We start from the raw sequence: 56,651 nt of genomic DNA, 5'->3' as shown, positions 1-56,651 counted from the left end.
GCCGCGCTGGATGGACTTGGCCGGCGAGGGCACGTTGAGCAGCAGCAACCGGCGCGTGCCGTTCCACAGCGCGCGCCGCTGCTCCTGCTCGGTGTCGAACATCCGCACCGCGACGCTCTCGCCCTCGTCCACCAGCGCCGGGTAGGCCCTCACTGCGTGCCCGGAACGCTGCTGGGAGAAGGTGCGCGGCAGCTCGCCGAAGCTCCAGGAACGCAGTCCGCCCTGCTCGATGTCGTCGGCCGCGGCCGAGATCTCCTCGCGCACCTTGGGTTTGAGCCGCAGCTTCAACGATTCGAGGTCCTTGGACTCGGCGAGCTTGCGCCCGCGGCGGCCCACCACGCGGAAGGTCATCTTCAGGTGCTCGGGGACCCGCTCCGGATCCCAGTCCGCACGCGGCACCTCCACACCGGTCAGCTGGCGAAGGCTGCGCTGCAACGTCTCCAGCAGCGGCCCGTCGTCGGGCCCCACGCGGGAGAGCACGGCCTTGGCGAAGTCCGGGGCAGGCACGAAGTTGCGCCGGAGCTGCTTCGGCAGCGACTTGAGCAGCGTGGTCACCAGTTCTTCCCGCAGGCCCGGGATCTGCCAGTCGAAGCCCTCGGCGTCGATCTGGTTGAGCACCTGCAGCGGGATGTGCACGGTGACGCCGTCCGCGTCGGCACCCGGCTCGAACTGGTAGGTCAGGTTCAGCCGGTGCTCCCCGTAGAGCCACTGGTCCGGGTAGTCCTGGTCGCTGACCTGCGCCGAGCGCTCGTTGATCAGCATGGACTTCTCGAAGTTCAGCAGGTCGGGCTGATCTCGGCGGGTCTTCTTCCACCACGTGTCGAAGTGCCTGCCGGAAACCACCTCGTCGCCGATGCGCTGGTCGTAGAACTCGAACAGCGTCTCGTCGTCGACCAGGATGTCGCGACGGCGAGCGCGCTCTTCGAGGCCCTCGACCTCGTCGAGCAGCGCCCGGTTCTGGCGGAAGAACTCGTGCCGGGTGTCCCAATCCCCCTCGACCAGCGCGTGCCGGATGAACAGCTCGCGACTGACCTCGGGGTCGATGCGCCCGTAGTTGACCTTGCGGTCCACCACCAGCGGCACGCCGTAGAGCGTGACCCGCTCGGTGGCGACCACGGCGGCTCGATCCTTCTCCCAGTGCGGTTCGCTGTAGTTGCGCTTGACCAGGTGCCCGGCCAGCTGCTCGATCCACTCCGGCTCGACGCGGGCGACGATGCGCGCCCACAAACGGGAGGTTTCGACCAGCTCCGCGGCCATCACCCAGCGCGGCGGCTTCTTGAACAACGACGAACCGGGGAACACCGCGAACCGCGCGTTGCGGGCTCCCTGGTACTCGTTGCCGCCTCGCCCTGGCGGGCCGGAACGCTGCGCACCGTTGCGCTTCTCGACGTCCTTGAGGCCGACGTGCGAGAGCAGACCGGCCAGCAACGACTGGTGGACGCGGGTGGCGTCGGCGGGCTGATCCGCCAGCGTCATCCCCATCGACTTGACCATCTGGCGCAGCTGACCGAACAGGTCCTGCCACTCGCGCACGCGCAGGTAGTTGAGGAAGTCGTTGCGGCAGAGCTTGCGGAACTGGTTGGAGGACAGCTCCTTCTGCTGGGAACGCAGGTGCTCCCACAGGCGCAGGTAGGAGAGGAAGTCGGATTCGGCTTCCTTGTCGACGAACCGCGCGTGCTTCTGGTCGGCGGCCTGCTGGTGTTCTGCCGGGCGTTCGCGCGGGTCCTGGATGGACAGCGCCGCCACGATCACCAGCACCTCGCGCACGCAACCGTTGCGCTCGGCTTCCAGCACCATCCGCGCCAGGCGCGGGTCGATGGGCAGCTGGGCGAGGCTGCGGCCGATCCGCGTGAGCCTGCGCTCGTCGGCGGGCTTGGAGCTCTCCAGCGCGCCGAGTTCGTGCAGCAGGTTGACGCCGTCGGTGATCTGCCTGCGGTCCGGCGGTTCCAGGAACGGGAAGGACTCGATCTCACCGAGCCCCAGGGAGGTCATCTGCAGGATCACCGAGGCCAGGTGGGTGCGCAGGATCTCCGGGTCGGTGAACTCCGGCCGGGACTCGAAGTCCTCCTCCGAGTACAGCCGGATGCAGATGCCCTCGGAAACCCGGCCGCACCGGCCCTTCCGCTGGTTCGCCGAGGCCTGCGAGATCGGTTCGATCGGCAGCCGCTGCACCTTCGTGCGGAAGCTGTAGCGGGAGATGCGGGCCGTGCCCGGGTCGATGACGTACTTGATGCCGGGGACGGTCAGCGACGTCTCCGCGACGTTGGTGGACAGCACGATCCTGCGCCCGGAGTGGCGTTGGAACACCCGGTGCTGCTCGGCTGCGCTCAACCGCGCGAACAGCGGCACCACCTCGGTGTCGCGGAGCGCGAGCTGCGCCAGCGCGTCGGCGGCATCGCGGATCTCCCGCTCACCGCTGAGGAACACGAGGATGTCACCGGGGCCTTCGGCGCACAGCTCGCGGACCGCGTCGCAGATGGCCTGCGGCTGGTCCCGGACGTCCGTCGACGGGTCTTCCTCGTCGTCGGAGTCCTCCAGCAGCGGCCGGTAGCGCACCTCGACCGGGTAGGTCCGGCCGGAGACCTCCACGACGGGCGCGTCGTCGAAGTGCCGGGAGAAGCGCTCCGGGTCGATCGTCGCCGAGGTGATGATCACCTTCAGGTCGGGGCGGCGCGGCAGCAGCTGCTTGAGGTAACCGAGGATGAAGTCGATGTTGAGGCTGCGTTCGTGCGCCTCGTCGATGATCAGCGTGTCGTACCGGCGCAGCAGCCGGTCGTGCTGGATCTCGGCGAGCAGGATGCCGTCGGTCATCAGCTTGACCAGGGTGTCGTCGCCTGTGCGCTCGGTGAAGCGCACCTGGTAGCCGATCGCACCACCGATCTCGGTGCCCAGCTCCTCGGCGACCCGCTCGGCCACGGTTCGTGCCGCGAGCCTGCGCGGCTGGGTGTGGCCGATGACGCCCTTGATGCCGCGTCCGAGCTCCATGCACATCTTGGGCAGCTGCGTGGTCTTACCCGACCCGGTTTCACCTGCGACGATGACGACCTGGTTGTCCCGGATGGCGGCGAGCAGATCGTCCCGCCGCTGACTGACCGGGAGGCTGTCCGGATAGGTGATCTCAGGGGTGTCGTCGCGGCGGCGCTGCACCCGCAGCTCGGCGGTCTCGACATCACCGGTGATCTCCGCGGTGACCGACCGCAACGCCTCGGGGTCGCGGATCTTGCGGGCGCCCTCGATGCGTCGACGCAGCCGACGCTGGTCCTGCAGCATCAGCTCGGGCAAACGTTCCCGCAGATCAACGAGCGGAGATTTCACAGACGACGTACCCATACTCCGCACAAGCATAGAGAAGGCCCCTGCCGCACTGCCTCCCAATTCCGCCGCGCTCACAGCAGACGCCCCATTCCGTGACGCCGGTCACGTGGGCGGAGGTGCTCAGGTGCGCTCGGCCCGGCACAGGTAGGCCATCGCTTGGTCCCCGACCCTGGTGATCACGACGCTGGCTTCCTGCGTCCCCTTGGGTTTGATCCGGCGCCGCAGCGCGTCCGGGTCCACGTCGACACCGCGCACCAGGATCTCCAGCCGGCCGACGTCGTGCCCGCGCAGCAGCGTGCGCAACGCCTTCTCGTTGAACCGGCCGTGTTCGAGCACCCGGAAGGCCCGAACGCCGGGCGGCGGCACATCGCCGGTGAGGTAAGCGATGCGCGGGTCGAGCTGGACGAGTCCGTGACGCGCGGCGTAGTGGCGCACCAGCCCCGCGCGCACCACGGCCCCATCCGGATCGACGATCCACTCGCGCACGTCCTCGGCCGGGCAGTCGTCGGGCTCGGCATCGGTGATGCTCCAGGCACCGCCATCGGTCCGCAGCACGGTGGCGCGGCGCCGCGCCGTCGGATCGGCCAGCGAACCGAACCACAACGCGGCCTCCCGGACCTGCCCGCCCAGCGACACCACCTCGGCTTCGACCTCGTCGGGGATCGCAGCGAAGTCCAGGCCGGGGGCGCACTTGACGACCAGGTCGCGCCCGGTGTGAACGGCCATGAGCTCGTCCAGCGGCGGCACCAGGTCGGCGGGGTTCCAGCGGCGCCTACCGCCTTCGTCCCGGCGCGCGGGATCGGCGACCACGACGGCGTCCCGGGTGACGGGGTGCAGCGCGTCGGCCTCCACCAGCAGCGCCTCGCGACCGGCGGCGGCCAGGTTGTGCTGAGCCATGAGCAGCCGGACCCGGTCCAGGTCGGAGCCCACGCTGCGGTTGGCGACAGCGGCCACGGCGGTCAGGTCGGCACCGATCGAACAGGTCACGTCGTGCACGTCGCGACCCGCCAGGCGCTGCGCGCGGTGCCGGGCGACGACGCTCGCGGTGGCCTGCTGCAACGCGGAATCGGTGAACAGCCAGCCACCGCTGTCATCCAGCTTGGACTCGGCTTTGCGCCGCAACACCGCGGTTTCCAGCGCAGCGGCGGCGAACCGGTCACCGACCTGCCGACGTGCCGCGGAGACGTCGGTCAGCCGCGATGTGCCGGTCAGCGGCAGGCCGGAGAGCTCAGCAACGGCCTCACGGCCCGCGGTCGAGCGCAGGAACAGGACGTCCTCGACGTCGAACGAGTACCCCACCCTCGCCCCCTAGAACGTGCCGACCGCGAACGGCCGGCACGAACCGGGAACCGAGAGGCGGGGTGTGCTCGTCACGACTGCTTCCGCTGATGAGTGCCGGGTCAGCGCCCGGTGAACTTCGCCTTGCCGGGGCCGTTCTCGATGAACGACTTCATGCCGATCTTCTGGTCCTCGGTCGCGAACGTCCCCGCGAACAGGTGAGTTTCGAGCTTCAGACCGTTGTCCAGGTCGACGTCCAGGCCACCGTCGATCGCGGCCTTCGCCGCCGCCAGGGCCCGCGCCGCGCCACCGGTGAACTGCTCCGCCCAGCGCTTCGCCGTCGCGTAGACGTCAGCGGACGGCACGATCTCGTCGACCATGCCCAGCGCGAGCGCCTCGTCGGCCTCGACGAACCGGCCGCTGTAGATGATGTCCTTGGCCTTGCTCGGGCCGATCAGCCGCGCCAGCCGCTGCGTGCCACCGGCACCGGGGATGACGCCGAGCAGGATCTCCGGCTGCCCGACCTTGATGTCGTCCGCCGCGACTCGGCGGTCGCACGACAGCGCCAGCTCGAAACCGCCACCGAGGGCGTAACCGGTCAGCGCCGCGACCGTGGGCTTCGGGATGGCCGCGACCTGGCTCATCGCATCCGACAGTCCGCGCTGCTCCTTGGCGGCCATGTCCGCGTAGGACATGTCGGCCATCTCCTTGATGTCCGCGCCGGCCGCGAAGACCTTCTCACCGCCGTAGACGATCACCGCGCGGATGTCGTCGCGCTCAGCGGCCTCGATCGCCACTTCCCGCAGCTCGGTCTCGATCTGCCTGTTCAGCGCGTTCATCTTCGGTCGATCCAGCCGGATCGTGCCGATCGCGCCTTCGACCTCAAGCCTGACGAACTCGCCCACGCAGCAACCTCCTCGTCGAACCACCGCTCGTGACGCAGGCGAGGCTATCGCGCCCCGCGCCACATCTGCTGTGTCACCGATCTCAACATCGCCGAAGACCTCACGAGGCGATGCGGAACGGCACCTCCGGCGCCTGGGCGCGGTTCAGGCCCGGCGACGGGCGAAGTACCGGTCACCCGCTCGCTGCAGTTCGAGGTTCTGGTCGAAGGTCTTCGAGAGGTTGTCCTCGGTGAGCACGTCGTCGAGCAGCCCCTGGGCGACGATGCCGCCGTCGCGCAGCAGCAGGCAGTGGGTGAAGCCCGGCGGAATCTCTTCGACGTGGTGCGTGACCAGCACCGATGCGGGTGCGTCCGGGTCCATGGCGAGGGTCGACAGGCGGGCGACGAGGTCCTCGCGGCCACCGAGGTCGAGCCCTGCTGCGGGCTCGTCGAACAGCAGCAGCTCGGGATCGGTCATCAGCGCGCGGGAGATCATGACCCGCTTGCGCTCGCCCTCGGACAGCGTGCCGAACTCGCGGTCGGCGAGGTGCGCGACACCGAGCAGTTCGAGCAGCTCAACGGCGCGATCGGTGTCCAGCGCGTCGTACTCCTCGCGCCAGCGGCCGAACACCGAATACCCAGCGCTGACCACGACGTCGCGGACTAACTCCTCGCCGGGGACGCGGTTGACCAGCGCACCCGAGCACAGCCCGATCAACGGGCGGATGTCGAAAACGTTGGTCTTGCCGAGCCGCTCGCCGAGGACGTCGACGGTGCCGGTGCTCGGGTGCATCTCCGTGCTGGCCATCTTCAGCAGCGTGGTCTTGCCCGCGCCGTTGGGGCCCAGCACGACCCAGCGCTCGTCGAGCTCCACAGACCAGTTCACGTCGGCCAACAGCGTCGTCTTGCCTCGCCGGACACCGACGCCATCCATCTGGATGACCAGGTCGTCCACGTCTACCTCCCAGCCGTGACTGACCGCGGCGGCGCCCCGGGCGCGCACTCGGCGTTCGTCTCCGTCCGGGACCGCCACAGGCTCCGGCCGGTCCCCTCTGAGCCCATTGTTCCCGCCGTCGTCGCACCCCCTGCGGGCGGGATGCCACTCCCGCGCGTTCGGTGAACGTCGCCACGCCGCGCTCCGGTCCACATACCGGGAACCCGGCGCAACCACTGGCACCGGCGACGATCCGGTGCCACGATCTGTGGCGTGTCCGATTCGTTGCTCACCCGCGATCGCGTGATCGACCTGTTCCGGGTCGTCGCCTCCGCCTGTCGCTGAAAGCGGTCCGAGAGACCTCCCGCTTCACGCGACTTCATCGCGGCACGACGAATCATCCAGCCACCCCAGCACCTCTCGCAGCAGGGGTGCGCGTGTCGTGCCGGTGCACACCGCAAGACACCTGGAGACACCCCATGAGCATCACGCAGCCGGAACGGCCGACGTCCCCGCAATCCGAATACACCCCGACCGCACCCGTGCCCGCGCTCGGCGAAGCCGAAGTGCATCCCGCTTTCGACCTGCCGCTGCTGCGGGACCTGATCCGACCCGACCACCTCAACTGGACCCCGCGCGAGCTCCGCGAGCTCACCGGCCTGGTGACCAGCGAGCTGACCACGCAGCTGATGAACATCGTGCGCATCGACGAGCAGCAGCGGTGGTGGGCCAAGCTCGGCCTGACCGCGGGCGTCGAACTCTGGCTGCTGTCCTGGGCACCCGGCCAGGGCACACCGGCCCACGACCACGGCGGCGCCTCGGGATCGTTCTCAGTCCTGTTCGGAGGGCTGCGCGAGGACTACCGCTACGCGGACGGCCCGGTCCGCACCCAGCACCACGACCTCGGTGACGGCATCGGGTTCGGCGCCGGGCGCGCGCACCAGGTCACCAACGTCAGCTCGGTCAACTCCGCCAGCGTGCACGCCTACTCGCCGCCGCTGCTGCCGGTGCGCTACTACGCCGACCTGGCCGAGATCCCCGCTGTCCCTCCGCAACGAAGCGAGGTCGCGTAATGCCGCACATCCCCGAGCCCCGCGAAGAACTGATCGGCCACGGCCCCTACGGGATCGAACACCTGCTGGCCGAATCCCGGGAGAAACTCGCCAGGGTCAACCCGCAGGAGGCTTTCGACCTCCAGCGCACCGGTGGCCTGATCATCGACATCCGGCCGGAATCCGACCGCCTCACCCACGGCGAGATCCCCGGTGCTCTCACCGTGGAACGAATCGTCCTGGAATGGCGTCTCGACCCGGCCGGCAGCCACCGCCTCGACGGTCTGCACCCGGAACGCCCGATCGTCCTCGTCTGCAACGAGGGCTACGCCTCCAGCCTCGCCGCCGCCCAAGCCCAGGAGCTCGGCCTCACCAAGGCCACCGATCTGGCAGGCGGATTCCGGGCGTGGAAGGAAGCGGGCCTTCCCACCACCGCCTCCGTCGCCTGATCTGAGCAAGGGAACCTTCCTGTCATCGCCTGCCCGGCACGTGGCAGGAAGGTTCCCTTGCTCACGTCACCACCCCGCACGGCGGCGAAGGCGGGCAAAGCGCCTCCTCGGCGGGTGCTGGTCCCGTAGGCTCCGGGCCTTGTGCGAACGCAGAGCCTCTTGTTCCGCCCATGGGTGCTGGTCACCGTGGTGGGCGCGGTTGTCCTAGCAGCGGTCGAACTGGTCCTCCGCACCGGTTTCGCGGGTGTCGTGGCCGGTTGGTCCGGTGGCGTGGCGGGAGCGATCCTGCTGCCGGTGGCGACGCAGGTCGGGCTGCTGCTCGGGTCGGTGATCTTCGGGCTGCGCGTTCGGCAGGTCGTGTTCGGTGCGATGCGGGAGGTCGCGTCCTTCAAGCGCGGCAGCGTGACCTTCACGTTCCGCGCCTTGCCGGTGACGTTGCGGGCGCAGATCGGGCCGTGGCGTTCGCCGGTGATCCTGCGCTGCTGGCTGGCCGGTCTGGTTTCGGCGCTGGTCGGCTCGGCTGCGGTGGTTGCGGCGTGGCTGTGGGTGCCGGGGGCGTTCGGGCGCGGTCTCGCGCTGGCGATGAGCGCGTTCATGCTCGTCAAGCTGTGGCCCAAGCGCGTGCCCCTGACGACTTCGACCGGCTGGCTGCTGTTCTCACTTCCCCGGATGGGCGAGCCGGAACGCTCCGACTTCCTCGCCGCCCCGTTGGCGGCGCGCGCCTACGAGGCGCTGCGCGTCGGCGACCTCGACGCGGCGCAGGCCCACGCCGACGAACTCGCGGAGCGCTTTCCCGGCATCAACGCGACGGTGTCGTGCCAGATCGCGGTGCTGGAATCACGCGGGCTCTACGCGCCGGGAGTGCTGCTGCTGTTGAAGTTCCTGTCCGACAACGACGTTCCGCCGCGCAAGATGGCGTACCTGCTGGCGGGCCTGGCGGGACTGGGGTTCAAGGCGGTCGAGTCCGGGCAGATGCCGGCCGACAGCTTGCTCCCGACGGCGAAGAAGGCCCTTCAGGACGCGGTGCAGCTGGGCTATCCCGAGTTCGAGCTCAACGGCACCAACGGGCTGCTGGCCCTGATCGAGGGCGACGCCGACAACGCCGTCCGGTTGGCGACCAGCGGCGCGGACTACAACCACTCACCGCTCTCGCGCGCCGACGACTTCGCGACCCTCGCCCGCGCGCACATGGCCCTCCACGACAACGCGTCGGCCCGAACGGCCTTGGCACGCGCGGAGGAACTGGCGCCGTGGTCTCCGCGGGTCACCGAAACCCGCCAGCGCCTGTCCGTGAACTAGGAGCAGGGGAACCTTCCTGCCACCCGAAGTGGCAGAGAGGTTCCCCTGCTGCTGCGCCGCGCGCTGCTTCAGTCGATGGTCAGCACGAGCTTGCCCTGGGTGCGCCCGGTCTCGCCTTGGGCGTGGGCCTTGGCCGCATCGGCCAGCGGGAACGTCCCGGCGATCTCGGCGCGCAGCTTGCCCGCCTCGACCAGCTCGCGAACGGCCTGCATTCCGGCCTGGTCGGCTTCGACGAGCATCAGTTCGGCGCGCACGCCCAGCTCATCGGCTTCCGCGACGAGTTCGTCCCGGTCGTACGGCAGGATCGAGACGAGGATTCCGCCCTTGCGCAGCACGCGCAGCGAGCGGCTGCGGTAGTCGGCGGCGATCGGGTCGAGGACGACGTCGACATCGCTGACGACCTCGGCGAAGTCGGCCGAGGTGTAGTCGATGAGCTCGTCGACGCCCAGCCCGGTCAGGAACTCGTGCTTGCTCTTGCTCGCGGTGGCGATGACGTGAGCTCCCTTGGCCTTGGCGATCTGCACGGCTAGGTGCCCGACACCGCCTGCGGCCGCGTGGATCAGGATTCGCTGGCCTGCCTGCAGATCGGCGGTGTCGTTCAGCGCCTGCCACGCGGTCAGCGCGGCGAGCGGAATGGCTCCCGCCTGCACGTGGTCCACCTCGGCGGGCTTGGGGACGAAGGCCCGTGCCGGGCCGGTCGCGTACTCGGCGTGAGAACCGAGCCCGAACGGGTAGGGCAGCATGCCGAAGACCTCGTCGCCCGGTTTGTGCAGGGTCACGCCGGTTCCGATGGCCTCGACGACGCCGGAGACGTCCCAGCCGAGGATGCGCGGAGGCTCACCGAGGAATCCCTGGCCTGCGCGGTGCTTCCAGTCGGTGGGGTTGACCCCGGCGGCGCGCACGCGGATCAGAACCTCGCTCGGTCCCGGCTCGGGCTTGTCCAGTTGTGCCTCGCGCAGCACCTCCGGACCGCCGTACACGTCCTGGGTGATGGCACGCATGGTTTCACTCATGCCTCCACCCTGCCGCATCGAAAGCGGACCGGCGTGCAGGCGATGGGGCGTTGTGAGGATGGGAACCCTTCTGTCACCGGAGTGCGCGAAAGGTTCCCCTGCGCCGATCGGTTCAGGCGGGGTCGGTGAGGCGGCGGACGGCTTCGCGAGAAGCGGAGCGCAGGTCTTCGACCTTGGTCTCGCCAAGGATCAGGCGGCGCAGCTGGGGAACGGCCAGGGGCCAGCTGATCGTGCCGAGGGCCAGCAGGACGAGCATGCCCGGTTCGATCGCTCCGGTGACCTTGCCGTTGTCCTGGGCCCGGCGGACCGCGTCGACCTTGTCGCGGTAGTGCTCGGCGCGTTCGGATTCGGCGGCGACGCCGCTGTCGCCGCGTTCCAGCGATTCCCACATCAGCAGCCGCAGGACGTGCGGGTTGGCCGAGTGGTAGGCGGCGAGCCGTTCGACGTAGCCGGGGAGGTCTTCGCCGTCGATGGGCACCTCTGCCGCGAGTTCGGCCATGGCCGCTTCCAGGACGGCGGTGAACAGGGCGTCCTTGTTGCCGAAGTAGGCGTAGATCAGCTGCTTGTTGGCCTGGGCTTGCTTGGCGATGCGGTCGACGCGGGCGCCGGCGATGCCGTGTTCGGCGAACTCGGTCGTCGCGGCCTGGAAGATCCGGGCCTTGGTGGCTTCGGCGTTGCGGGACACAGCCGCACTGTACCGCTGTGACCAACCAGTCAGTTGACACGAGTTCCGGCCGTGGAGAAACTGTAACCAACCAGTTGGTTACATCGTTTTGCCTGCGGAGAGTGGATGACCGCCGTCGCCCCCGACACCGGCCGCCTGAGCCGTGCACTGCTGTTCGCCGCCGCGCTGTGCGCCGGTGTCACCGTCGCCAACATCTACCTCGCGCAGCCGATCATCGGCCCCGTCGCCGACACCTTCGGCACCTCGCCGCAGACCGCGGGCATCGTGGTGACCGCCGGGATGCTCGGCTACTCCGCAGGCCTGCTGTTCGTCATCCCCCTCGGCGACAGCAGGGACCGGCGCACGATGGTCGGCGCGCTCAGCGTCCTCACCGCGCTCCTGCTCGTGGGAAGTTCCCTCGCACCGTCGTTGCCGGTGCTCGCAGCCCTGACCGGACTGGCCGCGGTCACCACCGTCGTGCCGCAGATCCTCATCCCGCTGGTCGTGCAACTGGCCGACCCGGCGCAGCGCGGCACCGCCATGTCCTGGGTGCAGGCCGGGTTGATCACCGGGATCATGGGCGCCCGGGTCGTGTCTGGCCAGCTTGCCGGACTGCTCGGCTGGCGCTGGGTCTTCGCCGCGGCAGCGGTGCTCACGCTGGTCGTGGGCCTGTGGACGGTCCGCGTGCTGCCCAGCGACGGCGAGCGGAACTCGGTGAGCTACTGGGCGCTGCTGCGCTCCCTGCCCGGCTACCTGCGCCGCGAGCCGGGGCTGCGCCGAGCCTGCCTGCGCCAGGCGGGAAGCTTCGCCGCGTTCAACGCCGTCTGGACCACTCTCGCCCTGGTGCTCACCGCACCACCGCACGGCTTCACCGTCGCCGAAGCGGGACTCGTCGGCCTGCTCGGACTGCTCAGCGCCGCTTTGGCGCCCGTGGCCGGGAAGATGGTCGACCGTCGCGGTCCGCGGCTGGTCGGCGCGCTCGGACTGACCGTGCTCGCCTTCGCCGCCCTCGTGCTGATCCTCGGCACGAATTCGCTGACCGCCCTGCTCATCGGCATCGCGGCCGTGCCGATCGGCCTGCAGGTCGGCCAAGCCGCCAACCAGAACGCGGCGCTGTCGGTCGACCCCGCCGCCGGTGGGCGCCTGAACACCATCTTCATGCTCTCGACGTTCCTGGCCGGCGCGATCGGCTCGGCCGCGGGCAGCCTCACCTACGGCCTCCACGGCTGGCCGGGCGTGTGCGTCACCGCCCTGATCTTCCTGGCGCTCGGCGGGATCGGACTGCGCCGGATCCGCTGAGCCGCTAACCCGCGAGAACGACCTTGCCGAGTTCCGCCGGCTCCGAAAGCAACGAGTGCCGAGGCAGGACCCGAACGTTGTAGCCGGCCGGGCCCGCGTGCGGCAGCGTCACCGCGGCCGCGTACCGGTCATCCCCGATGGGCTTCATCGATGCGGTGACGAAGTCGTGGAGCACGTCGTTGTCGTCGACCCGGCCCACCACGACCTCGACGTCCACATCGGACGGATCGAGGCCGGCCAGGTCCACCCTGGCGCGCACCGTGACCTGCCCGCCGAGCAGCGGCGTCCCATGATCCACCGACATCTCGGTGTCACCGACCCGAACCCGGTTCCACGCCGCCTGCAACCGGCTCCGGTAGTCGGCCAGCTCCCGCGCACCGCGGAAGTCGTCGTCGAACATCGCGCGCATCGACTGCGCGGCGGGCGTGTAGTGCCCGTCGACGTACTCGCGGATCATGCGCGACGCCTGCACCCGCGGCCCCAGGGTCGCCAAGGTGTGGCGCACCATCGACATCCACTTGCCCGGCACGCCGTCGCTGTTGCGCTCGTAGTACATCGGCGCCACGTGCTCGGACATCAGCTCGTACAACGCCGCGGCTTCCAGATCGTCCCGCCGGTTGGGGTCGCTGACGCCGTCGGCCGTGGGAATCGCCCACCCGTTGCGGCCGTCGTACATCTCGTCCCACCAGCCGTCGCGCACCGAGAGGTTCAGCACACCGTTGAGCGCGGCCTTCATCCCCGACGTCCCGCACGCCTCCAACGGCCGCACCGGGTTGTTCAGCCACACATCGCAGCCCGACACCAGGTAGCGGGCCAGCGACATGTCGTAGTCCGGCAGGAACACGATGCGGTGCCGCACATCGGCGCCGTCGGCGAAGCGCACGATCCGCTGGATCATCGCCTTGCCGCCCTCGTCCGCCGGATGGGACTTCCCCGCCACCACGATCTGCACCGGACGTTCGGAATCCAGCAGCAGCTCCCGCAACCGGTCGGTGTCGCGCAGCATCAGCGTCGCCCGCTTGTAGGTGGGAACCCTTCGCGCAAAACCGATGGTGAGCACCTCGGGGTCGAAAACCGAGTCGCACCAGCCCAGTTCCAGGTCCGAAGCACCCCGCTGCTGCCAGGCCACGCGCAACCTGCGCCGCACCTCGTCGATCAACCGCTGGCGCAGCGAGCACCGAAGCTCCCACAGCAGCGAATCGCTCACCGGCTCCATGCCGCGCAACCCGGCACCGCTGTCCATCTCGGACTCGCCGAGCAGCTTGCCCAGCTCACGGGCGGACCAGGTCGGCCCGTGCACCCCGTTGGTGACCGAGCGGATCGGGACCTCCTCGACCCCGAACCCCGGCCAGAGGTTGCGGAACATCTTGCGGATCACTTCGCCGTGCAGCTCCGAGACCCCGTTCGCGCGCTGCGCCAGCCGCAACCCCATGTGCGCCATGTTGAACATGCCCGGGTTGTCCTCAGCGCCCAGCGCCAGCACGCGATCCGCGGGCACCCCCGGCAGCAGCGGCTGCTGGGACCCGTCGTCGAAGTAGTGCCGCACCAGGTCCACCGGGAACCGGTCGATACCGGCCGGGACCGGGGTGTGCGTGGTGAACACCGTCCCGGCCCGAACAGCGGCCGTGGCCTGGTCGAAGTCCAACCCCGGGTCGGTCTGCAGCTCCCTGATGCGCTCCAGCCCCAGGAAACCGGCGTGACCCTCGTTGGTGTGGAAGACCTCGGGCTGGGGATGCCCGGTGAGCCGGCAGTAGGCGCGCACGGCCCGCACCCCGCCGACACCGGCGAGGATCTGCTGACGGATCTTGTGCTCGGCGTCGCCGCCGTAGAGCCGGTCGGTGGTGCCGCGGAGCTCGTCGTCGTTGTCCGGCAGGTCGCTGTCCAGCAGCAGCAGCGGAACCCGTCCGACCTGCGCCTTCCACACCCTGGCGTGCAACGTGCGGGCTGCGGGCATGGCGACCTTGACCACCACCGGGCGGTCGTCCTCGTCGGTGAGCACCTCCAGCGGCAACCCGCGCGGATCGATCACCGGGTAGTGCTCGACCTGCCAGCCCTCCGACGACAGCCCCTGCCGGAAGTAGCCGGAGCGGTAGAGCAGACCGACCCCGATCAAGGGGACTCCCAGGTCGGAAGCCGACTTGAGGTGGTCGCCCGCGAGCACGCCGAGCCCGCCCGAGTAGTTCGGCAGCGCCTCGGTGAGGCCGAACTCCATGGAGAAGTAAGCGATCGACGCGGGAAGTCCCGCGCCCTCGTCCTGACGCTGCTGGTACCAGCGAGGCACTGTGAGGTAGCGGCGAAGATCGTCGCCCACCGCGCGGGTGCGCGCCAAGAAGTCCTCGTCGGCCGCCAACTGCCGCAACCGCTCAGCCGGGACCTCCGACAGCAGGCGCAGCGGGTCGGCCCCCACCGCCGCCCACACCTGCGGGTCGACCGCTGAGAACAGGTCCTGCGTGGGCGGATGCCACGCCCAGCGAAGGTTCGTCGCCAACTTGCCCAGCGGGCTGAGCGGTTCGGGCAGATGGGCCCGGACGGTAAAGCGGTGGACGGCTCTCACGGGAGCGGACCATATCTCGCTCGACGCGCTCGTGTGCGATGTGCACCCGACGCCCGCACCAACCCCGAGGTGGGTGGGAAGCTGGGGCGCGTGCGTGCATTCGGACTTGTCGCGATGACCATCTGGCTGATCGTCAGCGCCTGCACGACGCCCGTCGAACCACCGCCGAATGTGTCGGAACCCACGGTCGATCCGGCGTTCGTGCACGGCACGGACCGCGGTGAGACAGACCGCTTGGCGGCCACCGTCGTGACCGACGTTCAGCGCTACTGGGCGCACGCCTACCCCGACACCTTCGGCTCCCCCTGGCGGGACCTCGACGGAGGGTTCTTCTCGGTCGACACCGGCGGCACGGGCACCGCCCCGCCCTGCGCCTCCGAACCGCGGGAGGTCGAGGGCAACGCGTACTACTGCCAGTCCGTGGACGCCATCGCCTGGGACCGCGCCGCGCTGCTGCCGGTGCTGCGCGAGCACTACGGGGACACGGCGGTGGCGGTGGTGCTGGCCCACGAGATCGGGCACGCGGTGCAGCAGAGAGCCGGGCTCGCCGAGGGCGAACCGCTGCGGCTGGAATCGATGGCCGACTGCTACGCCGGATCCTTCCTGCGATGGGTCTCCGACGGTCGCGCCCCGCACCTGCGCACCGACCCGGACCGGCTCGACGACGCCCTGCGCGCCATCACCGTCTTCCGCGATCCGATCGGCACCTCCGGTCACGGCACCGCCTTCGACCGGGTGACGGCCTTCCAGCACGGCTTCACCGGAGGCCCCCGCGGTTGCACCCAGGTGACCGAGAGCGACGTCGCCGAGCCGGTCGACGACGACCCGAACGCTCCCTTGGAATCGGTCCTGGACACGGCCCCGATCGCCGAGCACTTCGGGACCGCGGTCGCAGACCTGGGCGGGCGGTGGGTCCCTCCGGCGCGTGCCACCGGCTGCCCCGGTGCCGGCGGGCCGGTCGGTTTCTGCCCCTCGCCCCCGACGGTCACCGCCGATCCGGCGGCGCTGCGCCGCACCCACGACGACATCGGTGACCAGGCGGTCACCACGCTGCTGGCCTCCCGCTACGCCCTGGCGACCCTGACCGAACTCGGCCACCGAGCGAGCGGCGCCGACATCGTCTGCCTGACCGGCGCGTACACCGCGGCGCAGCCGCGCCTGTCACCGGGCGACCTGGACGAGGCGGTGCAGGTCGTCCTCGAATCCGACGCGGTGTCCCGCGGCGGCGACGGGCCACCGCTGAGCGGTTTCGATCGGATCGCGGCCTTCGACGACGGGGTGCGCTCCGGCTGGGGTGGGTGCGTGAAGTGAGCATGGGAACCTTCCTGTCACCCGCGAGCGGCCTCCGACCAGATCGGCCGTGACGAAGATCGGTCACCCGATAGGCTGCTGCGCGAAGACCGGGCCGCGCGACCGGCCCACGGCGAACGAGTTCGGTACCGGCAGCGAGATGGGGCGCGTGTAGTGGTGGCGACGGCAAACCGGCGGCGAGGGCGGATCCTCGGCGCCGTGGTCTCGGTAATCGCCTGCGCGTCCCTGGTCAGCGGATGCGCACAGGTCATCAGCGGCGTTCCCACGACGTTGGGGGGCTATTCCACCACCAGCGTGGCGGGGCTTCCCGCCGCCGACGGTCCGAGCGGGCCGAAGGACGGCGCTCCGCAGGCTCCGCTTCCGGTGGAGGGCACCGACAACGGCGAGATGGACAAGCTCGCCCGCAACGCCGTCGCCGACGTCGACGCCTACTGGGCGGAAGCCTTCCCGCAGGCGTTCGACGGCAAGAAGTTCGAGCCCGTCAAGCGGCTGATCTCCTACGACTCGGGTGCTCCGGGCGGGCAGCTGTGCAAGCAGAACACGGCGGGCATGGTCAACGCCTTCTACTGCCCGTCCGAGGACCTCGTCGCCTGGGACCGCGGGACGCTGCTGCCGGAGCTCAACAACAGCTTCGGGCCGCTGGCGGTCGTGACCGTGCTGGCCCACGAGATGGGGCACGCCGTGCAGCACCGGGCGGGCACCGTCGCGCAGAACGATCCCGTGATCGTGCTCGAACAGCAGGCCGACTGCTTCACCGGCGCCTACTTCCGGCACGTCGCCGAGGGGTCTTCGCAGTACTTCCAGGTTTCCACGGGTTCGGGCCTCAACGAGGTCATGGGCGTGCTCAACTTCATCCGCGACTCCCCGGGAACCTCCGACTTCACCGGCAGCAACGCGCACGGCACGGCCTTCGACCGGGTCAGCGCCTTCCAGTTCGGCTTCAGCGACGGCCCCCAGCGCTGCGCGGAGATGACCAACGACGAGGTCAAGAAGCGCACGACGCTGTTCCAGAACTGGAAGCCCACCCAGCAGGAGACCGAGCTCCCCATCGACGACAAGAGCCTGAAGGCGGTGGAGGAGAGCCTGCACTCGGTGTTCCGGGACACCGGCGCCGAGCCGCCGAGGATCATCGCCGAGCCCAGGACCTGCTCCGGTCGGCAGCCGACCTCGCCCGCTTCGTTCTGCACCGGAACCAACACGATCTCGCTGAACGTTCCGGAGCTGCGCGAGATCGCCACGCCGCCGAGCAAGGCGAGCCAATCCGCGGGCTACGGCGATTTCGCCGCCTACGCGCAGATCGCTTCCCGGTACGCGCTGTCGGTGCAGAAGGCCGCGGGTTTTTCCCTCGACGACGAGGCCGCTGGGCTGCGGACCGCGTGCATGGTCGGTGCGTGGAGCGGGCTGCTGGTGGAAGACCCGATCGGGCAGCGCAATCCCGTGGGCAAGCTGCGGATCGTGCCCGACGACATCGACGAGGGCGTGTCCGCGCTGCTCGGCGAGGAGAGCCTGATCGCGGCGAACGCCAACGGCGACCAGGTCCCGGTCGGTTTCGCCAGGGTGGAGGCGTTCCGCGTCGGCGTGCAAGAAGGTCTGGCGCCCTGCACCACCAAGTACGACAGCTGAGCCTTCGCTCAACCCCGCGGTGGGTCCGCACGTCCCCTGAAGCATGAGCGGACGACGGGTTCTGGACTTCGACGGTCTTCTCAACGCTCGTGATCTGGGAGGCCTGCCCGCCGAGGGCGGGCGGATCCGCTGGGGAGCGGTGGTGCGCGCCGAGCACCCCGCCGCGTTGACGGAAGCGGGCTGGGAAGGTCTGTGGCAGCACGGCGTGCGCACGATCATCGACCTGACCGGCCTGGACGAGGACGACACCGACCGCGCACCGCGCCCTGCCGGCCTGACCACCGTCCGGATCGCGCTGGACGACTCGTCCGACACCGAGTTCTGGGACCGGTGGGGAGGGGCCTTCTCGTGCACTCCCCTGTACTACGGGCCGTTCCTGGACCGGTACCCGCGACTCGTGGCTGAGGTCGTCGGCGCGGTGGTCCACGCCGAACCCGGTGGCGTGCTGGTGCACTGCGGCAGCGGTCGGGACCGCACCGGACTGATCACCCTGGTCCTGCTGGCCTCTCTCGGGGTGAGCGCGCAGGACATCGCCGAGGACTACGCGATCAGCCACCAGCGCCGCGCGGAGCTGTGCGCAGCGGCCGGTCTGGGCGACGACACCCCGAAGATCCGGGAGTTCCTCGCCCGGCACGACGCCACCGAACGCGGGCTCCTCGACGAGGTCGTCAACGGCCGCGACTTCACCGACTACCCGCGGACATCAGGGCTCGGCGACGAGGGCTCGGCGGCCCTGCGCGAGCGCCTCGTGACCCCTGCCTGACCGGTCGAGCCCGCGCCCGGAACGTGGAGCAGGGGAACCTTTCGCTCACGAAACACGATCGCCCTCCCCACCGGTGGGCGGAGAGGGCGATCGTGGTGGGAAAGATCAGAACAGCGCGCTGGCCAGGTTGCGGCGGGCCTTGGCAACCCGCTCGTCACCCTCGGGGAAGATCTCGAACATCTCGACCAGGTGCGTGCGAACCCGGTTGCGATCGTCGCCGGAAGTGCGCTTGACCGCCTGGATCAGGCGGGTGAAGCCTTCGTCGACCTTGCCGAACGCGACCTCCGCGTCAGCGGCCGCGATCTGGGCATCGAGGTCGTCCGGGGCGGCGTCGGCGCGCTCGATCGCCGACGGGTCGGCCTGCTCGGCGCGGGCCATGAAGCGCACCTGCATGAGGGCGGCCTTGGCCTGCTCGTTGTTCGGCTCGCTGTCGAGGATCTGCTGGTAGGCGGCCTCGGCGGCGGCGAAGTCGCCCTGCTCCAAGGCGTCCTCGGCAGCGGTGAACCGCGGGTCCTCGGGCTCCTCTTCGGGCTCGGCCTCGGAAGCGCCCTCCTCGGCCGCCCGGATTCCGGGCAGCTGGTCGCGCAGGGCGTTGAGCAGGGAGCTGATCCACTCCCGCAGCTGCGGCTCGGGCTGCGCGCCGGCGAAGCCGTCGACCGGCTGCCCACCGGCCACCGCGATCACCATCGGCACCGACTGCACCTGGAACAGCTGCGCGATCCGCGGGTTCGCGTCGACGTCGATCTTCGCCAGCACCCAAGCACCGTTGCCCTCGCGGGCGAGCTTCTCCAGCGCCGGGGAGAGCTGCTTGCACGGCTCGCACCAGGTGGCCCACAGGTCGACGACGACCGGTACCTGCATGGACCGCTCGACGACCTCGGCCTGAAAATCGGCCTCGGTGACCTCGATGATCGCCGGGTGCGCTTGCCCGGCCGCACCGTCGCCGCCACCGCTGGGCGGCTGCGCTGCGGAATTGGCTGCGGCCTCGGCACGGCTCTTGAGTGCCGACAGGTCGACTGCGCCCGCCATCGCGGCGGACATCGCTGCTGCGTTCTGGCGTGGATCCGGCCTCGTCACAGTCCCATCCTGACACGGCCGACCAGCGGCGTGGCGCGTGGGAGGGCGATGAAGGGAACCTTCCTCGCACCACCCGCCCCAAGGTCACGTACAGGCGGCGAAGTGGTCACCGATTCCGCTCATCCCGACACGCCCAAGCTCCAGAAATCAATTCGAATCGGTGAACGAAGCCACTCGATCAGGTGGCGTAGGCGGTCAAACCCTCATGTCCTCCGGTGGTGATCGCCGAAGAGGACACAGAGCCTGCGAGGGACTGTGGTCATCTCGCGGGCTGCGGGGTCTCTCGTGGGGGACCTTCGGCCAGTAGTTCAACGAGAGGTTCGAAAAAGTGCGTATTGCAACCCGTGTTGCCGGTGCCGCCGGCGTCGCCGCCCTCAGCATCGTGACCCTGGGCAGCACCGCGTTCGCGGACACCGCCGACAACGACGGCGTCAACCTGCTGGACGACAACAACGTCAGCGCCGTGCCGGTGCAGGCCTGCGGCAACAACGTCGGTGCTGCCATCGGCGCGGCCGTCCCGATTCTGTCGCCGCAGACCGCCGAGTGCGTCAACGCCCCGGTTGTCGACCACCCGAAGGGCTGACGTCAGTCGAGCCTGACGTGATCAACGGGGATGGTGTCGATGAGGACACCATCCCCGTTTCGCGTTCACCTACTGTTCCCGAAGATGTTGCTCCACCCGCTCGACCTTCGACCGCAGCTGTCCGGAGTGCCCCGGACGGATGTCCGCCTTGAGCACCAGACTGGTCCGCGGCGAGTGCGCCGAAACCACCTCGGTGGCGCGCTTGACCACGTCCATGACCTCGTCCCACTCGCCCTCGATCGTGGTGAACATCGAGGTCGTCTCATGCGGCAGACCGGATTCCCGGACCACCTTCACCGCAGCGGCCACCGCCTCGCTGACACTGTCGCTCTCACCAGCCCCGCTCGGGGCAACACTGAAGGCCACCAGCACGTCTGCTCCCATCGGTTCGTCCACGTCACATGAGTCCCGGAACCAGTAGTAGCAGCACAGCCCTCAGACGTGCTCGCTCTCGCTGCTAGCGTCGGACGCTATGAGCTCCCGTGGTCCACTGCCCTTCGACCCCATCGCGCGCGCGGCCGAGACCTGGGCAGAGCGGATCGGCCCGTCCACGACGATGGCCGCGGTGACCAGCGTGATGCGCGTGCAGCAGATCCTGCAGTCCGCCGTCGACAACGCCCTGCGCGCGCACAACCTGACCTTCGCCCGCTACGAAGCCCTCGTGCTGCTCACGTTCTCCAAGCGCGGCAGCCTGCCGATGCGCGTCATGGGCGACCGGCTTCAGCTGCACCCCACCAGCGTGACCAACATCGTCGACAGGCTCGAACAGGACGGCCTGGTCCGGCGCGTGCCGCACCCCACCGACCGGCGCACCACCCTGGTGGAGATCACCGAAGAGGGCCGGAACCTGATGCAGAAGGCGACCGATGCGGTCACCGAGATCGACTTCGGCCTGGGCGGCATCACCGAACGCCAGACCCAGCAGCTCACCGAACTGCTCGGCAAGGTCCGCCACGCGGCGGGCGACTTCTAGTTCAGCTCCTTGAGCACGTAGCGCACGCGCCCCCAGAACGTCGGGGCGTCGGAATCGGGCACGGTGAGCATCCCGCGGCGGTTGGCCCAACGCTCGAACCACACCGTGGCCAGCGGCGGCACCGACGCCACCAACGCGAACGCCAACGGCCAGAAGCCCCAGCGCAGCGGGCTGAACACGAGCAGGGTGGTCACCACGTAGGCGGTGAACATGGCCCCGTGGACCGAACCCATGATGGTCACGCCCAGCGGCATCCCGAGCCCGTACTTGAACGCCATCGCCACCAGCAGTCCCGCCCAGGAGAACGCTTCGGCGATCGCGACCAGCCGGAACCACCCGCCATAGCTACGCGGCACGTCGACCCCACTTCCGATTGCACGGCACCTCTAGCGAGTGTGCCCGGTGGCGCGCGTCACGGAGACGCCGGAGTCGTCTGCTCGTCGACCCAGGTCAGGTAGTCGGGGTTCCCGCCGACGATCGGCGTCACGATGATCTCCGGCACGTCGTAGCCGTGATGGGCCTTCAGATGCCCGATCAGGACGTCCAGCCGGCCGCTGGAGGTCTTGATCTGCAGCTGCCACTCCGGATCGTCCTGCGCCGCGCCGTCCCACACGTAGAAGCTGCGAATCGGCACGACCTGCACGCACGCCCCCAGCCGAGCTTCCACGACGCCCCTCGCGAGTTCTGCGGCGGACTCCTCGGAGTCGGTGGTGGTCACCACCTGCACATGATCAGCCATGGCACCAGGGTATCGGTGTGGCGGAGCGAGGATGGGAACCTTTCTCGCACCACCGGTGGCAGGAAGGTTCCCATCCTCACCTCAGCGCCGCGCCCCGCGCAGCAGGTTCGCCTCGGTGCTCAAGTAGTTGTCCCGGTAGTCCAGGCGAGGGGTGTCGGAGAACAGCAGCCAGTAGTACTTCATCTGCTCCGACCACCAGTAGCCCGGACAAGTGTCCTCTTGGGACGGTGGCGTGGCGGTGACGTCGGCCAGGGACGCGAAACCGAAGGTCGTCTTCGACGTGGCCACCATGTTCTCGAAGTGGGTGTGGGCGCGTTCGCGGAACACCTCGTCGCCGGTGGCCAGCCACAGCATCAGCGCGGAGTCGGCGAACTCCGGCCGCAAGGCGTTGTCGACGCGGGTGGCGGTCATCGTCGAGTAGTCGACGAAGGTCGGGATCACGCCGAACCGGTCCTGCACCGCGTTGAAAGCGTCGTGGTAGGCGCGTCCTTCAGCGACGTGACCGGACTCGGCGAGCAGTCCGGCGTAGAAGCCGGCGAGGACGCTCTGCTCCCGGCTGAGGACCTCACCGGTGAAGGCGTCCACCTGCGGGAACCACAGCAGCCCGTCATGCCGTTCGGCCTGCTTCGACAGGATCGCGTCGGTGAGCGTGTCGTACCACTGCTTGAGCTCGGGGTCGCCGAAGAGCCGGTACCCGTCCCAGAGGTACTCGTAGTAGGAGTCCCCGGGCGGCCCGACCGTCGCCTGGCGGTTCCGCCATCGACCGGTCTCGGCGTTGATGTCGTGCGGCAGCAGGCCGAGTTCGGTGCGCTTGTCGTAGGCCACGCGCATCGCTCGTTTCGCCAGGTCGTAATAGCGGCTGTCACCGGTCCACTGCGAGAGCACGCCGAACTCGGCGATGTAGGTGCCGATCTCGACGATGTTGGTCTCGGGGTCGCCGACCTGCCCGGTCGCCATGTTCACGTACCGGTAGGGCAGGCCGGTCGGGGATCGAGTGAAGGCCGGCAGCAGCCGGTCGGCGACGTCCTTCGCCCGTTCGAGCAGCCGCTGATCACCCGTGCAGTGGTAGGCGGCGGCGAGGCCTCCGACCAGGCGGATGTTGGTCTCGAAGACCTGGAAGGGAGCGTCGATGTCGAAGTCCAGGTCGTCGACGATCCACTGCACGGCCTGGGCGACTTCGGTATCCGCCTCCATCAGCCACAGCGTGTCCACCGCTTCGACGAGGCTCAGGCCGACCGAATGACCTTCGACGAAGAAATCTTCCCTGCCACCCGAGATGGGCTTGATGTGGTCGGCACCGAGGGCGCGTTCGACGTACTGGCGCCACGCCCACAGGTACCTCTCGCGAACGGCGTCGGCGACCGGTTTCCAATCCCGCCGCGCCGATCCCGGCACCGACGTGGTCGCGAGCATCCCGCCTGCCGCGGCGACCACGCCCAACGCGCGCAACACGGACCTTCTGGACATGCCTGGAAGCATCGTCTTCTCCGCACCTGGACAACCTTGTCAAGCCACGCGAGCCCACGGTCGCGGCCCGCTGCGTTCGAGGTCAATGCGCGGCGCCGTTCCTGTCGGTTTTGGTCACCGGCGAGCACCGATCAGCGCACCGGTTGCGACCGTCCGAAGCCTTGACCCACCCCTTGGCGAGGCCCTGAGCCGCGAGGAAGGGAACCTTTCTGTCACCACCCCGCGTCTGAAGGCCACAAATCCGCCCCCTTGCCGATGTTGGTCCGGGTGGTGCAAGGCGGGCGACCGAGCGCAGCAGAAGTGGAAGCACGGCATTGACAAAACGCTCGAACGTGAGGTCCAATCCACTCCGCCATGACAACGTTGTCTGAGTCGAGGAACGTCCGCCGCGCCACCATGACCGACGTCGCGCGGCTGGCTGACGTGAGCATCAAAACGGTCTCCCGCGTCGTCAACGCCGAGCCCGGCGTCCACCCGACGACCGCGCAACGGGTGCTCTCAGCGATCGACCAGCTCGGCTTCCGCCGCAACGTCAGCGCCCGGAACCTGCGCCGCGGCACCGGAACCGGCACCCTCGGCCTGGTCCTGGAAGACCTGGCCAACCCCTTCTACTCGGTGCTGACCCGAGCCGTGGAGGAAGTCGCCCGGGTGCAGGGCAATCAGGTGCTCACCGGGTCCTCCGACGAGGACCCGACGCGCGAGCGAGAGCTGGTGCTGGAGTTCTGCGCGCGCCGCGTCGACGGGCTGATCGTCGTTCCCGCAGGTCACCAGCACGGCTACATCGCGCACGAGATCAACGCGGGCACGCCGGTGGTCTTCGTCGACCGCCCGCCCGGCAACCTCGTCGCCGACTCGGTGCTCATCGACAACGCAGGGGGAACCGCCCAGGCCGCCCGGCACCTCGCCGAGCACGGGCACCGCCGCATCGGCTTCCTCGGTGACGCCCCCGAGATCCACACCGCCGCCGAACGACTGCGCGGGTTCCGCGAGGGATGCGCGCAAGCCGGAGTGCCGTTCCCATCCGACCTGGTCGTGATGGGCCCGCACACCGACGATTCCGTCGCCGAGACCCTGTCGGGCCCGCTGCGCGAGGCCACCGCCCTGGTCACCGGCAACAACCGGATCACCATTCACGCGCTGCGCGCGCTCGCGGGGCGGCCCGCTCGTCCAGCACTGGTCGGCTTCGACGACTTCGAACTCGCCGACCTGCTGGATCCACCGATCACCGTGGTCACCCACGACACATGGGCGTTGGGCAAGTCCGCGGCCGAGTTGCTGTTCGCGCGGCTGGACGGCGACACGTCGCCGCCCGGCCGCGTCGTCGTCCCGACCAGGCTGCTGGTCCGAGGATCTGGAGAGGTAGTTCGTTGAGTTCCGTCCACAGTTCTTCATCCGCGCGAGCAACGGTGCTGCCGGCGAACCAACCCCGGCAGTTCTACCGAGGTGGAGCGTCGATCGCCGCGCTGCGCGGCGGCGGAGATGACCGCGAGTTCGGCCCCGAAGACTGGGTCGCCTCCACCACCACCCGGTTCGGGCAGGACGAGTCCGGGCTGTCCCGGCTGCCCGACGGCCGCCTGCTGCGCGACGTGGTCAGCGCCGACCCCCAGTCCTGGCTGGGCGCCGATCACGTGTCGGCCTACGGCGAGAGCACCGCGCTTCTGGTGAAGCTGCTCGACGCCGGGCAGCGCCTGCCGGTGCACTGCCACCCCGACGACGTGTTCGCCAAGCAGCACCTGGGTTCTCGGTTCGGCAAGACCGAGGCGTGGATCGTGGTGGGAACCAATGGCGCGAATCCCGTCGTGTACCTGGGTTTCCGGGATGACGTGACGCCGGAGACGGTGGCCGAGTGGGTGCGCACCCAGGACTCCTCGGCGATGCTGGGCTCGCTCAACGAGATCCCGGTCAAGCCCGGCGACACCGTGCACGTGCCCGCCGGAACTCCGCACGCCATCGGCGCCGGGGTGTTCATCGTCGAACTGCAGCAGCCCACCGACTTCTCGATCACCTTGGAGTGGCAGGGGTTCCTGACCGACGCCGAAGGCGCGTTCCTAGGCCTTGAGACCGCCACCGCCCTGGAGACGGTCAACCACTCCGGATTCGACGACGCCCTCCTCGCGTCGCTGATCAAGCGCACCGGCGACCTGGGTGAAGGACGCGTTCCTCTCCTCGCCGAGGACGCCGCACCGTTCTTCCGCGCCGACCGCCTGCACGGCTCGGCGGAACTCGACCCGTCCTTCGGCGTGCTGATCGTTCTCGACGGCGGCGGAGAACTGCACTGCGCGAACGGTTCCCCTCTGACGCTGCAGCGCGGAGCCACCGCCGTCGTGCCGCACGCCGCCGGGCAGACCCGCTTGGAAGGCGACCTCACCACCGTGCTGTGCAGACCACCATCAGCTGGGAGCCGCGCATGACCGAACCACTTCTCGAAGCACGTGATCTCGTCAAGCGCTATGGCAGCGTCGAAGCGCTGCGAGGCGCCTCCTTCACCGTGCATCCCGGCGAGGTGGTCGCGCTCATCGGCGACAACGGTGCGGGCAAGTCGACCCTGGTGAAGTGCCTCTCCGGGGTGGAGCAGCCGGATTCCGGCCAGATCCTGGTCGACGGCAAGACCGCGTCGCTGGACTCGCCGACCGCCGCACGCGGTCACGGCATCGAAACCGCCTACCAAGACCTCGCCGTGGCCCCCGACCTCGACCCGGCCGCGAACCTGTTCCTGGGTCGCGAGATCCGGCGGCCGGGCCTGCTCGGCAAGCTCGGAATGCTGGACAAGCCCAAGATGCGCGCCGAAGCCAGCGAGCAGTTCGCCAAGTTTGGCGTTTCGCTTCCCGACCTGTCCGTGCCGATCGGTGCGCTCTCCGGCGGACAGCGCCAGAGCGTCGCGGTGGCTCGGTCGGTGGCGTGGGCGAGCCGGCTGGTGTTCCTCGACGAACCGACCGCCGCACTGGGCGTGGTGCAGCGCGAACGCGTCCTCGACGTCGTCCGCCGGGTTCGCGACACCGGCATGGCGGTCGTTCTGATCAGCCACAACATGCCCGAGGTCCTCTCGGTCGCCGACCGCGTCGAAGTGCTGCGCTTAGGCAGCCGGGTCGCCCGGTTCAACGCCGCCGAAGCCAAGCTGGAAGACCTGGTCGGTGCGATGACCGGGGCGCTGTCTCAGGAGGACGCGAGCTGATGTCCACTTCGCAGGAGACCTCCGCCGAGAAGCCGGTGCAGCAGACCCCCGACGAGCCCGCCGTGAGCCTGCGTTCCCGGTTGGCCGGTTCCAACACGGTGTGGACCGGTCTGGTGCTGGTGGTTCTGTGCGTCCTGTTCAGCGCACTGCGCCCGGACGCGTTCCTGACCCTGTTCAACGTGCAGAACCTGCTGGTGCAGGCCGCGCCGCTGCTGATGCTCGCGGTGGGCATGACCTTCGTGATCATCACCTCCGGCATCGACCTGTCGGTCGGTTCGGTGCTGGTGTTCGCCGGGGTCGTCTCGGCCATGACCATGGAGGCGCTCAGCGGCGGCGACGCCACCGGCGCGGGCTGGGGCGTCATCGCGATCGGCCTGGTGGCGGCGCTGATCGGCGGCGCGGCGTGGGGTCTGCTCAACGGGCTGCTGGTCGCGGTGGCGCGAGTGCCCGCGCTGATCGTCACGCTCGGCTCGTTCGGTGCGGCGCTGGGTGCCGCGCAGCTGCTGACCAACGGCATCGACGTGCGCACGGTTCCCTCCACCCTGCGCACCACGATGGGCACGGGAACGTCCTTCGGCGTGGTGCCGAACCTGGTGATCCTGGCCGCGCTCATCACGCTGCTGGCGATGTGGCTGCTGCACACCACCGCTTTCGGCCGCTACACCTACGCGATCGGCTCGAACGCGGAAGCCGCGCGACGCAGTGGCATCAAGGTCACCCGCCACCTCATCGCCGTCTACACGCTCACCGGCGTGCTGGCCGGGCTGGCCGGTTTCATGTCGCTGGCCTACTTCGGCACGACCACGATCAGCGGTCACAGCAACGACAACCTCAACTCGATCGCCGCGGTGGTGCTGGGTGGCACCAGCCTGTTCGGCGGTATCGGGACGATTCTGGGCAGTGTCATCGGCATTTTCATCCCGGCGGTGCTCGACGCCGGGTTCGTGATGGCCGGTGTTCGCCCGTTCTGGCAGCCGATCGCCGTCGGGGCGGTCCTGGTCGTTGCGGTCTACCTGGACCAGCGTCGGCGTCGAGCCCGCAACAACCGTTGAACCCGAACCTTTGAAACCCAAGCCTTTTTCAACACAGAGTCGTGTGGAGGTTGTTTCGATGAGAACGCACAAGGGTCTGTTGGCGTTAGGCGCCGCGGCGCTGCTGCTGGCCGGCTGCGGTTCCGGGCAGATCGGGGGCACCGGCGGGCAGACCGACCCGAACAACAAGAACCTTGCGCTGATCACCGGTCAGCGCGGTGAGCCGTTCTACGTCTCCATCGAATGCGCGGCGCAGCAGGAAGCCGCCGCGCAGGGTTATCAGCTCAACGTGCAGGCTCCGGAGAAGTTCGAGCAGGCGGAGCAGTCGCAGATCCTCGGCGGCATCGTCGCCGGCAAGCCGGGCTCGGTGATCATCGCCCCGACCGACGACAAGGCCCTGGCCGCGCCGCTGCAGCAGGCGAAGGGCAACGGCATCCAGGTCGTGGAGGTCGACACCGCGCTGGAGGACCGCTCCATCGCGGTCACGTCGCTGTCGTCGGACAACTACGCCGGTGGGCAGCTGGCGGCGCAGACCCTGGCGCAGCTGCTGGGCGGCAAGCCGGGCTCGGTGCTGGCGCTCAACACGAAGGCGGGCACCTCGACGACGGACGAGCGCGCCAAGGGCTTCGAGGAGGAGATCGCCAAGCACCCGAACCTGAAGCTGCTGCCCACCCAGTACACCGAGAACGAGCCCGCCACGGCCGCGCAGATCGTGTCCTCGACGCTGGCGGCCAACCCCGACCTGGTGGGCGTGTTCGGCACGAACCTCAACACCGGTGAGGGCGCGGGCACGGCGCTGTCCAACGCGGGCAAGTCCGGTCAGGTGCAGCTGGTGGGCTTCGACGCGAGCCCGAAGCAGGTCGACGACCTGCGCAACGGTCGGGTGCAGGCCCTCATCGCCCAGAACCCGGGCAAGATCGGCCAGGAGGGCGTCAAGCGCGCCATCGCGGCGATCAAGGGCCAGCCCGTGGAGCGGGAGACGAAGACCGAGATGATCTCCATCACGCGCGACAACCTGGACCAGCAGGCCCAGTACTTCTACAAGTCGCAGTGCTGAACCGGTGACCGGTCGGTGCCCGTCTCGTCCCACGCGTGGCGGGCACCGACGTTTCGGCGCCGTCCGCGCGGCCGCGAGCATGGGAACCTTTCGCTCAACGCTGTGCATCACCGCAGGTCGCGGTTACGGTGGGGTCATGGCCGCAATCGGTGAGATGTTCCCCGGTCGCAAGCTCAAGCACGAGGGCGACCAGGACGGCGTGTCCCGTGACCACGACCCGGGTGGTCCATTGGATCTGGACCGGGGCGTGGTGTTCCTCGCGCCGCGCGAAAACGCCTCGAAGGAAGAACCGGACGAAGATCAGCCGGAGTGAAGTCCCCTCCCCCGGAAGATTCCGCAGCGCAATCACAGAGTGGTCGCGGATCCGGTAGATCACGCACCGCAGCCATTCGTCTCCGCTACTGTGCCACGGGCAGTTGACGCAATTCGCTCGAAAGAGTCTTGATGCATCACTGCCCGTTGGTCGTGGCAGAAGGCGCTGTGCGCGCGTGAGCGAAACAAGGGGGATGCCGTGCAGCCGAACAACCTGTCCGGGAGCGCAGCTCTCGAACAGACCGAGGCCGTCGAGGACGGCACCGCGCTGATCGGAAATCTCACCCCCGCAGGCGCCGGGAACCTCAGCCCGGCGCAGAAGCAAGCCGTGGCCCGCAAGATCGGCGAGGACTGGCAGCGCATCAGCTCCACCGTCGCCGAGCTGTTCGCCACCGGCGTGCCCAGCAACGATCCCCGAACCCAGCAGATCGTTCACGAGCACTACCAGTGGCTCGGCCACTTCTGGAGGCCCGACCGCGCCTCCTACCTGCGGCTGGCCGAGATGTACGTCAACCAGCCGAAGTTCCGGCACCGCATCGAACGGCGCAAGCCCAAGGGCATGGCCTCCTACCTCCGCGACGCCATGACCACCTACGCCTGGTCCCGCCTGCGCTGAACTCGGTTTGGGAGTGACAGGAAGGTTCCCCTGCACCGGCCGGCACCGGACGAGGTGACCGCAGGACGACCTTCACCCCACCCACCGACGAGCCACAACGGAGACGGCGCTCACAACCGTGCCTTGCGGGCCGTTGTCGGCCAGTTCGAGTTCAATGAGTCCCATGAGGTGGGTGCTGCACATGGACATGGACGCGTTCTTCGCGTCCGTGGAGCAGCTCACCCGCCCCACCGTGCGGGGCCGCCCGGTGCTGGTCGGCGGGCTCGGGCCGCGCGGCACCGTCGCCGGAGCCAGCTACGAGGCCCGCGAGTACGGGGCGAAGTCGGCGATGCCGATGGCCGAGGCCCGCCGCCGCTGCCCGGTGGCCGTGGTCCTGCCGCCGCGCTTCCGCGTCTACCAGGCGGTGAGCCGACACGTGCTGGGCATCGTGCGCGAGGTTTCCGACGTCGTGCAGCAGGTGTCGGTCGACGAGGCGTTCATGGAACCCACCGAACTCGCCGGTGCTTCCGTGCACCGCGTCGAGGAGTTCGCCGGTGCGCTGCGAGCCCGGGTGCTGCGGGAGGTCGGGGTGGTGGCCTCCATCGGCGCAGGACCGGGCAAGCAGCTCGCGAAGATCGCGTCGGGGCTGGCGAAACCGGACGGGATGCTGGTCGTGCCGCCCGATGAGCAGCTGGAACTGCTGTGGGCGCTTCCGGTGCGCAAGATGTGGGGGATCGGACCGGTCACCGAGTCCAAGCTGCACCGCATCGGGGTCAACACGATCGGCGAGCTCGCGGCCCTGCACCCGCAGGACGTGACGTCCCTGCTCGGCCAGGCGATCGGCGCCGAGCTGCACCGGCTCGCGCAGGGCATCGACGACCACCCCGTCGCCGAGCGCGCCGAAGCCAAGCAGGTGAGCGCCGAGACGACCTTCGACCACGACATCAACGACCGCGGGACGCTACTGGCCGAGGTGATGGGCCAGGCCGAGAACGCCCACCGGCGGCTGGTGTCCTCGGGCCGTGCCGCGCGGACCGTGACGCTCAAGGTCCGCGACTCGGACTTCACCACGATCAGCCGGGCCGAGACGTTCTCCTCGGCGACCAGCGAACTGCACACCCTGGCGGCCGCGGCCCGCCGCCTCCTGCCGATCGCCGTCCCGCCGGGAACACCCGTGCGCCTGGTCGGCGTGTCCTACTCGGGACTGGCCAACTCCGAGCAGGAGTCGCTGTTCGACCACCCCGCCGATCCGGAGGAGAACCCGGAACCCGAGCCGGAGACGCCCGAATCGACCGAAGCAGCGCAGCCGTCGTCGCGGCAGTGGCGGGCGGGCGACGACGTCCTGCACAGCGAGCACGGGCACGGCTGGGTGCAGGGCGCCGGGCACGGCCGGGTCACCGTCCGCTTCGAAACCGCCGCGACGGGCCGGGGGGTGGCGCGGACCTTCGCAGTCGACGACCCGCAGCTCAGCGCCGGTGACCCGCTCGACAGCCTGGGGCTCGAAGCCGATCAGCCCTGCGGCGGTCGCGGCAGGTGACGCCGGTACTGGCCCACCCACTTCTGCGGCGCGATGTCCTTGACCGCAGCCTCCAGATCCTTCGGCAGGCGGCTGAACGGCGGCAGGTGGAACCGGTAGCGGTCCGGAGGCAGGCCCTGGACGGTCGGCGGTTCTTCCACCAGCCAGCGGTCCAGCTCGGGATGCCGGTCCATGAAGCCCGCGTCGGCCGGGTAGATCTCCAGCGCGCGGCGGCGCTCCGGGTTCACCGGTCGCTTGTTCTCGATCCACGGCAGGGCGCCGATGCCGACCGCCTTGATCTCACGCCAGTCGACGCCGACGACCTCGCCCATGGTGCGCGCGTAGAAGCCGCTGCGGTCGATCAGGAACCCTCGGCCGCGCAGCATCCCGCGCGAACCCATCACGAACCACAGGAACGCCACGCCGAAGACCAGCTGCCAGAACCACATGCCCGCGGTACTGCCGTTGTTGACCAGCGCCGCCGCGATCAGCACGGTGCCCAGGCCGCTGATGCCGCCACCGATCAGCAGCGAGCGGAAGCTCGCGGAGCTGACGTCGATGTCGTGGGCGTCAGCACCCAGCATCGTGGGTGCGGGTGCCCCGGCCGGCGGCGGATGAGGTTCCGCCGCCTGGCGCCCCGAGGTGTATCGAGCGGTGCCGCGCGGGATCGTGCGCGTCGGCTCGCTCCAGTCAGCTCGTTGCCATCCCCCTGGAAGCCACTTCATGCGGTCCAGGGTAGTCACGAACCAGACAGTTGATCATGTAGGTGGGCAAATCCCCGGGTACCTATCGGGGATTGTTCGGGGATGCCCTGATCAGGCCGAGGGGACCGTGAGAAGCAGGGCGTCTCCCTGCCCGCCACCGCCGCACAGCGCTGCCGCACCCGTGCCGCCGCCGCGGCGCTTGAGCTCGAGGGCGAGGTGCAGCGCGAGACGGGCACCGGACATGCCGATGGGGTGGCCCAGGGCGATGGCGCCGCCATTGACGTTGACCTTGTCCTCGTCGATGCCCAGCTGGCGGGTCGAGACGATGCCGACCGCCGCGAAGGCCTCGTTGATCTCCACCAGGTCCAGCCCGGTGGCGTCGATGCCGGCCTTCTGGCAGGCCTTGGTGATGGCGTTGGAGGGCTGCTCGTGCAGGCTGGCGTCGGGCCCGGCGACCACGCCGTGCGCGCCGATCTCGGCCAGGTAGTCCAGGCCCAGCTCCTCGGCCTTGGCCTTGCTCATCACCACGACCGCGGCGGCGCCGTCGGAGATCTGCGAGGCCGACCCGGCGGTGATGGTGCCGTCGGCGGAGAAGGCCGGGCGCAGCTTGCCCAGGGTCTCGGTGGTGGTGTTGCCGCGCACGCCCTCGTCGGTGCCGACCACCACCGGGTCGCCCTTGCGCTGCGGGACCTCCACCGGCGCGATCTCCTCGGCGAACACACCGGACTCGATCGCCGCGGCGGCGCGCTGGTGGGAACGAGCGGCGAAGGCGTCCTGCTCCTCGCGGGTGATGCCGTAGCGGGAGTTGTACTTCTCCGTCGAGACACCCATCGCGACCTGGTCGAACGCGCAGAACAGCCCGTCGTGGGCCATGTGGTCGAGCATGTTGACGTCGCCGTACTTGAAGCCCTCGCGCGATCCCGTGAGCAGGTGCGGCGCCTGGGTCATCGACTCCTGGCCACCAGCCACGACGATGTCGAACTCACCTGCTCGGACGAGCTGATCGGCCAGCGCGATCGCGTCGAGCCCGGACAGGCACACCTTGTTGATGGTCAGCGCCGGCACGTCCATCGGAATGCCTGCCGCGACGGCGGCCTGACGAGCCGGGATCTGACCGGCTCCGGCGGTCAGCACCTGACCCATGATCGTGTACTGCACCTGGTCGGGCGCGACACCCGCGCGCTCCAGCGCGGCCTTGATGGCGACCCCACCCAGCTGCGCACCGGAGAAGTCCTTGAGCGAACCGAGCAACCGCCCCATCGGGGTTCGCGCGCCCGCAACGATCACAGAACTACCCACGACTGCCTCCCGGTCATCGTCGACGCACCAAGTCATCGGCGTCGCAACCCATCATCACCCGCGAACGCCATCGGGACCATACCCGCGAAGGTCGCGAGCACCGGCTGTGACGACCGCCATAAGCAGCGCGGGCCGGTGAGCGGACGGTTCCCGTCCTGCGGTTTCGACCGGGCCGGGGTGACAGGGAGGTTCCCTTGCTCACACCGGCCCGGCTCCGGGCGGCGTCAGCAGTTGCCGGTGCCGGTCGTGGTGTCGCACAAGGTCGATTCCTCGGCCCACGACAGCTTGCTACGCGCGTCCACGCCCAGTTCCCGGGACGCGGACACGTCGGTGGAGGCACCGGAGTCGCCCTTCATCCAGTACCTGACCTCGTAGTCGACGCCGCCTTCTTCGTAGGTGAAGGCGTAGAAGGGCGCGGGAAGCGGCGCGGGGCCGAAGTCGGGGGCGGTCCAGGCGTCTTCGCCCTGCACCGCGCTCGGGTCGACGTACAGGCAGTCGTACTCGGCTCCTTCGAAGGTGCACGTGCGCTTCTCGGCGCCGCCGTAGCGGTCGACGCCGGCGTCCTTGGTGACTCCGTCGGCCTCGAGCCGCTGGTAGACGTCCTCGCAGGCACCCGAGCCACACGCGTTCCAAGGGCCCCACGCAGCCGCGCGGGCCTGGGCTTCGCTGGAACCGCTGTTGATGGCCGAGCAGTACTCGTCGACCATGTGCGGAGCCATCGTCGCGGCGGCGGTGGAGCTGTCGATGGCGGTGGCGGCCGTCTCCTTCGCACCGAGGCCCGCCGAGTCGAGCTGCCAGATGCCGACGCCGGGGTTGAAGAACAGACCTTCGGCGCGCTGCTCGGGGTCGGCGAGCGAGGTCTGGTCGTCGTAGCGGGACAACGTCATCGGCGAGGGTGCAGCGCCGGACGGGGACACTTCGGGCCAGGTCGGGGACAACGTCAGGTAGGTGGCCGCGGTGGCGCTGATGCCGCAGTCGGCTTTCCCGGCCGCGGTGCTGGCCGCGGTCTTCACCGCCTCGTAGGCTGCGGCACCGAAGTGCAGCGGCGCGAAGGGAACCACCCAGCCGCGATCCCGGCTCATCCGCTCGGCGTTGGGATTGGGACCGCCACCTCCGCTGATGGTTCCGTCGCCACCTGCGGCGAGCGCGACCGGCGTGGTCGTACCAGCGGCGATCCCGAATGCGACCAGGACGACGGCGAGTCTGCGATTTAGTTGCGTCTTGACCATGCCTGCCCCTTCCATGTGAATTCGCCACATGCTCGCCTCTGCTACAGATCACTCGACTCCGCCTGTTGGGGCAATTCGGGCCGCCGATTTCGCCGCTTTTCCCAACGTTTCCGCTGCGACTACGCTGCGGCCATGCGAGCGGAACTGAACGACCTGGTCACGGCAATCGATCACGTGGGCATCGCGGTCCCCGACCTCGACGAGGCCATCGCCTTCCAGCGGGACACCTTCGGCCTGGAAGTCGCCCACTCCGAGGAGAACGCGGAGCAGGGCGTCCGCGAGGCGATGCTGCGCGCACCCGGCGACACCACCGGGGCCACCCAGATCCAGCTGCTCGCACCGCTGCGCGAGGACTCCACCATCGCCAAGTTCCTCGACAAGAACGGCCCGGGCCTGCAGCAACTCGCCTACCGGGTCACCGATGTCGAGGCCGCGATGGAAGCGCTGCGCGCCAAGGGACTGCGCCTGCTCTACGACCAGCCCCGCCGCGGCACCGCGAACAGCCGCATCAACTTCGTGCACCCCAAGGACGCCGGTGGCGTCCTCGTCGAACTGGTCGAGCCGGCACCTCACGGCCACTGACGAGACGAGCGACGGGTCCGATGTGGACCCGTCGCTCGTCACCTCGACGACCGTTGGGCGCATGGGAACCTTTCTCCCACTCCCGGCCCGGCCGTCGCGGGAAGGTTCAGGCCGGGACCAGGAGGATTCGGCGTTCGGCGATCTCCTCGACCGCTTCGCGGCTGTAGGCCAAGGGGAAGTAGGTTCCGTCCTGCCAGCTCTCGGCGAGGTCCCGGTAGTGCGGATCCGACGGGTTGCCGGACTGGCCCGGTGTGTTCACCGCGACCGAGTAGTCCCAGTTGCCGACGTCGAGCACCATCCGGAACGACGGACCGTTGGTCTGGCGGAAGTCGCTGACGCGGTAGGACGACTGGTTCACCGTCGCCGACGAACCACCGCGCGGTAGCGGACCGACGTCGAAACGCGCGCGCTGGACCGGGTCGAGCGCGTCGGAGGCCGGGTGCTCGAAGAGGCTGTGGTGCAGCCGCCCCCACCGCCAACTCGATTCCCCTCGGCCGAGCAGCTCCTGCACCTGGGCGTAGGCCGTGCGCAGGGTGTCCAGCAGCAGCCGATCGCGGGCCGCTGCGTCCGGCAGCCAGCGTCCGGGTTTCTCCAGCTCGGTGAGCATGACCAGGTTGTCGACGGTGTCGATGTGCTCGGCCGCCTTCGGCACCGCGGCACGCGCGAATCCGGGTCCGAGGTGCTTGGACAACCACACCTCGAACAGCGCGGCGGCGTTGGAATCCGCTCCCAGCACGGCGTCCCAGTCGCGCAACATCCGCAACGCGCGCCGCAGATCGGCGTCGCCGCTGTCCAACCGGGACAGCAGCGGCTGGAGTCGCCGAGCGGGGATGGACAGCTGGTCGGTCTGCAGCAGCTCCGAGTCCCGGATGGTGTGCTTGCGCTGCCGGGAGAGGACTTCCACGATCCGCTGGTACCGGAACGGGTTGGTCCACTCGTACCCGAGCCCCATCTGCTCGTGCTCGGGCGGGAGGTTGAACTGGTTCGCCGTGGCGATGAAGCCCTCGTCCGGGTTGAACACCCTCGGCAGATCGTCCCCCGAGTGGAAACCGTCCCACTCGTACCGGCCGTCACCGGGGACGGGGAGCAACCCGTCGTAGCCGACCCGCTTGGGCGCCAGGCCACCGGGAACCCATCCGATGTTGCCCTCCACATCGGCGTAGACCTGGTTCTCCGTCGGGGCACCCCAGTTCCGCATGGCCCTGGTGAACTCGGTGAAGTTCTCGGCCCGCATGTAGGCGATGCTGCCGAAGTAGGGCGACATTCCGGGTTCCAGCCAGGCGGTGCGCACCGCGTAGGCGAGGTTGCGGGTCCGGTCGACGTGGATGACCGGCCCGTGCCGGGTGAAGGTCAGCTCCACCTCACGTCCCGCCGCACCGCGCACCGGGACCTCTTCGCGCAGCACCGTCATCTCCTCCCAGCCGCTGCCGTAGCGGTATCGGCTGGGGTCGGCCGGGTCGAGTTGGTAGACGTAGAGATCTTCCTGATCGATTGGGAAGATCGTCAGTCCGAACGCGACCGTTCCGTTGTGCCCGATGGAAATTCCCGGCAGGGCGGGTTCACCGGCTCCGATCACGTCCAGGCCGGGCGCGGACAGGTGCGCGATGTAGCGCAGCGAGGGAGCCGAGTAGGCGCGGTGCGGGTCGTTGGCCAGCAGCGGACGCCCGGTCGCGGTGCGTGCCCCGCTCACCACCCAGTTGTTGCTGCCCTCGGTGGTCGCGTCGCGCGGCACGCGCCGGATGGAGTTCTCCTTGAACTCGACGTCCTGAGTGGCCAGCTCGAAGACCTTGAGCACCTTGGCGGGAAGCGCGCACGGGTCGAATCCGTCCGGGACGACGGTGCGGTGATCGGGTTCCAGCCCTTGGCGGATCAGGTCGGCCTCCACGCCCGCGGCGCACACCACCCGCGTTCGCTCGACCTCGCTCTCCAGGTTGCGGGTCAGGCCGTGGCTGCGGATGCGCACCACGTCGGCCGGGTCCCAGCGGGCCGGCCGGTAGCCGAGGATGCCGAACTCCTCGGGCATGCGTTCGGGGTGTGCGTCGAGCCAGTCGAGGTAGGCGTTGATGCCGTGGGCGAACTGGGTGGCGATGTGCTGCGCGTCGTCGGCGTAGCGCGTCCACTCGGCATCCATGTCACCTCGGTAGAGGAACAGCCGGGTGGCGCGATCCTGCTCGACGTAGTCGGGGCCGAGGACCTCGGAGAGCAGGCCGAGCCCGCGTCGCCGCCACAGGTCGATCTGGAAGAGACGTTCCCTCGCCGCGTTGAAGCCCTGCGCGAGGAACACGTCGTCCTCGCTGTCGGCGTAGAGGTGCGGGACCCCGTAGCGGTCCTCGATCAGCTCGACCTCGTCGTTGAGCCCGGTGACCGGATAGGTCGCCGGGTCCGGTGAGGCGTCGACGACCGAGGTCATCGCACCTGCTCCCGCGATGCCGAAGCCGGTGGCCAGCAGCCCTTGCCGACGGGATAACCGAACGCGCCCAATGCCCACCCCAACCTCCGCGGTGATCGCCTGCGGGAGTTTCTAGCGCGGCGAACGCGGCAGTCACAAGGCCGGGGTCCGTTCAGGCGGGTTTCACGGCGCGCGAGCCCGCGCCCAGTTCGAGCGCTCTGGCGATGAAACCGATCTCGCGGTCGAGCTCGTCGTCCTCGGTGCGGTGGCGGGCGACGGAGTGGCGGTGGTTGATCACGCGGGCGAGCAGCACGGCGGCCGCTTCGATGTCACAGCCGGCCAGGCCGGGCGGCAGGGCCAGTTCGATGACCCGGCGGATCTGCTCGACGACCACTCCGAACCGCTGCTGCATGGCCTGCCGGACCGCGTCGTGAGTGTCGGCCTCCCGCCACAGCAGGTGGCTGAGAAGCATCGACGATTCGAGACGGGCGTCGAGTTCGCCGACGAGGCGTCGCAGACTGCCCGCGACGTCGCCGCGCACGACGAGGCCTTCGGATTCCACTTCCTCTTCGGGAAGCCGCTCCACGAGCGCGGACAGCAGGTCCTGCTTGCGGCGGAAGTAGTAGTGGATGAGCCCTTTGGGCACCGCGGCGCGTTCGGCGATGCGGGACGTCGGGGTGGCGTTGAAACCGTGCTCGGCGAACAGCTCGCCGGCAGCGGTCAGGATGCGCTCCCTGGCACTGGTGCCGACGCTGCGATCGTCATCCGGATCCGAAGTGGTCGGGCGTCGGCGGGCCTTCTCGCCCAGCTCGTTCGACATCTGCCCGGCCTCCTCATGGCGGGATCAACACTAAGAGCGCGGCCCGGACGTTACCGCCGGACCGCGCGATTGTCGCAACCGAGCACTGCCTGGTCATCACCGCTGTCGAGCCCGCGCAAATCGGACACATCGCGGGAGAGTGCGACCTCCTCATCCCACCCGGGAGGCTCGCGGCGCGCGGGCTCTCGAGCGGCTCGACCGGTTCAGTGCTGCCCCGCAACACCCCCGCGGTGCGCCGCGTTGGCTTCGGGCAAGGCCGCCGCACCGACGACCACCGCCAGCACGCCGGCGATCCACGAGGTCCACGATGCGCCCATCAACTCGGCGTAGCCGAGGACCCACGGGGAGATGAAGAGCAGAACACCCAGCAGCATGTGGCTGTACTCACTGGTCATCGATCCCGGCATCGCCAGCGACCACACGCTCGCGATCAGCAGTAGCGCACCCAGCACGATCATCGCCGACATCGCGCCGCCGTTCGTCGGCGTCCACATCGTGCCAAGGATGAGGTAGGCGCCCAAAACCACGCCCGCCCAGTCCTGCCAGCGAATCCACGGCTTCGAAGCCGAAGCGCTCGACCGTTCGGCCACGTCGATCACCTCCGTTATGTCCGACTTGACCACTTCATCATCGTCCTTGGTTGGCCAGCCGGTCAATACCCGCATTCGCGGTGCCGCGAGAAGGGCTTCACCGAGGTGAGCAAAAACCTCCCCAGACCCAGGCGCACCTCCCACAACAACGTCCGCTTCCAGGTAGCTTGGTTTCCATGGGCCTTGCCGACGACCGCGATTTGCTGCCACTGGGATCGGGATTCGATCTCGCTCGTAAGAACGGCTACGACCGCGCCCAGGTCGACGAGCACCTAGAGCGCCTCGACGCCGACATCCGCATCCTGACCTCGGATCGGGATGCCGCGGTGTCGCAGGCCGCCGATCTGTCCAAGCAGCTCGAGTCGGCCCGCTCTGAGATCGAGAGCCTGCGCGGCCAGGTCGACCGGCTGGCCAAGCCGCCGACAACACTCGAAGGTCTCAGCGAGCGCCTGCAGCGCATGCTCCGCCTGGCCCAGGACGAGGCCTCCGACATCCGCTCCCGCGCGGAGGCCGACGCCGCGCAGATCCGCTCCCGCTCCGAAGCCGAAGCCGTCAACCTGCGCACCCGCTACGAGCGGCTGATCAGCGAGGTCGACCACCGGCGCAGCGAGATGGAAACCGAGCACCGCTCGCTGATGGACAGCGCCAAGACCGAGGCCGAGCGCATCACCCGCGAAGCCGAGGAGAACCGCAAGCGCGCCGACGAGGAGTCCGAAGCCCACCGCACCCAGGTGGAAGAGGACTTCGAGATCGCGATGTCGGCCCGCCGCACCGAGGCCATGCGGACCCTCGCCGAGCAGGAGGCCACCAGCAAGTCCGAGGCCGAACGCCGCGTCCGGGAAGCCACCGAAGAGGCCAACCGCAGGCTGCGCGAGGGCACCAACGAAGCCCACCGCCGCGTCCAGGAAGCCACCGACCAGGCAAACACCCTGGTCAGCGACGCCACGGCCAAGGCCGAGAAACTCGAGCGCGAGTCCACCGCGGCCGCCGAGAAGCTCGAACGCGAATCCACCGAGACCGCCAACGCGCGCGAGGCCTCCAGCAAGGAAGCCGCGCAGCGGCGACTGCAGGAGGCCAAGCAGGAATCGGAACGGCTCGTCCAAGAGGCCACCGAGAAGTCCGAGCGGATGATCCGCGAGTGCACCGAAGAGGCCACCAGGCGCATCGACGTCGCGACCCGCGAGGCCAAGCGCCTGGTCACCGCCACCCGCGCGGACGCGCAGCGCAGGCTCGGGGCGACCACCGAGGAAGTGCAGCGCCGGCTCACCCAGGCCGACGAGCACGTGCACTCGCTCACCGAGCTGCGCGACACCGTCGCCAAGAAGCTGCGCGACGCGGCCGAGCTGCTCGGCCAGACCACGCCGCTGCTGGAGCGCCTCGACCTCGAGGACGCCGAGGAGGAGAAGCTGCGCAAGGCCGCCGTGGAGGCCCGCGAGCAGGCGCGCAAGGACGCCGAAGACGCCATTGCCCGCGACGGTCGCGAAACCGGCGAGAACGACAACAAGGACTCGCGGCCCGCCGAGCAGACCGTCACCAGCTCAGGGCTGCCCAAGCGCACGCCGGGTCAGGAACGCGGCAGCTCGCAGTCCGTGGACGAGCCGACGGACAAGATCCAGCGCAAGCAGGCCTCGACGGACGAGCCGACCCGCCGGATCCAGCTCCCGGTGCCCGGCGAACAGCAGTCCGAGCAGCGCCCGCAGAACAACACCCGGGTGAACGCCAACCAGCAACGCTGATCGCATCGACGCTGGTCAGCCGCACCCGCGTCATCGATCACAGGCAGAGGTGTCTCTTGTGACGAGGTCGGCCGCGAGCCGGCGCACCAGGAGAGGACCAGTCAATGGCGGACAGGGACCCAGGCAGGGAGAACGCCCGCGCACGCGGTCAACGCGACTCGGGCAGGTACTTCCTGCTGCCCAGCGAAACCGCGGAGCGTTTCCGGCGAGACGAGCACGAGCCGGAAACCACGAAGCGCACCACCGACGAGGACACCGGCGAAGACGGGTAGCCGCTCACACGTCGATGCCGGCCAACCAGGGCCTCACCACGTCAGCCAAGGCGTCCGGCGCCTCCAACGACGGCAGATGCCCTGAACCGGCCAGCTCGACGAGCTCACCGCGCGGCAACGCGTCGGCCATCTCACGGGCCGCCGCAGGCGGGGTGATGGTGTCCTCGGCACCGACGGCGACCATCGCGGGCCCGTCGAAGACGCGCAGCGTCTCGAGGCTGTCGGGCCTGGCCGCCATCGCCCGCTGCGCCCACGCCACACCATCGGCGGGTTGCGCTTCGATCAGCGCCCGGAGGTCCCCCACAACTTCCGGGCGCTTCTCGCGCGTGGCCGAGCCCAGCAGGTTCGGCAGCATGTTCTCGGCGAGCCAGCCGGCGGTGCCCTCCTGGTCGGCCCGAGAGGCGACGTTGAGCCGGTTGGTGCGCTGCTCATCGGTGTCGGCGGGAGCCTTGGTGTCCACCAGCAGAAGTCCGGCAACCCGCTGCGGAGCCGCTCGCAGCACCGCCATGGCCACGTAGCCGCCCATCGAACAACCACCCAGCACCACACGCGACAGCTCCAGCTGATCGAGCAGCTCCAGGACGTCGGCGGCGGCGACATCGACGCTGGGGCGATCGATCGTCAGCGGCGCCGCCGGTGGGTCGATCATTCCCCGCGCCGTGGTCCCGTCGAGGGAGCTCTCCCCCAACCCGCGCTGATCGGGCGTGATGACCCGAGCCTGCTCCTCCAACCGACTGCGCAGGGGATTCCACATGCGCGCATCCACCGGGAAGGCGTGCAGCAGCACGAGGGGCGTTCCTGCTCCGGATTCGATGTAGTGCACGGGAACCATCCTGCCGGACCTGCCCCATCCGCAGCACGCAACAGGCCGAGCCGAGCATGGGAACCTTCCTGTCACCACCGCGCACGCCAACCTGATAATTCGGCTGCCGGACCGCTGCGGCCCCCGATAGCGTGCGTGGGATGTCCGACCCCTCGGAGATACGAACCCGGCGACTGCTGCTGCGTCGCCCGCTACCCGCCGACACCGAAGCCTTCGTCGAGGTGCACACCAGCGCCGAGACGCACGCGCTCTCCGGATTCGGCCGACGTGACCGGGCCGAGTCGCTGCGACTGCTGGAACGCTTCCAACTCGACTGGGACACCTGCGGTGTCGGCTACTGGACGGTTCTGGCCACCAGCACCCGCGCGGTGCTGGGATTCGGCGGCCTCCGGCACGCCGTCGACGAGGGCGAGAACGTCCTCAACCTGTACTTCCGGTTCCTCCCGGCCGCGTGGGGCCACGGCTACGCCTCGGAGATGGGACACGCGGCCATTCGGTGGGCGCATCGCAACCGCCCCGCGCACCCCGTCGTCATCGCCACCGCCGCGCACAACGCTCCGGCGGTTCGGGTCGCCGTGAAGCTCGGTTTCGAACGAGTGCTGGAACGAGTCCACGAAGGCGTTCCGGAAGTGCTGTACCGGTCGACGGCTCCCGTGATGTGAGCACGGGAACCTTCCTGTCACCTACCGGCCGGGGTCACGAGTTGACGATGGTGACCTGCCGGGTTTCCGACGGGCCGTCCCAGGTGCGGGGAAGCGGCGTCGCGACATCAGGGGTGATGGTCTGCACGATGGCGTCCAGCGCCGCCTCCGCCTTGCCGACCCACAGGTGCTTGGTGTCGTCGAAGCCGGTCACCTTCGCCTGCGGGATGAGCGCGAAGCGCTCGCGGGCCTCCTGCGGGCGCAGGTAGTCGTCGAACTCGGGGATCAGGGCGTGCACGGGTTTGCCCGAATCGCCCCAGGCGCGCAGGTGGTCCTCGGTGCTCCAGCGCAGCGGCGGGGAGATCAGCACCGCTCCCTCCACCAGCGGGTCCAGTCCGTGCACCAGCGTCAGGTCGGTGCCGAAGGACCAGCCGACCAGCCACACGTTGGGCAGATCGTTGAACTCGGCGTATTCGAGCGCCGCGGCGACGTCGAATCGCTCGGAGTCCCCGTTGTCGAAGCTGCCCTGGCTGCGTCCCGCCTCGCTGGCGGTGCCCCGGGTGTTGAAGCGCAGCACCGCGATGTCGGCCAGGGCCGGCAACCGGAACGCGGCCTTGCGGTAGATGTGCGAATCCATCATGCCGCCGTGGGTGGGCAGCGGGTGCAGGCAGATCAGCGTCGCCCGCGGCTTCCCCGACTCGGGCAGCGCGAGCTCCCCGATCAGTTCCAGCCCGTCGGCGGTGTGCAGGGTGATCTGCTCCCGGCGGGCGGGCAGCATCGTGTTGGCGCGGATCTCGGTGCTCATCGAACCCGATCCTGCCACGAAGGGGTGACCTGCTCGTGGTGACCTGCGCAGCAGTGACGCGCGCTACGACCAGCGACGGGTGGGGCCGCGACGGCCTCGGGCCTTCCAGCATCCGGTGTGCCAGTGCCTGCGCTCGTCGACACCGCCGAGCTCCGCTTCGGGCCAGGCCACCACGTGCGCGATGCCAGTCTGGATCTCGTGGTCGCACCCCGGACAGCGGTAGACCTTGGTGGCCTGAGCAGCGGGAACGGTGCGCACCATCCAGTTGCCGTCCGGTCCCGGCTCGATGCGGGAAGCCCCGTAGGCGGTGCCGGCTCCGCGGTGACTGGTGTCCGCGCGGAGACCCTTCTGGCGCTGCTGTCGGTTGCGTCGAGGCACGTCGACAACGGTAACGGGTTCTGTGCTCACGGATTCGCAGGCGGCAGGCTCGGCCACGCCAACCGGGCAAGTCCTCGGGCGTAGTCGCACGCATCGGTACCCGTCATACCGGGCAACGCGACCACGAGTTGGGCGACCTCGACGTGACCGGCGACGGCACCGAACGGGATGTGGGCGGTCTCCGCCGAGCACAGGGGAACCTCCGGATCACCACCCACGACGCTGAGCACGGTGCGACGCCCGTCCACCGGTTCCTCCACGGCCGCACCGTGCAGGAGCTTGGGCGGTTCCCCTGCGGTGTGCTGCAACTGCACGCGCGGAGCATCAGCGGACGGCTCTCCCCAGGCGCACTGGTGACCGGCGATGCCGGGACGCGGCCGCGCCTCCTCCAAACCTGGGACCTGGTTCACCGCCTCGGTGTCCAGCACGGTGCAGGGGTCCAGCAGCGCCAGTGAGTTCGACGAGTAGTCGCGGTGCCCTGCGCGGCCCTGCTGAACCGCGTCGGCGGCGGCCTTCGCTCCGGTGTCGGCGATGCCGCACAGCCCGGCGGCGGGATCACCGTTGAGCAGATCGGCGCTGACCTGGAGCGAGACGCCGTCACCGAACTGAACGCGACGGGTGCAATGCCCCGGGGCGGGAGCGCTCTGGGCGATGCGCAGAGCCCCGTGCTGCACGACCGGTTCCCCCGGCTCGATGGCCTCGGGGCCGATCAGTTCGCCGACCGCGAGCTGGATGAGCGTGTGGTCGTCGGGTTTGAGGTGCAGCAGGCAGTAGTCCAGCGACACCGTCCCGGCATCCGACACCGCGCCGTAGCGCTGCAAGGCGGCGGGATCTGTCAGCGTGCACGGGTCGAGGGTGCGAATGTCGCCGAGCATCGTCCGCGCGCTCGTGTCGGCCGGCTGGGATCCGCCGGTCGGAGTGGGGTTCTGGGCGGTGCACCCGGCGAGCAGCACCCAGCACGCGAAGAGCAGCAGCATGCCTCGGTGGCGACGCGGCGACATCGACTCAGCCTAGCCCCCGATGACCTTGGAACGCAGTCACCGACACCGTTCGATCCTGCGTGGAGGGGAACCTTCCTGTCACCAGCGGTGGCAGGAAGGTTCCCCTCCACGGGTCAGCGGCTATTCGTCGAAGTCTCGATCGGCTAGGTCGATGATGCGCTCGACGGCCTGGACGGCGTCGGGACCGTTGGCCAGCAGGGTGATCCGGTCGCCCTTGCGCGCGCCCAACCCCATGAGGCCGAGGACGCTGAACGCGTCGGCCTGCTTGTCGCCCAATGCGACCTTGACCGTGGCCTGCAGACCGGTGAGGCTGCGGGACAGCAGGGCGGCGGGACGGGCGTGCAGTCCGACGTCGTTGGTCAGCTCCAGCTCCCTGGTGACCTGGTCGGTGGAGTCCGTTTCAGCACCGGCGGGTTCAGCCGCCGGTGCTTCCGCGCTGCCACGGGCACTTTCGGCCGCTCGCGCCACGGTCTTCATGTCGTTGCCGCCTTGAGCCGAAACGGCTGCGGCAACGGCTCCCTCGACCAGCGGGGCGTCGACGACCAGAGCGCTGTCGGGGTCTCCGAGGGTTTCCACCGCCAGATCGGCGACCATCTGCGCGCTGCCGAGGTCGAACAGCACGACCGCACCCGCACCGGAGTCGGCGTCGGACAGCGCGGCCGAGACCTTCTCGAAGTCGGTGCCGATCGCACCGTCCGGCAGGCCACCCGCCGGGACGATGCGCACCTCGGGCGCCATCTGCGTGGCGAGCTCGACTACCCCCTCGGCCAGACCGGAGCTGTGCGAAACGATGACCAGTCCGACGCTCATGCTCGGGCTCCTGCGGCTTCGGCGAATGCGGTCAACAGCAGCGCGGTGGAACGCGCCCCTGGGTCGATGTGTCCGGCGCTGCGCTCGCCCAGGTACGAGGCGCGGCCCTTGCGGGCCACGAGCGGTTCGGTCGCCTGCGCGCCCTGGTGCGCGGCTTCGGCGGCCGCGGCCAGCACCTTGGCGCTGTCACCCCCGGATTCGGCGGTGTTCTTGGCGGCGTCGACCGCGGGTGAAAGAGCGTCGATCATCGTCTTGTCACCGACCTCGGCGCGCCCGCGCGCGACGACGCCCTCCATTCCGGACTGCAGGGCCTTCGCTACAGCGCCCGCGTCGAGTTCCTCTTCGTCACCGACCGCGGACGCCGCGCGCAGGAACGCCGTGCCGTAGAGGGGGCCGGATGCTCCACCGACCGTCGAGATGAGAACCGTCGCGGCGAGTTTCAGCGCGGCAGCCGGGGTTTCGGGCTCCGAGGTGTCGATCTTCGCGATGACGGCGCGGAATCCCCGGTCCATGTTCTCGCCGTGGTCGGCGTCGCCGATCTCCCGGTCCAGCTGGATCAGCTCGTCGCGGTGCTCGGCGACCACGGCGGCGCCCGCCCTGAGCGCGGCGATGATGTCCTGTGCGGTGCAACCCATTCCGGGACTCCTCCTCACCAGTGCAGCGCGGCGGTGTGCACCGGCGCGTCCCAGAGCTCGGTGAGCTCGTCGTCCAGTTTCAGCAGCGTCAGGCTCATGCCCTGCATCTCCAAGCTGGTCACGTACGGCCCGACGAGGCGCCGGCGGACGGTGATGCCGCGTTCGGCCAGCAGCCGCTCGGCGATGCCGTGCGCGAGGTAGAGCTCCAGCTGCGGGGTGCCGCCCATCGAGTTGGTGAACAGCAGGACGTCGTCGCCTTCGGCGAAGGGCAGGTCTTCCAGGATCGGGTCGAGCAGCTGCGCCACGATCTCGTCGGCAGTGCCCATCGGCACGCGGGCGCGGCCGGGCTCGCCGTGGATGCCGATGCCGATCTCCATCTCGTCAGGGGCGAGTTCGAAGCTGGGCTGACCGGCGTGCGGAACGGTGGGTGCGGTCAGCGCCATGCCCATCGAACGCACCTGGGAGACGACCTTGCGGGCGAGCGTCTCGCACTCGTCGAGGCTCGCTCCGCGCTCGGCGGCGGCACCGACGATCTTCTCCACCATCAGAGTGCCGCCCACCCCGCGGCGACCTGCGGTGTGCGTGGAGTCCTTGACCGCGACGTCGTCGTCGACGATCACGCTGCGCACGTCGACGTCCTCGATGGCCGCGAGCTCGGCTGCGGTCTCGAAGTTGAGCACGTCGCCGGTGTAGTTCTTGACCACCAGCAGCGCCCCGGCTCCACCGTGGGTGGCCGTGATGGCCGCCTGCACCGCGTCAGGAGTGGGCGAGGTGAACACCGCGCCCGGAACGGCCGCGGCGAGCATTCCCGAGCCGACGAAACCGCCGTGCAGCGGCTCGTGGCCGGACCCACCGCCGGAGACGACCGCGACCTTGCCGGTCACCGGTGCGTCAGCGCGGACGATCACCGCCGGATCGGTCTGCACCCGAAGCAGCTCCGGGTGCGCCGCGGCCACACCCCGCAACGCCTCGGCGACCACGTCCGCCGGCTCGTTGATGATCTTCTTCACCCGTTGGCCTCCTCGCCTGCGCTCCCGCCGCCGAAACCACCGAGGCTCGACGCGATCAACCGTGCGCGGTCAACTCTGCCCGGGACGTGCGCCCGCGCGCATCCCCCTGGCGAACACCGGGGGATGCGAGCAAGGGAACCTTCCTGTCACCACTGGCGCAAGCCAAAACACCGACCGTGGTGGACTGGATCCGCTCAGCGGCCGCGCATCACCTTGATGAGCTTGACGACCGTGCCAACGGTTCCCTTGGGGCGGGCGAAGCTCATCGGGTTGAGCGGGATCTTGAACTTGGTGCGGGTCACCGACTGCGGGCGGGCGAACTCGCGCAGGCCATCGGCTCCGTGGATCCGGCCGAAGCCCGAGTCGCCGACGCCGCCGAACGGCAGAGCGGGCACGCCGGCGAAGGCGATCACCGAGTTGACCGCGACCATGCCGCTGCGCAGCCGGCGGGCCAGTTCCATGCCTCGGGCGCGGGAGAACACGGTGGCGCCGAGCCCGTACTTGGTGGCGTTGGCGTGGGCGACGGCCTCGTCCACGTCGCGGACCCGCTGCACGACCAGCGTCGGGCCGAAGGTCTCCTCGGTGATGGCGTTCGAGTCCTCGGGGACGTCGGCGATCACCACGGGTTCGACGAACGGCGGGCGCACCGAGTCGCGTCCGCCGACCACCGCACGACCGCCGCGCTTGATCGCGTCGTCGATGTGGTCACGGATGATGTTGACCTGCGAGGCCATCGTGATGGGACCGAAGTCGGCACCCGGCTCGCCGCCCGGGCGCAGCTTGGCGGCGCGGTCGCTGACCATCTTCAGGAACCGGTCGGCCACGGCGTCGTGCACGTAGACGCGCTCCACGCCGATGCAGGTCTGACCTGCGTTGGACATCGCGCCCCACACCGCGGCGTCGGCGGCCGCGGCCAGGTCCGCGTCGGAGTCGACGATCAAGGCGTCCTTGCCGCCGCACTCGACCAGCACCGGGACCAGGTTCTCCGCGCACGAGGCCATCACGCGCTTGCCCGTGGCGGTGGATCCGGTGAAGGCCACCTTGTTCACACCGGCCTGGCACAGCGCTGCGCCGGTCTGCCCGAAGCCGGTCACGAGGCGGAACACCGGGTGCTCCGGCACGGCCTCGGCGAAGCTCTTGACCAGCCACTCCCCCACTCCAGGGGTGAGTTCGCTGGGCTTGAACACCACGGCGTTGCCCGCGGCCAGCGCGTAGGCGATCGAGCCCATCGGCGTGAAGGCCGGGTAGTTCCAGGGGCCGATGACACCGACGACGCCATAGGGGAGGTATTCGACCGTGGCGGTCTGGTTGGACATCAGCACGCCGGGCGAGACCTTGCGCCGCTTGAGGACCTTCTCGGCGTTGGAGGTAGCCCACGCGAGGTGATCGATGACCAGCACGAGTTCGAGCTTGGCGTCCTCCAGCGGCTTGCCGGTCTCCGCGCATACCACGCCCGCGAGCTCGTCGAGGCGTTTGACCAGCAGTTTCCGCCAGCGGTCGAGATGCTGCCTGCGGCCGGAGAAGCCGAGCTCATCCCACGCCGACTGCGCCTCGCGCGCCGCCGCGACCTCGTTCTCGACCGCCTCCGCATCGTGGATCGGATGCTCGCCCACCACCTCACCGGTGCGCGGGTCGATCGACTGGAACGTCTCGAACCGCGCGCTGGCGATCTCTTCGACGTTCCCACGGGCGGTCTGGGTCATGGCCGGCCTCCCACCATTACGACGTTCATTGTCAACGTGCAGCCTACGAAATACCGAGTCGGGAAAGAACCGTCCTGTACCGCCCGACTCATGTGCTGGACACGCAGCGTTGCGCGCTGGTCCACTTGACAGCTGCGCATTGCCGACACGGTAGCCAGACGATCTTGGAACTGGGACCGTAACCGCAGAATCGGTATCGAAATGCGAAACGGCGCCCGCACCGTGAAGTGCGGACGCCGCCCCGGTCGATTCTCACGTCATTCGGCGGCGGTGCCGCCTTCGACGTCGTCGGGAACCGTGATCGGACGCAGGCGAGCCCACAGGACGAACACCGCCGCGAACACCACCATGCCGAGGCCGGCCCACAGGTTGATGTTGAGTCCTGCGGCCTTGTCGATCTCGGCCTGCGGCTGGATGAAGCCGAGCACGACGAGCACGACTCCGTAGATGCCGAACAGCAGCGCGATCACCGTGCGAATGTCGAAGGCACCAGCGCTGTGCCCCGAACCTCCACTAGCCATGAGATTTCCTCCCAGTCCTGGCTCAGCCGAAGATGATGTTGAGGGCGATGATCAGGATCAGCGCGATACCGGCCAGCAGGCCCGGACGCCGGTACCAGCCGGAGTCCTCACCGGTGGTGGACGCCTTCAGGTCCTCCTTCGGCGTCAGGCCCCAGACCAGACCGACCAGCTGCTCATCGGTCTTGGGCTTGGTGGCCAGCGAGACGACGACGCTGACGATCACGTCGACGACGAACGCAACACCGGCACCGACGAAGCTCGCACCCTGACCAGGCAGGTCCAGCACCCCGGTCTCGGACAGAGCGTAGACCGTGATGGCCGAGGCCGTACCCAGCACCAGACCGGACCAACCGGCGTGCGCGGTCATCCGCTTCCAGAACATGCCCAGGATGAACGTCGCGAACAGCGGTGCGTTGAAGAACGAGAACAGCTGCTGGAGGTAGTCCATCAGGTTCTCGTAGCCGGAGGCGATGAACGCCGTGCCCACGGCCGCGAAGGTGGCGCCGACGGTGACCCAGCGACCCATCTGCAGGTAGTAGTTGTCCGGCTTGTCCTTGACGACGTACGCCTGCCAGATGTCGTAGGTGAACACCGTGTTGAACGACGACAGGTTGGCGGCCATACCGGCCATGAAGGACGCGAGCAGACCAGCCAGCGCGATGCCGAGGATGCCGTTGGGCAGCAGGTCTCGCATCATCAGCAGGATCGCGTCGTTGTAGTCGTACGGACCCTGCTCGGTGAGCTTGTAGTTGGTCATCTCCGGGATGATCACCGCGGCGATCATGCCGGGGATGATCACGATGAAGGGGATGAACATCTTCGGGAAGGCGCCGATGATCGGGGTCCGCTGCGCGGCCGACATCGACTTGGAGGCCATCGCGCGCTGGACCTCGACGAAGTTGGTGGTCCAGTAACCGAAGGACAGCACGAAGCCGAGACCGAAGATCATGCCGATGACGCTGAGGATGGGGTTGCTGAAGCCGGTCAGCTCAGCACCCGGCCAGGCGGTCAGCTGCTCGGCGCCGCCCTTGCTCGCGGTGACCTTGTCGACCAGGCCCTGCACACCGCCGACCTTGACCAGACCGACGATGGTCAGCGGCAGCAGTGCCGCGACGATCACGAAGAACTGCAGCACCTCGTTGTAGATGGCGGCGGACAGGCCGCCCAGCGCGGTGTAGGAGAGCACGATCAGCGCGGCGACGAGCACCGACACCCACAGCGGCCAGCCCAGCAGCGCGTTGACGATGCTGGCCAGCAGGTACAGGTTCACACCGGCGATGAGCACCTGGGCCAGGGCGAAGGAAATGCCGTTGACCAGGTGAGCGGCCTTGCCGAATCGCCGGAGCATGAATTCGGGAACGCTTCGGACCTTGGAGCCGTAGTAGAACGGCATCATGACCACGCCGAGGAACAGCATGGCCGGGACCGCACCGATCCAGAAGTAGTGCATCGTCGGCATGCCGTATTCGGCACCGTTGGCCGACATGCCGATGATTTCGATCGCGCCGAGGTTCGCCGAGATGAACGCCAGACCCGTCACCCATGCGGGCAGAGCGCGCCCGGAGAGGAAGAAGTCCAGGCTGGTTGAAACGGCCCGCCTCGCCAGCCAGCCGATCCCCAGTACGAACGCGAAATACAGCGCCAACAACGCGTAGTCGACGCCGTTCGCGTCGAGTAGCTGACCTTGGGCTAGCAGCACTGCCGCCCCACCTCCCACAGACCCAACAAAGTCAAACGAGAACCACCACATTCGCGATAGCGGTCGGACAGTACCGCACAGATGAGGCGGCAGCCGTAAGCCGATATCAATTCGTTGGAGAAGACACTAAATCGATCACGGAACGTCCGCCGACTGACGTCACGCAGGGGACTTTCCGGTCGTACGCGTGTGCACCCCGTGAGCGAGCGGGGCCAAGCGAGTGATATACGCGCTCCCCCGACTATTTCGACGCACCGTGACGGTATGGTCACAGAATGCATTCGCGACGCTGCGGGGAGGAACCGTGAACGCCCGGATCGATCTGGCGATCAGCGCCGCACTCGCGGAAGACCCGATCGACGAATCCAGCCCCGACGGCGACGCGGCATCAGCGGACCGCCGACCCGAAGGGCTGCTCCACCAGCTGTCGGCGATGCTCGCGCCGCTGTCCACTCCCCGCCTGCATCCTTGCGACTGCAACGGTCACGCACGCCGCTGACCCCTCGCTCGCGTGCACGGGAACCTTTCTGTCACTCCCGCTGCCGAAAGCGTCCCGTCATCCGGCGCGGAACTCACCGCCGACGGTTCGCGACGGCGGGAACGGGAATGGTGGGAACATTCCTGTCACCGCCCCATTCGATCCAATTCCGCTCAAGGTCGGCTTGTGGTCGGCGACGGTCGGTGATGCTCCGAATGCGTCATGCGATGCCGAACATTCTTCGGCCATCACCGCAGTTCACGGGCAGGAATCATCGGCCCGGATTCCGGAAGCCAGGTGCGGACGCGCAGAACCGCCTGCGGCCGCCCCTTCGAAGCCTGGGAACCTTCCTGTCACCCCAGGCACCGCCGCGCTCAGAACAGGCAGTACTCGTCGGGCTCGATGCCGCGCAGCTTGTCGTAGTCCAGGACCACGCAGCGGATACCACGGTCCTCGGCCAGCGTCCGCGCCTGCGGTTTGATCTGCTGGGCCGCGAACACGCCCGCGACCGGGGCGAGCAGCGGATCGCGGTTGAGCAGCTCCAGGTAGCGCGTCAGCTGCTCGACACCATCGATCTCACCGCGACGCTTGATCTCGACCGCGACGCTCTTCCCACCGTCATCCCGGCACATCAGGTCGACCGGCCCGATCGCGGTCGGGAACTCCCGGCGAACCAGCGACCAGCCCTCACCCAGGGTCGTCACGTGCTCGGCGAGCAACTCCTGCAGGTGCGCCTCGACGCCGTCCTTGACCAAACCCGGCTCGACGCCCAGCTCGTGCTTGGAGTCGTGCAGCACCTCGTCGACCGTGATCACCAGCTTCTCGCCGGCCTTGTTCTGCACCGTCCACACGTCGGGATCCTCGATGAGCCAGCACGGCGGGCTCATCCAGTTCAACGGCTTGTAGGCGCGGTCGTCGGAGTGCACCGACACCGAACCGTCGGCCTTCACCAGCAGCAGTCGCTGCGCCATCGGCAGGTGCGCGGTGAGACGACCGACGTAGTCCACCTGGCAGCGGGCAATCACAAGTCGCACCCGGCACAGAGTACGGGCGTGACCATCGATGTCGAGCACCCCCACGGGTGATCAACGACCCGCACCCGGTCGGGACCCGCGCCGCACCCCTTCCCACCACCGGAGTTACCGTTACCGCTCGTGTCTTTCGCCCGCAGTCTGCTCCGCGTCAAACCCGCCGAACGGCTCGCCATCGAGGGCTCCCACAGCGAGCTGAACCGCACCCTCGGCCTGGTGCCGCTGGTGGCCCTGTCGGTGGGCGCGACGCTGGGAACCGGCATCTTCGTGGTGCTCGCCGAGGCCGCCCCGGCCGCCGGTCCGGCTGTCGTGGTCTCGTTCGTGCTGGCCGGGCTGGCCGCGCTGTGCTCGGCGCTGTCCTACGCGGAACTGGCGGGCAGCGTCCCCGTGTCCGGATCCGCCTACTCCTACACCTACGCGACCCTCGGCGAGATCATCGCCTGGATCTGCGGCTGGTGCCTGCTGCTGGAGTACGGGGTGTCCGTCGCCGCCGTCGCGGTCGGCTGGGGCGGCTACCTCAACGAGTTCCTGCAGGGCACCATCGGCGTGACCATCCCCGAGGCACTCGCCGCGCCCCCAGGTGAGGGCGGCGTCGTCAACGTGCCCGCCGCCGTCGTCGTGCTGCTGGCCACCGGCGTGCTGCTGCTCGGCGTGCGCGAGAGCGCCTGGGCCACGACCGTCACCACGGTGCTCAAGATCGCCGTGCTCGTGTTCTTCGTGGCGGTGGCCTTCACCGCGTTCAACTCCGGGAACCTGACCCCGTTCGCCCCCGCCGGGATCGCCGGCATCTCGGTCGGCGCCTCCGCGGTGTTCTTCTCCTTCATCGGCTTCGACGCCGCCTCCACCGCAGGTGAGGAGGCGCGCAACCCCAAGCGCGACCTGCCGAGGGCCATCATCCTGTCGCTGATCATCGTCACCACGATCTACGTGCTGGTGGCCTTCGCCGCGGTCGCAGCGGTCGGAGCCGGCGCGCTGGGCGAGTCCGACGCGTCGCTGGCCACCGCGCTGCGCACCGTCACCGGCCAGGACTGGCCCGCGGTCGTGCTCGCGCTGGGAGCGGTCATCGCGATCGCCTCGGTCGTGCTCACCGTGCTCTACGGCCAGACCCGGATCCTGGTGGCCATGTCGCGCGACGGCCTCGTCCCGCGGATGCTCTCGCGGGTCAACCGCCGGTCGGTTCCGGCCCGCAACACCGCGTTGGTGGGAATCCTCGTGGCACTGCTGGCAGCCGTCGTACCGCTCAACCAGCTCGCCGAAGCCACCAGCATCGGCACCCTGGTCGCGTTCGGCCTGGTCAACATCGGCGTCGTGGTGCTGCGGCGGACCCGTCCCGAGCTCCCGCGCAGCTTCCGCACCCCGCTGATGCCGTTCGTCCCGCTGCTCGGCCTCGCGCTGTGCGCGTACCTGATCACCGGCCTGGACGCGGTCACCTGGCTGACCTTCGCGATCTGGACGGCCATCGGGCTCGTCGTGTACTTCGGCTACGGCCGCCGGAAGTCGCAGCTCAACCGCGCGGCGGAGTAAGGGAACCTTCCACCCGCCGAAGCCCTCACCAGGCACTGCGCGGGCTCGGCGTGGCAGGAAGGTTCCCATGCTCACCTCCGGCGCCCCCTGGGCGGCAGGATGGGGCGCATGGAGCAGACCAGCAGCCGCGAGGTGTACGCGAATCCGTGGATGGCGGTGCGCGAGGACGGCGTCCGGCGCGACGACGGAACCGCCGGGATCTACGGGGTCATCGACAAACCGGACTACGCCCTGGTCATCCCCCTCGATGGCGATCGGCTGCACCTCGTCGAGCAGTTCCGCTACCCGCTGGGCATGCGCCGCTGGGAGTTCCCGCAGGGCACCGCGCCCGACCGGGCGGACGTCGAGGCCGGTGAGCTCGCGGCCCGCGAGCTGCGCGAGGAGACGGGGCTGCGCGCGGCGAACATGCTGGACCTGGGGCTGCTCGACGTCGCGCCCGGCATGTCCAGCCAGCGCGGGCGGGTGTTCCTCGCCACCGGGCTCACCGAGGGCACGCACGAACGCGAGCACGAGGAGCAGGACATGCGCACAGCGTGGTTCAGCCGAACCGAGTTCGAGAAGATGATCGCCGCCGGCGAGGTCACCGACGCCCAGTCCATCGCCGCCTACGCCCTGCTCCTGCTGCGCGAACGCCGCGGCACCTGACTCACAGGCCGACGCCGCCGAGAGCGTTCAGGTCGATCTGCTCCGGCGGTTCGGCGAGCATGCCCAGCACGTCGTTGAGGTCGATGTCGGGTCGCGTGGCCACGGTGGTGGCCAGGGCCGCGTCCGCACTGGCGAAATCGGTCCACGCTTCGACGACGCGCACCGTGTCGGGCGCTTCCACGTCACGGCTGACCAGGTAGAGCTGGCAACCCAGCGATCCGCGCAAGCCCTCCGCCACCTGCATCATGATCGTGGCGAGTTCGTCGCCCCGGCCGGGTTTCGCGGTGAAGGTCATGATGCGGCCGACCCGCGTGGTGGTGCTCATCGGTTCCCTTTCCGGCTTCTCACCTGGTCCGCGAAGGACTTTAGCCACCCGGACCGGCACCGATGATCATGGTCCCCGGCACTCCCGCGGCCCCGGGAACATCTGTGGCCGGTGCCCCCGGACGAATCGGGACCACCGGCCACAGATGACGAAGATCAGTCCGCGACGCGCTCGATGTCGGCGCCCAGCCCGCGGAGGTTCTCCACGAAGTTCGGGTATCCGCGGTCGATGTGGAAGACGTCCCACACCTCGGTGTCGCCGTCGGCGCACAACCCCGCCAGCACGAGGCCCACGCCGGCGCGGATGTCCGTCGCCCACACCGGCGCGCTGGACAAACGCTCCATACCGCGCACCACCGCGTGGTGGCCGTCGGTGCGCGCGTCCGCGCCCATCCGCACCAGTTCCTCGATGAACCGGAACCGCGACTCGAACAGGTTCTCGGTGATCATCGAAGTGCCGTCAGCGACGGCGGACAAGGCCAGCGCCATCGGCTGAAGGTCCGTCGGGAAGCCCGGGAAGGGCAAGGTCACGTAGTCCACGGCCTTCGGGCGGTCCGGCATGACCACCCGGAAGCTCTCCTCACCGGTGGTCACCTCCGCACCCGCGCTGCGCAGCTTTTCCAGCATCAGGTTGGTGTGCTGCGGGTCGACCCCGTTGACCGTGATGTCGCCACGAGTGGCAGCGGCGGCGAACGCCCAGGTCGCACCGACGATCCGGTCACCGATCACGCGGTGCTCCACCGCTCGCATCGCGGTGACGCCGTGCACGGTCAAGGTGGAGGTTCCCGCGCCCTCGATCTTGGCGCCCATCTGCTGGAGCATCACGCAGAGGTCGACGATCTCCGGTTCGCGCGCCGCGTTGTCGATGACCGTGGTCCCCTCGGCCAGCACCGCGGCCATCAGGATGTTTTCGGTGGCGCCCACGCTCGGGAAATCCAGCCAGATCTGCGCGCCCTGCAGGTTTTCGGCCTCGGCGACCACCGCACCGTGCTCGATGTGACTGGTCGCGCCCAGCTTGCGCAGCCCGTTCTGGTGCATGTCCAGCGGACGGGAACCGATCGCGTCACCACCGGGAAGGGTCACCACGGCACGGCGGCAGCGCGCCACGAGCGGCCCCAGCACGCACACCGAGGCGCGCAGCTTCCCCATCGACGGCGAGATCGCCTCGTGGCTGATCGTCGACGGCGTGGTGATGCGCGCCGTGCCGCCGTCGATGGTCACCTCGCAGCCCAGGCTGCGCAGCACGTCGGCCATCAGCGGAACGTCCAAGATCTCGGGACAGTTCACGATCGTCGTCGTGCCTTCGGCAAGCAGCGCAGCGGCCATCAGCTTGAGGACGCTGTTCTTCGCCCCCACCACGTCCACCGCGCCGACGAGGCGCGCTCCGCCGCGTACCCGGAAGTGCTCACTCACGAGGTTCGAGGTTACGGCCCCTGCCCATGGCGCATCGGGGCGGGTCACGAGCTCGTGAGGGAACCTTCCTCCCACCGGGTGGACGTGCGGGAAGCCTTCATGTCACCTACGGTGCCGCAGCGGTGCATGTGGTGCGAGGGAACCTTCCTGCCAGCTTCCTCCGACGGCGGGCACGCCTAGGCTGTGGGCATGGCAGTCCACCTGACGAAGATCTACACGCGGGCCGGGGACGCGGGCACCACGCGGTTGTCGGACAACTCGAAGGTTCACAAGACCGATCCGCGCCTGGTCGCCTACGCCGACGTGGACGAGACGAACTCCGTGCTGGGCGTGGCCCTGGCCACCGCTGAACTCGCCGACGACGTCGTGACCGCGCTGCGCGCCGTGCAGAACGATCTGTTCGACGTCGGTGCGGACCTGTCCACACCCGTCGTGGAGAACCCCGAGTACCCGCCGCTGCGGGTCACCCAGGCCTACATCGACCGGCTCGAAGGCTGGTGCGATGAGTTCAACGCCCGGCTGGGCAAGCTCGACTCGTTCATCCTGCCCGGCGGCACCCCGGGTGCCGCGCTGCTGCACCAGGCGCGCTGCGTGGCTCGCCGCGCCGAACGGTCCGCCTGGGCGCTGCAG

The 56,651-nt window shown here is 69.2% G+C and carries 56 protein-coding genes (2 of these 56 only partly in view); 25 read left to right on the top strand and 31 right to left on the bottom strand.

Going from position 1 to position 56,651, the window contains the following annotated elements; genetic code table 11:
• The 4 genes from hrpA to AB0J78_RS28195 form a co-directional block, all read right to left on the bottom strand.
• Positions 1–3,330: the 5' portion of an ATP-dependent RNA helicase HrpA gene (gene hrpA, locus AB0J78_RS28210; RefSeq protein WP_363794163.1), read on the bottom strand. 639 nt of this gene lie to the left of the window's left edge; 3,330 of the gene's 3,969 nt are visible here — the first part of the coding sequence; it begins with the start codon at positions 3,328–3,330; the stop codon falls past the left edge of the window.
• Between the two features lie 105 nt (positions 3,331–3,435).
• Positions 3,436–4,614, bottom strand: coding sequence for a class I SAM-dependent methyltransferase (locus AB0J78_RS28205; protein WP_363794161.1), 1,179 nt, complete (start codon positions 4,612–4,614; stop codon positions 3,436–3,438).
• 101 nt (positions 4,615–4,715) lie between these two features.
• On the bottom strand, positions 4,716–5,498 hold the full coding sequence (locus AB0J78_RS28200) for an enoyl-CoA hydratase-related protein (protein ID WP_363794159.1): 783 nt from the start codon (positions 5,496–5,498) through the stop codon (positions 4,716–4,718).
• A 144-nt stretch (positions 5,499–5,642) separates the two neighbouring features.
• Positions 5,643–6,410, bottom strand: a complete 768-nt coding sequence (locus AB0J78_RS28195) for an ABC transporter ATP-binding protein (protein ID WP_363794177.1) — start codon at positions 6,408–6,410, stop codon at positions 5,643–5,645.
• A gap of 479 nt (positions 6,411–6,889) precedes the next feature.
• Between AB0J78_RS28195 and AB0J78_RS28190 the strand changes: the two genes are divergently transcribed.
• The 3 genes from AB0J78_RS28190 to AB0J78_RS28180 all read left to right on the top strand — a co-directional run bounded on the left by AB0J78_RS28190 (position 6,890) and on the right by AB0J78_RS28180 (position 9,210).
• Complete coding sequence (locus AB0J78_RS28190) at positions 6,890–7,483, top strand: cysteine dioxygenase family protein (protein ID WP_363794157.1); 594 nt, start codon at positions 6,890–6,892, stop codon at positions 7,481–7,483.
• Complete coding sequence (locus AB0J78_RS28185; RefSeq protein WP_363794155.1) at positions 7,483–7,911, top strand: rhodanese-like domain-containing protein; 429 nt, start codon at positions 7,483–7,485, stop codon at positions 7,909–7,911. Before AB0J78_RS28190 ends, AB0J78_RS28185 begins: the two co-directional genes overlap by 1 nt.
• Before the next feature lie 159 nt (positions 7,912–8,070).
• Positions 8,071–9,210 (top strand): hypothetical protein, encoded by a 1,140-nt coding sequence (locus tag AB0J78_RS28180; RefSeq protein ID WP_363794153.1) that lies wholly within the window; start codon positions 8,071–8,073, stop codon positions 9,208–9,210.
• A 68-nt stretch (positions 9,211–9,278) separates the two neighbouring features.
• Here the strand turns inward: AB0J78_RS28180 and AB0J78_RS28175 are convergent, their stop codons facing one another.
• Together AB0J78_RS28175 and AB0J78_RS28170 are read right to left on the bottom strand one after the other, a co-directional pair.
• Complete coding sequence (locus AB0J78_RS28175) at positions 9,279–10,223, bottom strand: NADP-dependent oxidoreductase (RefSeq protein ID WP_363794151.1); 945 nt, start codon at positions 10,221–10,223, stop codon at positions 9,279–9,281.
• A gap of 112 nt (positions 10,224–10,335) precedes the next feature.
• Positions 10,336–10,908 carry a TetR family transcriptional regulator gene (locus AB0J78_RS28170; protein WP_363794149.1) on the bottom strand — a complete coding sequence of 191 codons (573 nt, stop codon included), beginning with the start codon at positions 10,906–10,908 and terminating at the stop codon, positions 10,336–10,338.
• A gap of 105 nt (positions 10,909–11,013) precedes the next feature.
• Here AB0J78_RS28170 and AB0J78_RS28165 point away from each other — a divergent pair, with 105 nt between their 5' ends.
• Positions 11,014–12,186: an MFS transporter gene (locus AB0J78_RS28165; protein WP_363794147.1), complete on the top strand. Its 1,173-nt coding sequence runs from the start codon at positions 11,014–11,016 to the stop codon at positions 12,184–12,186.
• Between the two features lie 4 nt (positions 12,187–12,190).
• Here the strand turns inward: AB0J78_RS28165 and glgP are convergent, their stop codons facing one another.
• Positions 12,191–14,740, bottom strand: coding sequence for an alpha-glucan family phosphorylase (gene glgP, locus AB0J78_RS28160; protein ID WP_363794145.1), 2,550 nt, complete (start codon positions 14,738–14,740; stop codon positions 12,191–12,193).
• 90 nt (positions 14,741–14,830) lie between these two features.
• Between glgP and AB0J78_RS28155 the strand changes: the two genes are divergently transcribed.
• The 3 genes from AB0J78_RS28155 to AB0J78_RS28145 all read left to right on the top strand — a co-directional run bounded on the left by AB0J78_RS28155 (position 14,831) and on the right by AB0J78_RS28145 (position 18,437).
• Positions 14,831–16,051, top strand: a complete 1,221-nt coding sequence (locus AB0J78_RS28155; RefSeq protein ID WP_363794143.1) for a peptidase — start codon at positions 14,831–14,833, stop codon at positions 16,049–16,051.
• 198 nt (positions 16,052–16,249) lie between these two features.
• Complete coding sequence (locus tag AB0J78_RS28150) at positions 16,250–17,674, top strand: neutral zinc metallopeptidase (protein ID WP_363794141.1); 1,425 nt, start codon at positions 16,250–16,252, stop codon at positions 17,672–17,674.
• Between the two features lie 43 nt (positions 17,675–17,717).
• Entirely contained in the window at positions 17,718–18,437 is a 720-nt protein-coding gene (locus AB0J78_RS28145) for a tyrosine-protein phosphatase (protein ID WP_363794139.1), read from the top strand.
• Positions 18,438–18,542: 105 nt separating this feature from the next.
• Here AB0J78_RS28145 and AB0J78_RS28140 read toward each other — a convergent pair whose 3' ends face one another.
• A complete protein-coding gene (locus AB0J78_RS28140) occupies positions 18,543–19,478 on the bottom strand; it encodes a tetratricopeptide repeat protein (protein WP_363794137.1) in 936 nt (311 codons plus the stop codon).
• 364 nt (positions 19,479–19,842) lie between these two features.
• Here AB0J78_RS28140 and AB0J78_RS28135 point away from each other — a divergent pair, with 364 nt between their 5' ends.
• Positions 19,843–20,097, top strand: coding sequence for a hypothetical protein (locus AB0J78_RS28135; protein ID WP_363794135.1), 255 nt, complete (start codon positions 19,843–19,845; stop codon positions 20,095–20,097).
• Positions 20,098–20,166: 69 nt separating this feature from the next.
• Here the strand turns inward: AB0J78_RS28135 and AB0J78_RS28130 are convergent, their stop codons facing one another.
• Complete coding sequence (locus AB0J78_RS28130) at positions 20,167–20,469, bottom strand: MTH1187 family thiamine-binding protein (RefSeq protein WP_363794175.1); 303 nt, start codon at positions 20,467–20,469, stop codon at positions 20,167–20,169.
• A 100-nt stretch (positions 20,470–20,569) separates the two neighbouring features.
• On the opposite strand from AB0J78_RS28130, the gene AB0J78_RS28125 reads away from it, so the two are divergent.
• Positions 20,570–21,070: a MarR family transcriptional regulator gene (locus AB0J78_RS28125; protein WP_132672322.1), complete on the top strand. Its 501-nt coding sequence runs from the start codon at positions 20,570–20,572 to the stop codon at positions 21,068–21,070.
• On the opposite strand, the gene AB0J78_RS28120 is transcribed toward AB0J78_RS28125, so the two are convergent.
• The 3 genes from AB0J78_RS28120 to AB0J78_RS28110 all read right to left on the bottom strand — a co-directional run bounded on the left by AB0J78_RS28120 (position 21,067) and on the right by AB0J78_RS28110 (position 23,276).
• Positions 21,067–21,426 carry a DUF3817 domain-containing protein gene (locus tag AB0J78_RS28120; RefSeq protein ID WP_363794133.1) on the bottom strand — a complete coding sequence of 120 codons (360 nt, stop codon included), beginning with the start codon at positions 21,424–21,426 and terminating at the stop codon, positions 21,067–21,069. The two genes, AB0J78_RS28125 and AB0J78_RS28120, sit on opposite strands and share 4 nt — an antisense overlap.
• A gap of 56 nt (positions 21,427–21,482) precedes the next feature.
• Positions 21,483–21,809: a divalent-cation tolerance protein CutA gene (cutA, locus tag AB0J78_RS28115; RefSeq protein WP_363794131.1), complete on the bottom strand. Its 327-nt coding sequence runs from the start codon at positions 21,807–21,809 to the stop codon at positions 21,483–21,485.
• 81 nt (positions 21,810–21,890) lie between these two features.
• Complete coding sequence (locus AB0J78_RS28110) at positions 21,891–23,276, bottom strand: glycoside hydrolase family 47 protein (protein WP_363794129.1); 1,386 nt, start codon at positions 23,274–23,276, stop codon at positions 21,891–21,893.
• Positions 23,277–23,672: 396 nt separating this feature from the next.
• On the opposite strand from AB0J78_RS28110, the gene AB0J78_RS28105 reads away from it, so the two are divergent.
• From AB0J78_RS28105 to AB0J78_RS28070, 8 genes are all read left to right on the top strand, one after another.
• A complete protein-coding gene (locus tag AB0J78_RS28105; RefSeq protein ID WP_363794173.1) occupies positions 23,673–24,647 on the top strand; it encodes a LacI family DNA-binding transcriptional regulator in 975 nt (324 codons plus the stop codon).
• 35 nt (positions 24,648–24,682) lie between these two features.
• Complete coding sequence (locus AB0J78_RS28100; protein WP_363794127.1) at positions 24,683–25,687, top strand: class I mannose-6-phosphate isomerase; 1,005 nt, start codon at positions 24,683–24,685, stop codon at positions 25,685–25,687.
• On the top strand, positions 25,684–26,448 hold the full coding sequence (locus AB0J78_RS28095) for an ATP-binding cassette domain-containing protein (protein WP_363794125.1): 765 nt from the start codon (positions 25,684–25,686) through the stop codon (positions 26,446–26,448). Before AB0J78_RS28100 ends, AB0J78_RS28095 begins: the two co-directional genes overlap by 4 nt.
• On the top strand, positions 26,448–27,500 hold the full coding sequence (locus AB0J78_RS28090) for an ABC transporter permease (RefSeq protein ID WP_363794123.1): 1,053 nt from the start codon (positions 26,448–26,450) through the stop codon (positions 27,498–27,500). The genes AB0J78_RS28095 and AB0J78_RS28090 overlap by 1 nt, the downstream gene beginning before the upstream one ends.
• Positions 27,501–27,558: 58 nt before the next feature.
• Positions 27,559–28,536 carry an ABC transporter substrate-binding protein gene (locus AB0J78_RS28085; protein ID WP_363794121.1) on the top strand — a complete coding sequence of 326 codons (978 nt, stop codon included), beginning with the start codon at positions 27,559–27,561 and terminating at the stop codon, positions 28,534–28,536.
• Between the two features lie 136 nt (positions 28,537–28,672).
• Positions 28,673–28,849, top strand: coding sequence for a hypothetical protein (locus tag AB0J78_RS28080; RefSeq protein ID WP_363794119.1), 177 nt, complete (start codon positions 28,673–28,675; stop codon positions 28,847–28,849).
• A gap of 198 nt (positions 28,850–29,047) precedes the next feature.
• Positions 29,048–29,464 (top strand): TipAS antibiotic-recognition domain-containing protein, encoded by a 417-nt coding sequence (locus AB0J78_RS28075; protein ID WP_363794117.1) that lies wholly within the window; start codon positions 29,048–29,050, stop codon positions 29,462–29,464.
• A 163-nt stretch (positions 29,465–29,627) separates the two neighbouring features.
• A complete protein-coding gene (locus tag AB0J78_RS28070; protein ID WP_363794115.1) occupies positions 29,628–30,980 on the top strand; it encodes a DNA polymerase IV in 1,353 nt (450 codons plus the stop codon).
• Here AB0J78_RS28070 and AB0J78_RS28065 read toward each other — a convergent pair.
• The 3 genes from AB0J78_RS28065 to AB0J78_RS28055 form a co-directional block, all read right to left on the bottom strand.
• The gene (locus tag AB0J78_RS28065; protein WP_363794113.1) at positions 30,953–31,684 is read right to left on the bottom strand and encodes a hypothetical protein; all 732 of its coding nucleotides are present in this window, start codon (positions 31,682–31,684) and stop codon (positions 30,953–30,955) included. The two genes, AB0J78_RS28070 and AB0J78_RS28065, sit on opposite strands and share 28 nt — an antisense overlap.
• 90 nt (positions 31,685–31,774) lie before the next feature.
• Positions 31,775–32,962 carry an acetyl-CoA C-acetyltransferase gene (locus AB0J78_RS28060; RefSeq protein ID WP_363794111.1) on the bottom strand — a complete coding sequence of 396 codons (1,188 nt, stop codon included), beginning with the start codon at positions 32,960–32,962 and terminating at the stop codon, positions 31,775–31,777.
• Between the two features lie 224 nt (positions 32,963–33,186).
• A complete protein-coding gene (locus tag AB0J78_RS28055) occupies positions 33,187–34,191 on the bottom strand; it encodes a hypothetical protein (RefSeq protein ID WP_363794109.1) in 1,005 nt (334 codons plus the stop codon).
• Positions 34,192–34,323: 132 nt separating this feature from the next.
• Here AB0J78_RS28055 and mce point away from each other — a divergent pair, with 132 nt between their 5' ends.
• Positions 34,324–34,773: a methylmalonyl-CoA epimerase gene (mce, locus tag AB0J78_RS28050; RefSeq protein WP_363794107.1), complete on the top strand. Its 450-nt coding sequence runs from the start codon at positions 34,324–34,326 to the stop codon at positions 34,771–34,773.
• 106 nt (positions 34,774–34,879) lie between these two features.
• Here mce and AB0J78_RS28045 read toward each other — a convergent pair whose 3' ends face one another.
• The 3 genes from AB0J78_RS28045 to AB0J78_RS28035 all read right to left on the bottom strand — a co-directional run bounded on the left by AB0J78_RS28045 (position 34,880) and on the right by AB0J78_RS28035 (position 38,638).
• Positions 34,880–37,261: a penicillin acylase family protein gene (locus AB0J78_RS28045; protein ID WP_363794105.1), complete on the bottom strand. Its 2,382-nt coding sequence runs from the start codon at positions 37,259–37,261 to the stop codon at positions 34,880–34,882.
• A gap of 73 nt (positions 37,262–37,334) precedes the next feature.
• Positions 37,335–37,982 (bottom strand): helix-turn-helix domain-containing protein, encoded by a 648-nt coding sequence (locus AB0J78_RS28040; RefSeq protein ID WP_363794103.1) that lies wholly within the window; start codon positions 37,980–37,982, stop codon positions 37,335–37,337.
• A gap of 203 nt (positions 37,983–38,185) precedes the next feature.
• Positions 38,186–38,638 carry an SPW repeat protein gene (locus AB0J78_RS28035; protein ID WP_363794101.1) on the bottom strand — a complete coding sequence of 151 codons (453 nt, stop codon included), beginning with the start codon at positions 38,636–38,638 and terminating at the stop codon, positions 38,186–38,188.
• 110 nt (positions 38,639–38,748) lie between these two features.
• On the opposite strand from AB0J78_RS28035, the gene AB0J78_RS28030 reads away from it, so the two are divergent.
• Together AB0J78_RS28030 and AB0J78_RS28025 are read left to right on the top strand one after the other, a co-directional pair.
• On the top strand, positions 38,749–40,308 hold the full coding sequence (locus tag AB0J78_RS28030) for a M protein (protein ID WP_363794099.1): 1,560 nt from the start codon (positions 38,749–38,751) through the stop codon (positions 40,306–40,308).
• 104 nt (positions 40,309–40,412) lie between these two features.
• Positions 40,413–40,580, top strand: coding sequence for a hypothetical protein (locus AB0J78_RS28025; protein ID WP_363794097.1), 168 nt, complete (start codon positions 40,413–40,415; stop codon positions 40,578–40,580).
• Positions 40,581–40,584: 4 nt separating this feature from the next.
• Here the strand turns inward: AB0J78_RS28025 and AB0J78_RS28020 are convergent, their stop codons facing one another.
• Positions 40,585–41,403 (bottom strand): alpha/beta fold hydrolase, encoded by an 819-nt coding sequence (locus tag AB0J78_RS28020; protein WP_363794095.1) that lies wholly within the window; start codon positions 41,401–41,403, stop codon positions 40,585–40,587.
• A gap of 140 nt (positions 41,404–41,543) precedes the next feature.
• Here AB0J78_RS28020 and AB0J78_RS28015 point away from each other — a divergent pair, with 140 nt between their 5' ends.
• The gene (locus AB0J78_RS28015) at positions 41,544–42,065 is read left to right on the top strand and encodes a GNAT family N-acetyltransferase (RefSeq protein ID WP_363794093.1); all 522 of its coding nucleotides are present in this window, start codon (positions 41,544–41,546) and stop codon (positions 42,063–42,065) included.
• 34 nt (positions 42,066–42,099) lie between these two features.
• On the opposite strand, the gene AB0J78_RS28010 is transcribed toward AB0J78_RS28015, so the two are convergent.
• The 9 genes from AB0J78_RS28010 to AB0J78_RS27970 form a co-directional block, all read right to left on the bottom strand.
• Positions 42,100–42,849 carry an alpha/beta hydrolase gene (locus tag AB0J78_RS28010; protein WP_363794091.1) on the bottom strand — a complete coding sequence of 250 codons (750 nt, stop codon included), beginning with the start codon at positions 42,847–42,849 and terminating at the stop codon, positions 42,100–42,102.
• Between the two features lie 63 nt (positions 42,850–42,912).
• Positions 42,913–43,227, bottom strand: a complete 315-nt coding sequence (locus AB0J78_RS28005; RefSeq protein ID WP_363794089.1) for a hypothetical protein — start codon at positions 43,225–43,227, stop codon at positions 42,913–42,915.
• Between the two features lie 26 nt (positions 43,228–43,253).
• Positions 43,254–44,228 carry a hypothetical protein gene (locus AB0J78_RS28000; protein WP_363794087.1) on the bottom strand — a complete coding sequence of 325 codons (975 nt, stop codon included), beginning with the start codon at positions 44,226–44,228 and terminating at the stop codon, positions 43,254–43,256.
• 120 nt (positions 44,229–44,348) lie between these two features.
• Positions 44,349–45,038, bottom strand: a complete 690-nt coding sequence (dhaM, locus tag AB0J78_RS27995; RefSeq protein ID WP_363794085.1) for a dihydroxyacetone kinase phosphoryl donor subunit DhaM — start codon at positions 45,036–45,038, stop codon at positions 44,349–44,351.
• Positions 45,035–45,673 (bottom strand): dihydroxyacetone kinase subunit DhaL, encoded by a 639-nt coding sequence (gene dhaL / locus AB0J78_RS27990; RefSeq protein ID WP_363794083.1) that lies wholly within the window; start codon positions 45,671–45,673, stop codon positions 45,035–45,037. The genes dhaM and dhaL overlap by 4 nt, the downstream gene beginning before the upstream one ends.
• 14 nt (positions 45,674–45,687) lie before the next feature.
• On the bottom strand, positions 45,688–46,683 hold the full coding sequence (dhaK, locus tag AB0J78_RS27985) for a dihydroxyacetone kinase subunit DhaK (RefSeq protein ID WP_363794081.1): 996 nt from the start codon (positions 46,681–46,683) through the stop codon (positions 45,688–45,690).
• A 194-nt stretch (positions 46,684–46,877) separates the two neighbouring features.
• Positions 46,878–48,386 (bottom strand): aldehyde dehydrogenase family protein, encoded by a 1,509-nt coding sequence (locus tag AB0J78_RS27980; protein WP_363794079.1) that lies wholly within the window; start codon positions 48,384–48,386, stop codon positions 46,878–46,880.
• Positions 48,387–48,643: 257 nt separating this feature from the next.
• Positions 48,644–48,907, bottom strand: coding sequence for a hypothetical protein (locus AB0J78_RS27975; RefSeq protein ID WP_132680248.1), 264 nt, complete (start codon positions 48,905–48,907; stop codon positions 48,644–48,646).
• 22 nt (positions 48,908–48,929) lie between these two features.
• Complete coding sequence (locus AB0J78_RS27970) at positions 48,930–50,603, bottom strand: sodium:solute symporter family protein (protein ID WP_363794171.1); 1,674 nt, start codon at positions 50,601–50,603, stop codon at positions 48,930–48,932.
• A gap of 307 nt (positions 50,604–50,910) precedes the next feature.
• Here AB0J78_RS27970 and AB0J78_RS27965 point away from each other — a divergent pair, with 307 nt between their 5' ends.
• On the top strand, positions 50,911–51,105 hold the full coding sequence (locus AB0J78_RS27965) for a hypothetical protein (RefSeq protein WP_363794077.1): 195 nt from the start codon (positions 50,911–50,913) through the stop codon (positions 51,103–51,105).
• Between the two features lie 353 nt (positions 51,106–51,458).
• Here the strand turns inward: AB0J78_RS27965 and nucS are convergent, their stop codons facing one another.
• Entirely contained in the window at positions 51,459–52,118 is a 660-nt protein-coding gene (gene nucS / locus AB0J78_RS27960; RefSeq protein ID WP_363794075.1) for an endonuclease NucS, read from the bottom strand.
• Positions 52,119–52,238: 120 nt separating this feature from the next.
• Between nucS and AB0J78_RS27955 the strand changes: the two genes are divergently transcribed.
• Both AB0J78_RS27955 and AB0J78_RS27950 read left to right on the top strand, forming a co-directional pair.
• On the top strand, positions 52,239–53,639 hold the full coding sequence (locus AB0J78_RS27955) for an amino acid permease (RefSeq protein ID WP_363794073.1): 1,401 nt from the start codon (positions 52,239–52,241) through the stop codon (positions 53,637–53,639).
• A gap of 108 nt (positions 53,640–53,747) precedes the next feature.
• Entirely contained in the window at positions 53,748–54,284 is a 537-nt protein-coding gene (locus AB0J78_RS27950) for an NUDIX hydrolase (protein ID WP_363794071.1), read from the top strand.
• A 1-nt stretch (position 54,285) separates the two neighbouring features.
• On the opposite strand, the gene AB0J78_RS27945 is transcribed toward AB0J78_RS27950, so the two are convergent.
• Together AB0J78_RS27945 and murA are read right to left on the bottom strand one after the other, a co-directional pair.
• Positions 54,286–54,609, bottom strand: a complete 324-nt coding sequence (locus AB0J78_RS27945) for an antibiotic biosynthesis monooxygenase (protein WP_132680254.1) — start codon at positions 54,607–54,609, stop codon at positions 54,286–54,288.
• Positions 54,610–54,764: 155 nt separating this feature from the next.
• Positions 54,765–56,021 (bottom strand): UDP-N-acetylglucosamine 1-carboxyvinyltransferase, encoded by a 1,257-nt coding sequence (gene murA, locus AB0J78_RS27940; protein WP_363794069.1) that lies wholly within the window; start codon positions 56,019–56,021, stop codon positions 54,765–54,767.
• 189 nt (positions 56,022–56,210) lie between these two features.
• Between murA and AB0J78_RS27935 the strand changes: the two genes are divergently transcribed.
• Positions 56,211–56,651 carry the 5' portion of a cob(I)yrinic acid a,c-diamide adenosyltransferase gene (locus tag AB0J78_RS27935; protein WP_363794067.1) on the top strand. Its footprint extends 132 nt past the window's final position, so 441 of the gene's 573 nt are visible here — the first part of the coding sequence; the start codon lies at positions 56,211–56,213; its stop codon lies off the right edge, out of view.

Source organism: Saccharopolyspora sp. NPDC049426, assembly GCF_040676935.1.
Taxonomy (GTDB): Bacteria; Actinomycetota; Actinomycetes; order Mycobacteriales; family Pseudonocardiaceae; genus Saccharopolyspora.
The sequence above is the reverse complement of the archived record's forward strand: the minus strand, read 5'-3'. Positions and strand labels throughout refer to the sequence as shown.

Coding starts and splice junctions, on each gene's coding strand:
- AB0J78_RS28195 (WP_363794177.1), bottom strand. CDS start 6,410: ATGGATGGCGTCGGTGTCCGGCGAGGCAAGACGACGCTGTTGGCCGAC.
- AB0J78_RS28190 (WP_363794157.1), top strand. CDS start 6,890: ATGAGCATCACGCAGCCGGAACGGCCGACGTCCCCGCAATCCGAATAC.
- AB0J78_RS28185 (WP_363794155.1), top strand. CDS start 7,483: ATGCCGCACATCCCCGAGCCCCGCGAAGAACTGATCGGCCACGGCCCC.
- AB0J78_RS28175 (WP_363794151.1), bottom strand. CDS start 10,223: ATGAGTGAAACCATGCGTGCCATCACCCAGGACGTGTACGGCGGTCCG.
- AB0J78_RS28165 (WP_363794147.1), top strand. CDS start 11,014: ATGACCGCCGTCGCCCCCGACACCGGCCGCCTGAGCCGTGCACTGCTG.
- AB0J78_RS28145 (WP_363794139.1), top strand. CDS start 17,718: ATGAGCGGACGACGGGTTCTGGACTTCGACGGTCTTCTCAACGCTCGT.
- AB0J78_RS28140 (WP_363794137.1), bottom strand. CDS start 19,478: ATGTCCGCCGCGATGGCGGGCGCAGTCGACCTGTCGGCACTCAAGAGC.
- AB0J78_RS28125 (WP_132672322.1), top strand. CDS start 20,570: ATGAGCTCCCGTGGTCCACTGCCCTTCGACCCCATCGCGCGCGCGGCC.
- cutA (WP_363794131.1), bottom strand. CDS start 21,809: ATGGCTGATCATGTGCAGGTGGTGACCACCACCGACTCCGAGGAGTCC.
- AB0J78_RS28110 (WP_363794129.1), bottom strand. CDS start 23,276: ATGTCCAGAAGGTCCGTGTTGCGCGCGTTGGGCGTGGTCGCCGCGGCA.
- AB0J78_RS28105 (WP_363794173.1), top strand. CDS start 23,673: ATGACCGACGTCGCGCGGCTGGCTGACGTGAGCATCAAAACGGTCTCC.
- AB0J78_RS28095 (WP_363794125.1), top strand. CDS start 25,684: ATGACCGAACCACTTCTCGAAGCACGTGATCTCGTCAAGCGCTATGGC.
- AB0J78_RS28090 (WP_363794123.1), top strand. CDS start 26,448: ATGTCCACTTCGCAGGAGACCTCCGCCGAGAAGCCGGTGCAGCAGACC.
- AB0J78_RS28085 (WP_363794121.1), top strand. CDS start 27,559: ATGAGAACGCACAAGGGTCTGTTGGCGTTAGGCGCCGCGGCGCTGCTG.
- AB0J78_RS28080 (WP_363794119.1), top strand. CDS start 28,673: ATGGCCGCAATCGGTGAGATGTTCCCCGGTCGCAAGCTCAAGCACGAG.
- AB0J78_RS28070 (WP_363794115.1), top strand. CDS start 29,628: ATGAGGTGGGTGCTGCACATGGACATGGACGCGTTCTTCGCGTCCGTG.
- AB0J78_RS28065 (WP_363794113.1), bottom strand. CDS start 31,684: ATGAAGTGGCTTCCAGGGGGATGGCAACGAGCTGACTGGAGCGAGCCG.
- AB0J78_RS28055 (WP_363794109.1), bottom strand. CDS start 34,191: ATGGTCAAGACGCAACTAAATCGCAGACTCGCCGTCGTCCTGGTCGCA.
- mce (WP_363794107.1), top strand. CDS start 34,324: ATGCGAGCGGAACTGAACGACCTGGTCACGGCAATCGATCACGTGGGC.
- AB0J78_RS28040 (WP_363794103.1), bottom strand. CDS start 37,982: ATGTCGAACGAGCTGGGCGAGAAGGCCCGCCGACGCCCGACCACTTCG.
- AB0J78_RS28030 (WP_363794099.1), top strand. CDS start 38,749: ATGGGCCTTGCCGACGACCGCGATTTGCTGCCACTGGGATCGGGATTC.
- AB0J78_RS28025 (WP_363794097.1), top strand. CDS start 40,413: ATGGCGGACAGGGACCCAGGCAGGGAGAACGCCCGCGCACGCGGTCAA.
- AB0J78_RS28015 (WP_363794093.1), top strand. CDS start 41,544: ATGTCCGACCCCTCGGAGATACGAACCCGGCGACTGCTGCTGCGTCGC.
- AB0J78_RS28010 (WP_363794091.1), bottom strand. CDS start 42,849: ATGAGCACCGAGATCCGCGCCAACACGATGCTGCCCGCCCGCCGGGAG.
- AB0J78_RS28000 (WP_363794087.1), bottom strand. CDS start 44,228: ATGTCGCCGCGTCGCCACCGAGGCATGCTGCTGCTCTTCGCGTGCTGG.
- dhaM (WP_363794085.1), bottom strand. CDS start 45,038: ATGAGCGTCGGACTGGTCATCGTTTCGCACAGCTCCGGTCTGGCCGAG.
- dhaL (WP_363794083.1), bottom strand. CDS start 45,673: ATGGGTTGCACCGCACAGGACATCATCGCCGCGCTCAGGGCGGGCGCC.
- AB0J78_RS27980 (WP_363794079.1), bottom strand. CDS start 48,386: ATGACCCAGACCGCCCGTGGGAACGTCGAAGAGATCGCCAGCGCGCGG.
- AB0J78_RS27975 (WP_132680248.1), bottom strand. CDS start 48,907: ATGGCTAGTGGAGGTTCGGGGCACAGCGCTGGTGCCTTCGACATTCGC.
- AB0J78_RS27950 (WP_363794071.1), top strand. CDS start 53,748: ATGGAGCAGACCAGCAGCCGCGAGGTGTACGCGAATCCGTGGATGGCG.
- AB0J78_RS27945 (WP_132680254.1), bottom strand. CDS start 54,609: ATGAGCACCACCACGCGGGTCGGCCGCATCATGACCTTCACCGCGAAA.